The organism is Algoriphagus aquimarinus, assembly GCF_900112005.1.
Lineage (GTDB): Bacteria > Bacteroidota > Bacteroidia > Cytophagales > Cyclobacteriaceae > Algoriphagus > Algoriphagus aquimarinus.
In genome coordinates, this window is the sequence record NZ_FOKK01000021.1 from 1 (window position 1) to 57,671 (window position 57,671).

Consider the following 57,671-nt stretch of genomic DNA (forward strand, 5'->3'; position numbering starts at 1 on the left):
TATTCGACTTGAAGATGTTGTTCTGGACTTTGTTTCCCGCAGTACCCGAACCACTGTAGTAAAAAGCACTTGCCCCACCAGTCGTATTGACATTGTTATGATAAAAACCCTGATACTGGTTGGATGCAAAGTATACCGAATAACTCCCTGCCTTCGAATGGATATGGTTGTTGGCAACTAATCCAGGGGAACCTGAGATTGCAGTACAGCTTGTCATATACAAACCGTACTGGTTTGCCCCCTCAATCCGATTACCCGTAAACCTAGACGCTCCCTCGACCTCGTCCAAAAAGACTCCGTCCGAAAACACATAGGAAGATGCCAACAAGGTCACCCGGTTGTCGGTGACTTGGGCTTCAAACAAATTACTTATTTGGATTCCACGGTAAAACTGAATCAAAACTTGATTCTGCTCAAATACAAATCCCAAAGCTCTTGTTCCGCCTGAACCATTCGTGCCTTGATAAAAAATCCCTGTAGAGCCACCAATAATTTTGTTGTTTATAAATCGAATGCCTGAAGAAGTTGAGGCGGTAATAATCACATTCCCTCTATCAGTACTCGTGCTATTAGCCTGAGGTGATTCAAAAATACATGCCTGAAACAATAGATTATTCAGTGTCAATTGCCCTCTTACCGTACGAGCATATGTGGTACCTGTAGCTTTTATTTTCAAATCCTTAAAAATTAAATGTGATGCTCCTTCTAGGGAAACCACATAATTTCCAGCGGAAGAACTTGCCTCATAGCTTAATTGAACTAGTTCAGGATCGGAATTCAGAGATTGAAAAGTAATTGTATTTGTAATTGAAGCACCAGTAATTACACCAATCACAAGTTGCTCATTGTATACACCATCAGCTATATTGAATACCACGGGACCAGAAACGCCATTAGTGTTTAGCGCATTCACTGCTCCTGTAAAACTCACATAATCCCCAGATGGGCCAATCGTATAATTTCCTGTGAGTGATTGGGCAAAAACTCCAATGGGGCTGAATGCCCAAATGAATAGCGCCACAAAAACGGTTTTAGAGATGCTGGAAAAGTTTATCATAAATTGAAATTCAGGTGTTTGATCTAATTAGATTTCATCCCAAAAGGGAATTTTCCTCTAAAACCAAATTTCAATTTCTATGTCCAGAAAGGATGGTACGTATGTATCAAAGAATTACACGCATGTAACAAATTCAAAAAAATAAAGCCTGAATAGCTATTCAGGCTTATAATACCCCATTCCCTCTGTTTCTATTTCACAGCAATCCATAAGAGATCTTCTGGTAAGGTTTCCAATCTGGTCATGGACATTTTAGATGCAAAGACTTTTCCTGAGGAAGCAGTGAAAACTTCATCTATCCCATGGCGAATAATATTCCAACCAGGCTGCAGTTCTAAATCAATACTGGTGAAATCCTCATATTTTTCCTCACCACTTCCAGTGTACGTATCTAACTTGCAATCTCCTTTCGCCTTTGCAGGCCCTTCCAGAAAATAAAACTCTAAATAATAACCAAGACTAGCATTTTCGTCACGATAGCTGAAAAGCCACTTGGCAATATCTGCACTACTGCTTGCATACAAAATCCCATTGCTAGGATTTCCCATTTCGTCCATAAGCGTTAATTCTGGAAGTCCTGAAACTACAATTTCACCACCCTCAGTTGGCACTTCTTCAAATGGACATGCAAATACTTCTGATACTGTAGGAAAGCTTAGCACAAATCCAGACGGTGAGTTTTCCCGGGCCTCATCAGCCATTTCTTTCGCTTTTACTAGAAAATCACCCTCCAAAAAAATAGTGAAATCCCCATCTTCATTGACCTCTCCCCATTGTTTGCTGATAGCAGAAAATCTATCAAATGACTCAATTTTGGAAAGGCCACTACTATAATTGGAAATTCGCCCACTAAGCTCCTGTTGGGCAAGTACCATCTGCGTTTGAAACAAAAATGCACCTATAATAATGGATTTGATTTTCATAGTTTTAAATGGTTAAGTGTTGAAAATTATAAATAGCTAATCAAAAATCTTGTTGCATGCCGAAGAAGAAACAACTTTAACAAGCCGAGACAAAAGCACTGAAAATAAAACCTTTACTTGAACCTAATGCTGAAGAAATAGTAACTAATCCTGCAAAATCCGCTTAATACATTTCCTTCATTACTTCACTTACAAACTCCCACAACTCATCCATTTGAATCAGGTGGCCTTTAAACCTAAAATGAAATCGCTCTCCTATCACATATTCGATTTCTGAGCTATGTTCTAAAGAATTATATTTCTCCCAAACTCGAATCTTCTCTCGTTCATAAATCCTGGAATATCCTGTCTCCAATTGCTCTTCATATTCCAAACTCAATTTTTGATTAATCGACTTGAGCATAACAGCGCCCGTTGCTCCTGCCCCATCCAATACCTCCAATGAGATTTGTTGCTCTTCCTTTCCACTTTCTCTATAGGTAGCAATAGCACCACTCATTTGCATTCCTAGTTTGTGCCCGACTATTAATTTCCATTGGTCCATTTTTCCAATTTTCTCTGGAATCCAATTTTTAAGCTGATCATTGCTCATAGGAATCTGTACTTCCAGACCCTTCGAGGTGTCTTCCAACTTTCCATCTATAGAATCTGGAGAGAAAGAATCTGATGAATTGGCGCTCAGGAATTGACTCTCTTTTGATATGGTATTTTTTTCCTTCCCACAAGAAATAAAGAGGAAGAGACTTAAGAAAAAATAGCTGATTTGTTTCATTGACCAATAGAACTAACCGGTTGAAGCTGAAATTTCTCCAAAAAAGATCATCTAGTAATCCCTTGAAAAAAACTGCAAAACTTTAAAAACCGTTATTATTTTTATTTAATCAAAGCTAATTCCCTAAATAGAAATTGGATCAAAGCCATGTATCAAAGAGTAGCACTGAGGTAACAATTCAAAATTTCTCCCCCTTACCTAACTTACTTTTTAAGGTGAAATCTTACTTCTGTCCCCCTTTGAGCTGGGTTTTCATCGAGATCGATGATTTCAAAAAAGTAATTGAGTTTTTCACTTTGATTAAAAAACTTGAGTCGATCTGAGGAGAGAGAAATACCGATGGATTGCTTTTGGATGGTTTGATTTGCTTTCATTTTCATGGCCTCTGCTCTTCCAATTCCATTGTCTTGTATGGAGACCACCACTCCTTCCTCATCTGTGGACACTTTAATTAAAATGGATTTAACTCCCTTTTTGCGCATCAATCCATGCCATACTGCATTTTCCAAAAATGGCTGAAAAACCAATGGCGGCACTTTGATATCTCGAAGACTAACGCCCCGTTCTACATCAATGCTAAAATCTATTCCATCCTCAAACCTAATCGCTTCAAGGCTGAGGTAAAGCTTAGCTATGTCTAACTCTTCTCCTAGAGAAATTTTAAATTCCCTAGAACTCTCCAGAACCATACGGATAAGCTTTGCAAACTTGTTGAGGTACAGAACGGCATTCTCCTTATCACTTTCGATTAGAAATACCTTGATTGAATTAAGTGCATTGAAGATGAAGTGAGGATTCATCTGGCTCCTTAGTGATTGCAGGTGAAGTAAGGTAATTTGCTTCTCATAGTCCAAACTCAACTTGACCACTCGTTGCTCCGCGGCATCTGCTTCCAAAAATGATATTTGACTTTCCTTGAGTTTCAATTCATTCTGAAGGTTTTGATTTAAAGCATCCCGGAGGTCTTCATTTTCCTGAAGTTTTGTTACCAATTCAGTTTTAATTACAAATTTCTCCTCATACACCTCCCGTTGCTTGATAGCAAGAGCATAAGTGTACAAGTAATTTTCTGCCAATACGGCCAAATAATAGATGTATTGGTATTTGTTGGTAATCGAGGCATCTTTTCCAAAAGTCAGAAAAGCAAAAATGAAGGTAGCTATACCAAGAATCAAGAAACCTGCAAGAATGAAAAACCTTACCTTCTCCCCCGTTTTGACAGTGAGATACACACCATAGATTAGCAAAACCAAGGTACAAGGCATGAATACCGTGATATAATACCCGCGCATCATATCATACCCATCCCATACATATCTCCCTAAAACCAAGACTCCAAAAATAGAGCTGGTGACCACTGCATAATAGGTAAAGAAGCTGGTAAACTTTGGGTAATGCTTTCTGAAATTGAGAATCTCGATGAGGAAAAAGGAAAATATCAGGTAGCTGGCAAATTGAATAGGAAAATTCAAATGGATAAAAAGCTCGTAAAACTCGGTATAAAGACTTTCTGTAAATACCCCCTTTACGCGTTGAATCAGATTGATAGCATTGATCAAAGCATATAAACTGTAAAACAGATAGAACTTCTCCTTGCTTTTAAGGAACAGAACAAAGTGATATAGTGAGAGGTAAAAAAGCACACTAGTCACCGCCCAGCCCAAACCATTAAAATTGCTATTTTCGAGCACTTCGATTAACGGGTATTTTTCAAAAAAATCCATTAGCGCTTATTTCAGTGATTCAGTAAATCCAGCTTTTTTAAGCCTAGAGACAGGAAGAGAAATCCCATCGATCAGCTTTACTTTCCCTGTTGATTTTTCATAGGCTTTCACCATTCCCAGGTTGATCAAAAAGGAATGATGTATTCTATAAAATTTGTACTTGGAAAATAGATTATCCAATAATTTCAATCTTTTAGAAACCAAAACTTTTCCCCCATTTAGGGTATGGATATAAGAATAACTCCCTTCACTCTCGCAGTAAATCACCTCATCTGGATCAAGAACAAGCAGTTGATCATCCATATTGATGACTATTTTCTCCTTTTCCAGCGCAGTGTTGTTAGAAGCGGAGTTGATTGATTTGTTGTTTAGTTTAGTATGAATTCTTTTCAACAAACTTTCTAAATCAGCCTGATCAACTGGCTTGAGCAAGTAATCAAAAGCACTTTCTCGGATGGCCTGAATGGCATGCTCGGCATGAGCAGTCACAAAAATCACTTCAAAACTGCGATTGGGAAAATGCCCCAAAAATTTGAACCCATCCAAATCAGGCATCTCTATATCTAAAAAAATACAATCTGGCCGAAGCGTTTCCAATTCTTGCAGGGCTTGTTCAGCTTCTCCAAATTTACCAACCACTTCTACCAATTCCCCCAGCTGTTTCAATTCCCACTCAAGGGAAATGATTGCTTTAGGCTCATCATCTATTATCACCACACGAATCATAAATTCCACATAGTTTCTTTCATCGTTAAGGCCACGTTAAGCAAAGTCATCAGGTAAAATATTGAATACTTTCCAAATTCCAGACTAGCCCCACTAGTTTAAGACAAAAAACTCTCAATCCGCCTTTAAATTCTTCCAAGCTAACTTCTTTGATTTCAGGGTTTTTCTACCAGATATGAAGTATTCACTACATCCCGCAGGCTCACCCCTATTTATCAGTTACTTGAAGCAAGCTAACCAGTATTTTTATCATGCCATTCACCAGCAAAATCACTTCTATACACTCACTTTTCGCTCTCGTAATCATCCTTTGCGCAACTGTGCAGGCTTTTTCCCAAAACAACCTTTCCTTTCGTCAGCTCTCAGTCAATGACGGGCTTTCTCAAAACTCTGCTGTCTCTGTGACTCAGGATCAAGAAGGATTTCTTTGGATAGCTACTCAGGAAGGGCTGAATCGCTACGATGGAAGAGATTTTGTAGTTTTTGATAAAAAGTTTCTTGACATCACGGAGTCAACTCGTCTCTTGCTTGGGAAAGTATTTGCAGACAGCAAAAATCGACTTTGGATCATCCCTGAAAGTACAATTCCAGAGCTGTTTTACCGCGAAATTGATGCTTTTATTCCCATAGAAGGGATCGCTTCAGCTACGAGTATCATAGAGGATACCCAAGGAAAGATCTGGTTCGGATCACTTTCAGGGCAGCTATTTTTCTGGAATGAAGAAATAAAAAAAGCTGAAATGGCCTGGTCTGACCCAAATAAGGAAATTGTCCATCTCGCAAATTTTGATGAAGAGCATCTCATTTTGACCTTTAGTGACGAGGTGGTATTATGGAATAAAAACTCTGGAATATCAGGTCGATTGTGGAAACCTGAATCAGGGACTATACTCGCTGTTTCTATTCTTGATCCCAACGGAAGATTTTGGTTTGGAACATTGAATCAGGGACTTTGGACTAGCTCAGGGCAAGGCGAAAAAACTACTCCTATGAATTCATATTTGAATCTAACAGAGGATTCACAACAAGATGCCATGATTTTGGATTTGCTCATTGATTCCAAGCAACGGCTTTGGGTAGCTACTTATGGTAAAGGTGTCAAGCAAATCGATTTACTGGCTAAAAGCTTAAAGCCATTTTCAAATACCAAGCAGAACCCAAGGTCGATTCGCTATAATGACATCCTTACAATTTTTGAAGATTATACTGGAACACTTTGGTTTGGATCTGATGGTGCAGGTTTGAGCTTCTACGATGCCTATTTAGAAAAATTTAATTTTTTCCATAATCAGGAACTGCCTGAAAACATCAATATCGACGTGGTCAGAGCAATCTATGTAGATGAAAATGAAAATGTTTGGCTAGGAACTTCAGGAAAGGGATTAACCCGATTTAACCCTAAAACTAAAACCTGGAAAACTTTTATCCATGACCCAAGAGACCCTAACAGTCTGGGAAATAACCGGGTGATGAGCATCATGGGTGACAAAAAAGGCAAACTATGGATTGGCTATCAAGATGAGGGCTTAAGCATTATGGATCTTAAGTCAGAACAGTTCCAGCATTTCAATAAAGAGAGCAGTGTGAACCAACCGGCCGCCACTATCTGGCAAATTTTTCAAGACAGCAAAAATAGGTTTTGGCTTTGTACCAGAAATGATGGCTTGCTCTGGTTTGATCCCCAAAAAGGAGTTTTAAAGCAGTTTGTCCATGATACACTTCGTAAAAACAGTATCCCTGACAACAATATCCGTACGATGCTGGAAGATCCCTCAGGTAGATTCTGGATTGGAACTGAAAATCACGGAATAGCAAGATTGGATTTGACTACCGAACTATTTGAAACATCAATCCATGTACCCGAAGACGCAAATTCGATCAGCAGCAATAATATCAAATCTCTAAATCTAAAAAATGAGCAACTATGGATCGGGACCAACGGCGGTGGACTATACCGCATGGATCTCAAGACTGGTAAGGTTAACATCCTTACTACTGAGACAGGACTTTCTAATAATGTTATCTATTCAATTTTGGATGATCAGCATGGGAATCTATGGCTAAGTTCCAATAAGGGAATCACCAAAGTAGGTTTAAATGAAGATTTGGATGAGAATATTCAGATCACTAACTACTCTAATTACGATGGACTAGCTACTGAATTCAACACTGGAGCTTATTTCAAAAATAGCGACGGGACTCTCTATTTCGGAAGCTTAGATGGCTTTTATTGGTTTAATCCGGAAGATATTTCGCTGAATAAAACCCCTCCTAAGATTGCGATAACAGAACTTCTGGCCTTTGATCAAACAATACAACTAAGCCAAAATATCGAGTTGAATCACAATCAAAACACCCTCACTTTCAACATGGCAAGTTTGGTTTTCTCTTCTCCTGGTAAAAATCAATTTGAATACATGCTCGAAAACCATGATGAAAATTGGGTATCGAACGGTTATAACCATCAAGCTCGCTACACCAATCTCGCTCCTGGAAACTATCGTTTCTTGGTTCGGGCAAGTAATTATGATGGTATTTGGGCTGAAGAACCAGTGGCTTTGGAATTTAGGATTCTGAGTCCTTGGTATTTTAGTACGCTAGCCAAACTAGTCTATCTACTTCTTCTAATCATATTGGTAGTTAGGTTTTATCGATACTTCAAATGGAAATGGCAGATTCAATTTTCCCTCAAATCGAAGGAGCGGGAAACCAAAACGCTCAAGGAAATAGATGATTTCAAGACACAGCTTTTCACTAATATCTCCCACGAGTTCCGGACTCCACTTACGCTTATTTCTGGGCCTATTGATCGAATTATAAGTCAATCGGATAATCCTGTTATCAAATCTCAACTGAATCTGGTAAAAATCAATTCTCATCGATTACTTACCCTGGTGGATCAGCTTTTGGAAGTAACCAAAATAAAGGCAGGTAAAAATCAGTTAACTGTCCGAAAAGGGAATTTAGGATTACTACTACAATCTATCGTAGCCAATTATTTCTATCAAGCCTCAGAAAAAGGATTAAGCCTAACCACAAGTATCCCGCTTATGACAGAGGTGTGGTACGATTCCGATAAGGTGGAAAAAATTGTAAAAAACCTGATTCAAAACGCCATCAAATACGCCAAAAAGGATTCGGAAATTCAACTGGACTGCTCTATTTCTGATGGCAACTTTCACTTAATAATTCGAAATGAAAGCCTTGAAAAATACAGTCAAGAGGATTTGCTTCGATTTTTTCAAAGAGCTAACGAAAATAAAAAAGGATTTGGCTTGGGCTTGTCACTCATCAAAGAAATGATCCATCTCTATCATGGAAAAATCACTGGAAACTTTAAAGAATCTGGTTGGTTTGATGTATCAATAATTTTGCCTGTAGATAAATATGCCTTTCATCCCGATGAAGTGATCGATGAGGAAAGTGAGGAATTTGATCTACCTAGATTACCTATGTCTGACCTAAAAACGAGGGAACAACTTCCTCTAATCCTGATTGTAGAAGACAATAATAAAGTGCGGGAGTTTATAGTCAGAGAATTGAGCCCTTACTTTCAAACTTTGGAAGCCTCAAATGGCAAAGAAGGACTTTTTGTAGCCTTGAAAAAAATTCCTGAATTGATTATTTCTGATGTTATGATGCCAGAAATGGATGGTTTTGAATTTTGCAAAAAAGTGAAGTCCAGCGAACTAACCTCACACATCCCTGTAATCTTGCTCACGGCCAAGGCAGACGAAGAAAGCCAACTGGAAGGCATTAGAGCAGGCGCCGATGATTTCATCCTTAAGCCATTTAAAACCAACCAGCTGATTATTAGAATGGAAAAACTGATCGAGCTTAGAGCTCAGCTGAGAGAACGGTATTCTAATAGAAATTTCATCTCTCCAAAAGACATAGCGATTACATCAACTGACGAACGCTTCTTGGAAAAAATGCAAGATATCGTCAACAACGACCTCTCTGATAGCGACTTTACCGTGAGTGATTTCAGCAAAAAACTAGGAATGAGTAGAATGCAGCTTCATAGGAAATTAACCGCATTGACAGGACTTTCAACTACTGCCTACATCAGAGACCAAAGGCTGAGAATGGCACTGCAACTGCTAGAAAAATCCGGAGAAAACATTTCTGAAGTTGCCTATGCAGTAGGATTCAGCTCTCCCTCCTATTTTATCAAAACATTCAAAGAAACCTACGCTATGACTCCAGCTGAATATCAAGAAAACAAGTCAAAAAAATAAACCATGAGTTGGTCATGGTTTATTTTTAAATCTTTGGTGGTATTTAGCTTGTTAGCCTTTCCCGTATAGATTTGTGTAATACTCCTGATAGGCTCCAGAAGTAACACGATCAAGCCAATCTTGGTTAGTAAGATACCAATCAATAGTGATCTCTATCCCTTCCTCGAATTGCAAACTTGGTTCCCAGCCTAATTCCTGTTGAATCTTGGTAGCATCGATCGCATAGCGGAGATCATGTCCAGCACGGTCTTTCACATAGGTGATCAGTTTCTCAGATGTCCCAGCATCTCTACCAAGCTTCTGATCCATTTTGGCACATAGTAACTTTACAATGTCAATGTTTTTCCACTCATTGAAGCCACCGATATTATAGGTTTCACCTTCTTTTCCTTTATGAAAAACTATATCAATCGCTCTTGCATGGTCTTTCACAAATAGCCAATCCCGAACGTTCTCTCCTTTACCATAGACAGGCAGAGGCTTGTTGTTTTTGATATTGTGAATGCAAAGTGGAATCAGTTTCTCAGGAAAATGATTTGGTCCGTAATTATTTGAACAGTTTGAAATCACTGTTTTCATCTTATATGTATTGGCATAAGCCCTTACAAAATGATCAGAGGAAGCCTTAGATGCCGAATATGGTGATTGAGGGTCGTACGCTGTAGTTTCCAAAAAGAATCCTCCATCATGCAAAGAGCCATATACCTCATCCGTAGAAACGTGATAGAACAGGTGATCTGCAAGATTATCTTCCCAGAAAGTTTTTGCTGCATTCAGCAAGTTTACTGTTCCAAAGACATTGGTCTTCACGAATGCCAATGGATCAGTGATAGATCTATCCACATGCGACTCAGCCGCCAGATGAATTACATCTGTGATGGCATGCTTTTCAAAAATCGTTTTGAGGGCATCTTCATCTTGAATATCTGCTTTTTCAAAGATGTAATTTGAGGCACCTTCTACAGCTTTCAAATTCTCTAAATTACCAGCATAAGTCAATGCATCTAAATTGACGATTTTGTAATCAGGATATTTTTCAACGAATAATTGCACCACGTGGCTCCCTATAAAACCTGCTCCACCTGTAATTAAAATTGATTTGCTCATCTTATTTTTTGTAGTAGTCTAAATACCAATCAGTGAAGGATTTTACTCCTTGGTCTATTGGTGTATCTGGTTTGTAACCTGTATCTCGAACCAAATCAGAAACCTCCGCATGAGAAGCTGGCACATCACCAGGTTGCAGCGGAAGCATATTCATTTTAGCTTCTTTGCCTAATCCCTTTTCTACTGCATGGATATAATCCATCAATAAAACAGGAGAGGAATTTCCAATATTATAAACCTTGTATGGTGCCTTGGAACTTCCTGGATCAGGATTTTGAGAATCAAACTCAGCATTTGGACTTGCAGGTCTATCCGCTACTTTGATCACCCCTTTCACTATATCATCTATATAGGTGAAGTCACGCTTCATATTCCCATAGTTGAATACCTGAATTGGCTCGTCTTTCAAGATGGCTTCTGTAAACAGAAACAATGCCATATCTGGTCTTCCCCACGGTCCGTAAACGGTAAAAAATCTTAAACCAGTTGTTGGGATATTGAAAAGGTGGCTATAAGTATGAGCCATCAGTTCATTCGACTTTTTAGAAGCGGCATACAAACTGATAGGATGATCTACCGAATCTGAAGTGGAAAAAGGCATCTTTTCATTTGAGCCATACACAGAACTGGAAGAAGCATACACCAAATGCTTGACAGGATGAAAGCGGCAAGCCTCCAAAATATTCAAGTAAGCCACAATGTTGCTCTCGATATAAACTTCAGGGTGGGAAAGTGAATAACGAACTCCAGCTTGAGCAGCCAAATGAATAACTACATCAAATTTCTCCTGAGCAAAAAGATCTACTAATGGGTCTTTGACAGAAAGATCCAACTGAATGAATCTATACCCTGAAATAGTGTCTGATTGAACCATTTCACCCTTTTTCACATGATCTCTCTGAATACCCATATGCGCTAATCGAGCATATTTCAGATTGATATCGTAATAATCGTTGATAATATCCAGTCCAACGACTTCATCTCCTCGTTCCAAAAGTTGCTGCGCAACGTGAAATCCAATAAATCCGGCAGTTCCGGTAACCAGGTACTTCATGTGTTTTTAATTTGATTGATAAAGGTCACTACCTGTCCCGATTTATCGGGATGGAATCTCGCAAGGTTGATAATCATTCCAATGCATGACGCATTAGTTATGCTCGATTTCATAGGTAAAAATTCAAGTTTTAGCGATGGCCAAATATAAGTTATTCCGCGCTATCCTTCTCCTTCAAAACGAGTTGGTACTGAGCAAAAATTTCATTTTGAACTTGAATTCGTTCATAATTTTCACAAACCTCCTCATATAGCTTAGCGGCCAATTCTGCCATCTTATCGCGCTTTACGTAAGCAAACTCCATGGCCTCCTTAAGTATTTCTACATTTTTCACAGGGAAAATCAACCCGGTTTTCTGCTGTGAGATAACATCAGTATTACCAATGATATCAGAACAAATAATAGGTACTTCCATCGCTCCTGCCTCTAAAAGCACATTTGGAAAGCCTTCTCTATGTGAAGGGTGTACCAGCACATCTGCCAAAGCAAGGTAGTGCGCCACATGATCTGACCAATCTATCTGCACAATTCTAGGGTGATCGGTTATGATTTTTATTGTCTCCGGATCAAGAGGATTTAGATCTTGTTCGAAGCTTCCAAGAAGTACGAGCTTTGATTTCCCTACGATTTTCGAGCTTAAAAAAGCATCTACTAATTCTTGTATCCCTTTGTCTTTCACTAATCTGCCCACCGACAAAATAATAAAATCATCTTCACCAGGGAGTATTCGCATCGTAGCAGCTACCAGATGATTCTCCTTCAAAACTCCACGGTTGAATTTCTCTAGGTCAACACCGTTTGAGGAGCCTTTACCTATCACTGTGAGTTTCTCCGAAGGACAAAGGCTATTTTCAATTACAAAATTCTTTAAACCACTTGAATTTGGCCAAACGTGAGTTGCGTAGCTGTAGGTCAACTTCTCAATTTTTTCCAAAAGTCCTTTCTTTCCTCCTTCAGCCGCCATAAACGGAATTCCTGCAAGCGTATGGATTCTGACTTTGACTCCAGCGAATTTTGCAGCAATCATCCCCAACAATCCTGCTTTTGGGGTATGTGTATGCACAATATCAGGCTGCTCTTGTTTGATCAGCTGATATAGCCTCCACAGACATTTTAGATCTTGAAAAGGAGTGATTTTACGCGTAAATGGTATGACTTCATGCCGTGCACCTTCGGCGCGGACTACCTGAGGAATTTCTCTACCATCGGCACTTACCATCAGCACATCCCACCCCTGCTCCTTCATATACTTCATTTGCCCTGCAAGCAATAATTTCAGGGAAATAGGAACGGTGGTGATTCGAATAAGTTTTGGCATCAAAAAGGGATTCTATCTAAGGTGACGAAGGTAAGACTTTTGAGTCTTTTAACCCTGAAAAAATGCAAATGGTATTCCAGAACAAGTTTTATAGAATTTCTATCGTGCGGATTTCTACTTTGATTTTCTGATTGGATCCAAGATTCCTTATTTCTTTTGAAAAAATTGGCCATCCCCACCCATGAATCACAGACACATTTTCTACAGTATTGGTAGGCACTCCAATTTCTTCCATTACCTGCTCGATATCTGCTTCGGTAGCATTTGGCATCATAGTTTTCAATACCAATTCAGTTTCTGAAATCAATTGTTCAGAATTAGCTTCAGAAAATGATACTATTCTATAGTCATTATCTTCTATAAAAATCTCGTCCAATAAAACGTTCACCTGTGTTTCAAGCCTATTCTTCCCCAATACATTTGAAGAGTTTATTATCCCAGACAACTCTTCTCCAAGCTTATATTCACCACCATGAAAATTTAGAAATTGCAAAACATCCTTTATGCTCTGTGATTCAATAGAATTCTTACTTCTATAACTTGTGAAGGTCATATCTATCATCTCATTAATCTGAGGAATATTACCAAACATGGACTTAAGTGTATCGCCACCTTTTCTATAAAACTCACTTATATCCTCCCAGTTTGTCACTTGTTGAAAAGCACCATATTCATCAGTTCTAAAGCTCACTAATGAACCCTCCGAAATCGTCATCATCTTTTCCACCAAAGTTTGGTAAGCAGAATCCCTTTCTCCCAGATCTAGGTTAAAATCTCTATAAGTCCATGAAACCTCATAATTGGTCTCTGTGCTATCCAAAATCTTCATATCCACCACATAGTCTATTCTATTCCAATTACTCGTATCAAGCCCGATAACATCAAAAGACTCAAGAGTTATTTGGTAGGAATTCATTTCATTCATTTCCCAATAAGCAGTTGTTCGGACCGTAGAGTCTTCCATGTTAATTTGTGAATGCGCTAACTGAGAAATAATCAGCAATTGCATCAGCAATAATATTTTCTTCATCATAACCGTTCAAATAGGCTGCAAGAAAGCTATTATTCCTAATCAAACTATGACTTGTTTTTTCAATAGATAAAAAAATCATCCTTTTAGTTCAATAACCATTGATTAAGCTTTATTCAGAAACTAAAACCTAACTCTAATCAGAGTGTTTCTTTAATGTGCTTAGTAGCATGATCAAAAACGTAAGTTTATCTTCAAGCTTTAGCCAGCCTATAATCCTTGAGATCCTTAATACAAGCTAAAATGGCGGCAAACAATTATCGTAACCTGACTAAATATCAATTTGGAGCTGAATGATAAAACCTGCATAATATTTTATGATTTCGCACAGAAACAGCCTTTTTGTTTACCTTTAATCAACAAATCCAATCAATAATTATATTTTCTATGATTTCGAAAGTAAAAATAGCCATCATCGGCTGTGGTAATCTGGGAGCTTCCATTGCAAATGGTCTATTGGGACGTGCTGATTTTGATCCAAAGAATCTTACACTTACCAAGAGACACGTGGAAAGCCTGAGTGATTTTGCGGAAAAAGGCGTAAATGTCCAAAGTGACAATATCTCTGCAGCAGCTAATGCTGACATCATCATCTTGGGTGTAAAGCCCTATAACGTCGCTCCCATTCTAAACGAAATCAATCCTGCTCTTGATCCTAAAAAGCAAATCATTATTTCCTTAGCTACTGGAATTTCACTTGAAGAAATGTACCAGGTGATTGATCCTACTAGTATTGCATTTCGAGCAATGCCAAATATTGCAGCGGACATTCAGGAATCTGTGACCTGCGTATGCTCTCAAAATGCAAATGCAGACCAAGTCAACTTAGTGACTGAACTGTTTAATGGAATAGGGTTTACAATTCCTATCGACGAAAGTCTAATGGAGGCAGCAACTGTGTTGGGTGCCTGCGGAATTGCTTATGTATTGAGATTTATGAGAGCAATGATCCAAGGCGGAATTCAAATTGGATTTGACTCAGTCACAGCAAGCAAAATCGTAAATCAAACAGTCAAAGGTGCCGCTGAGCTTATGATCCAAAAGAACATACATCCTGAAGCTGCGATTGATAAGGTAACAACGCCAAAGGGTTGCACCATAGTAGGATTAAATGAAATGGAGCATCAGGGTTTCAGCTCTGCGATGGTAAGAGGAGTGATTGCCAGCTATGAAAAAATAGCTAAATAATTCATTTCTTAATGAAATGATAATTTTCACAGAATATTACCTCTATATCAGGGAAAATTAATATTAACTTAAATAAGAATAATTTAAAGGTTGTTTTTCTTTTGAATCTTTTCAGTAGATTTGTCTTGGGTGATAAACAACTTTTACTATTCCTTTTTCGGTGACTCGATTTTTAAAGGAAGGACTGTTTGGTACTTTTTCTTCCTTCCTTTCATATTTCTTATCCACAAAAAAGCCTTCTGAAAAAATCAGAAGGCTTTTTTGATGTACTAATCAAGGTTCCTATTAGTCAAAAATCTCTTGCAACTTAGCTCTAAGGCTAGGCCCGCGAAGATCTTTACCGATGATCTTTCCATCTGGATCAATCAGGTAAGTAGCTGGAATAGCAGAAATCTGATAAAGCTCTGCAGCAGCAGAGTTGAAATATTGCAAATCCGATACCTGAGGCCAAGTCAAGCCATCTTCTGCGATAGCATCAACCCAAGCCTCTTTGGTGCGATCAAGTGAAACGCCATAGATCTCGAATCCTTTATCTTTATATTCACTATAAAGCTTTACCACATTAGGATTCTCTTCGCGACAAGGCTTACACCAAGCAGCCCAGAAATCTATCATTACATATTTTCCACGCAAATCAGAAAGCTTTACCGTTTCACCAGCAGGATTTGGAAGCTCAATTTCTGGAGCGATTTGCCCCATTGAAAGCGCTCTCATATCATCCAACTGCTGCTTTAACTGAATGATTGTTTTTGTATCAGGATACTTCTCATCAAGCTTAGCTACCAAACTATCCATAAACTGAAATTCGTTCTTAGGATTCAATAACCCGATAGCTGCAAGGGAAGCAAAACTGTCTCCCATGCTGTTGATTACATTCTTCACCTCAGTGGACTGGTTACTTTCCAGCGCCATTGCATCAATCTGTATTTGCTTGATGGTTTCTGTATCATTATCACCCATAGCCTTGTAGTAGGCCTCATTGAGCTGATTTACTTTGGTTTGGTATGCTTCCATCAATTCCTCGATTTTCAGCATTTCCTGTGTATCCTTAGAACCCTCAATTACAAGGCTTTCCGGATTAGCAAAGTCATAATCCAATTTCACATCATCTTTGAACAGCGCTAAACGAACAAGCTTTTCTCCATAGAAATTTAATTCATAGAACGTAGGAGAATTCACATCAACTTCATAGCTGAACTTCCCCTTGTTATCCAACTGAAGCGTATCCAAAACTTTTGGACGGCTCTCGGTGAATTGTGATAATATCACTGCTCCTTCACGGGCATTTTCTATAGTTCCTGATATTTTGACTTTTCCATCGTTTGTTTGCTTTTCCTCACAGGAGAAAAATGATAAGAGCACAAGTAAAACGATTCCGTTCATTCGATTCAGCATGGATTAATTCTCTAATAATTCTGTCAATAATTTTGTTGCGACTTTAGGGTCTGCTTTTCCTTGGGATTTTTTCATCACTTGTCCCATAAACAAGCCCATCAAGCCTTTTTTACCTGATTTATATTCTTTCACTTTAGCCGCGTTAGCTGCCAAAACTTCCTCCACTATCGGCTTCAGAGACGACTCGTCACTTTCTTGGATCAAATTAAGTCTTTGAGCTATTTCAAGTGGACTTTCCGTAGTACTCTTCAGCATTTCAGGATACAAGTTCTGTGAGGCTGCGGTGTAACTCACCTTACCGTCATCTACCAAAGCTATCAGCGCTACGAAAGAATCTGTACTGATTGGAAAATCATCCATGTGAAGAGATTGCTCATTCAAGGATGACTTTACAGGCCCCATCATCCAGTTAGACGCGGCTTTATAGTTTTGGGTTTTGCTGCAAAGCTCATTAAACCACATTGCAACATCTTTGGACTCCGTTAAAAAGCTAGCATCGTAATGCGGCAAGCCAAATTCTTCCACAAACTTCTTGTGAAGATCTCTAGGCAAGATAGGCATGGTAGCTTTCACGGAATTCAACCACTCGTCAGAAACCACTACAGGACTCAAGTCCGGCTCAGGGAAATAACGGTAATCATTCAGGTCTTCTTTTGTACGCATACTGGCTGTAAGCCCTGTATTTGCATCAAAAGTTCTTGTCTCAGAAATGACTTCTATCCCTTGCTCGATCAGTCCGATCAAACGCTCATGCTCATGCTCGATGGCACGAAACACGTTTCGGAAAGAGTTCATGTTTTTCACTTCCACTTTTTTACCTAGTTCTGTCGCACCTTTCAGCATCACAGAGACGTTGGCATCACAGCGAAGAGAACCTTCTTCCATATTGCCATCGCAGACATCTAGGTATTTCACCAGCTTTTTCACTTCAGCCAAGAACGCATAAGCTTCCTCTGGACTATGTAAGTCTGGCTCAGTTACTATTTCTATCAAAGGCGTACCAGCACGGTTGAAATCAACCAAGGTATCAACCTCTTCTGCCAAGTGGATGGATTTTCCAGCATCTTCTTCCATGTGAACACGGTTGAGGATCACTTCCTTTTTGGTTCCATCAGGTAGCTGAATCGGTACAGTTCCTCCTACACAGATTGGTCCTTTGTCCTGCGTAAGCTGATAGCCTTTTGGAAGATCTGGGTAGAAGTAATTTTTTCGCGCAAGGACATTGTGTCGAGTAATCTCAGAATTACATGCCAATCCCATCTTGATGGCATAGGTAATAGCTTTCCTATTGACCTTAGGCAAAGTGCCCGGATGACCAAGGGTAATCACTGATATCTGCGTATTGGGCGCTTCACCATACTGATTAGCATCCGCAGCAAACATTTTACTCTCAGTCATAAGCTGCGCATGCACCTCAAGACCGATGACCAACTGATATTTATTCTTTAATTCTTCACTTAGCATCCGCGCGTGTTTTTCTATTTTCTAAAGATATAACTCCTTGGCTTTGGCCACTACATTTTCTAGTCCAGCTAGATTTTTTCCTCCTGCAGTGGCAAAAAATGCCTGTCCACCGCCTCCGCCTTGAATTTCTTTAGCTAATTCTCTTACAATTTGTCCAGCATTTAGACCCTTGCCAGTAATCAGCTCTTCGTCTATGATCACTGCGATCTGAGGCTTATCTTCAATTTTGGCAGCCAAAATCACGAAAGCATTCGCAGTTTCATTTTTCAACTCATACGCCAGCTTCTTCAAGGAATCTGCATTTGGCAATTCCACTTGTGCGATGAGGGTGTTGATCCCATCACCCGCCACAAACTGCTTTAGTAATTCCACTTTTACACCTGAAGCTTTCTCCATGTGTAAGGAATCAATCTCTTTTTTCAAGTCATTTCGCTCTTGAAGCAAAGACTCTATTGACTTCATGAGATCCTTAGGATTCTTCAGCAATTCCTGAATCTCCTTCACCAAACTCTCCTGCTTGCGGAAATAATCCTCAGCAGACTTAGCCGTGATTGCTTCGATTCTACGAACGCCTGAAGCACTCGATGCCTCAGAAATAATCTTAAACAAGCCAATTTTACTCGTTTGAGGTACGTGCGTTCCTCCACAAAGTTCCACAGAGAAATCTTTATCGAAAGTAATCACACGGACGAAGTCACCATATTTCTCTCCAAAAAGCGCTGTTGCTCCTTGTTTCTTAGCCTCTTCAATTGGCATATTCCTTTGCTCAGAAAGAGGGATATTTTGTCTGATTTTCTCATTCACAATATCCTCCACTTGAGAAATCTCCTCATCAGAAAGTTTGCTGAAATGTGAGAAATCAAAGCGAAGCAAGTTCTGATTCACCAAAGAACCACGCTGCTGTATGTGATCGCCTAAGACTACTTTCAAAGCAGACTGAAGTAAGTGCGTAGCAGTATGGTTGTTCTCCGTCATAAAGCGCTTTTCAGCATCTACTTCAGCACCGAACTGCGCTTCTGGATTAGCTGGAAGTTTTTCTACAAAATGAACAATCAGATCATTCTCTCGCTTAGTGTCGATTACTTTGACCTTTTCAGTCTCAGAAATTAACCAACCTGTATCTCCTACCTGTCCACCAGATTCAGCGTAGAAAGGTGTTTTGTCCAAAACCAATTGGTATTTGTCGCCTTTTTTATCAGAAATAACTCGATACTTGATGATCTGAGCATGCGCTTTAAGGAAATCATATCCTACAAACTCAACCCCATTATCCTCATTTAAAATCACCCAGTCTCCTGTTTCGGATTCTGAAGCCGCACGGGAGCGGGTTTTCTGAGCTTCCATTTCTAGCGTAAATCCTTTTTCATCCAAAGAAAGTCCGCTTTCACGTGCGATCAGAGAAGTCAGATCCAGCGGAAATCCGAAGGTATCGTAAAGATCAAAGGCTGTTTTTCCTGGAATTACTTTTTCGCCTTTTTCACTCAATTCAGCTTTAATCTGATCGAGCATTTTCAGGCCATTGTCCAACGTACGAAGGAAAGAAGTCTCCTCTTCGAAAATCACTTTGGCTATAAACTCCTGCTGCTGTCTCACTTCAGGGAAAATATCTCCGAAATTATCAGCAATCAAACTTGTCAATTCATATAAAAATGGCTCCTGGAAACCTAAGAAGGTATATCCATAACGAACCGCTCTTCTCAGGATTCTACGAATCACATAGCCAGCCTTATTGTTGGAAGGCAGTTGCCCATCAGCGATAGTAAATGAAATCGCACGAATGTGATCTACAATCACACGGAAAGCAATGTCCGTAGGTAAATCTTCTCCGTACACCTTTTCTGATTTCTTAGCCAAAGCTGCCAAGAATGGTGCAAATAAATCTGTATCGTAATTGGAAGATTTGTGCTGAATAGCTCTCACCAAACGCTCAAAACCCATCCCTGTATCTACGTGCGTTGCCGGCAAAGGCTTCAACGATCCATCAGAAACTCTGTTGAACTGCATGAATACCAAGTTCCAAATCTCGATAACTTGCTCGTGATCGTTATTCACCAAATCCTTACCTGCTACTAGAGCACGCTCAGCATCCGATCTTAAGTCAACATGGATCTCGGAACAAGGACCGCAAGGCCCTACATCGCCCATTTCCCAAAAATTGTCCTTTTTGGAACCCATGATGATACGATCTTCAGGCACGATGGCTTTCCAAAGATCATAGGCTTCCTGATCCAAACCTAAGTTATCGCCAGTGTCACCTTCGAAAACAGAAACGTACAATCTGTCTTTTTCCAAACCGTAAACTTCAGTCAACAACTCCCAAGCCCACTCGATCGCTTCCTTCTTGAAGTAATCTCCAAAAGACCAGTTGCCCAGCATTTCAAACATGGTGTGGTGATAGGTATCCACTCCCACTTCTTCGAGATCATTGTGCTTTCCACTTACGCGAAGGCATTTCTGAGAATTGGCGACACGGGAATATTTGGCGATTTCATTACCTAGAAATGCGTCTTTAAATTGGTTCATTCCCGCATTTGTAAACATCAAGGTTGGGTCATTTTTGACCACAATCGGTGATGAGGGAACGTAGTGATGCTGCTTGGATTGGAAAAACTCAATAAAGGTGCTCCGTATTTTCTTTGCTTCCATGAAGGTTTTGAGGCAATTAAGAATGCTATTTAGGCCAATTTCAGCCGTATATATTGGGTGACAAAATTAATAGAATTGGCGGTGTTACCTGCATAGGGGTGAGAATTTCTCTTATTGAAAATCTCCCGCCACGGCGCAAAGGCGCAATTTCATGTTTCTTAACCTTTGAGGTTTTCGGAACCTCGAAGGTTTTTGAATTTATACTAAAAAGAATTAACGAATTTCCCGCGATGGCGCACATGAAATTTATAAGACGACCTGCCCTAAAAAGGCAAAAATACTTTTCCGGAAAATATCGAACCAAATTCAATTAAAAATCACACCCTTTCAGGGCTAAGGAATTCACGCTTTTACATTACGATGGGCTTCACCCATCGCTTGTATATCCAACCCTTTCAGGGCTAAAACCAAAATGCTTTATCTCCTGATTCAATCGGCATTCTCAGTTTTGATATCTCCATAAATTGTAAGTCTATCCATAAGTTTTATAATCAATTTTCGCTGCGTCGCTGCGAGCAAAACCAAACCTCAACTCCTCGGGAATCTCGTAAATCGTATTTCTCACTTCGTAAATCTTTCTTACTTTCAATAAAACTTTTAAAATCTCAATTATAACGAATGAGCTACCTCGATCAAATAACCTCCCCTACGCTACTTCTGGACGAAAAAATCTGTCGAGCCAACATCAAACGAATGGCTGATAAAGCTGCACGCCACGATATGAAGCTTGTTCCGCATTTCAAAACAGCTCAATCTCACCAAATCGGCGACTGGGCTAAAGAATATAACATCACTGAAGTAACCGCTTCTTCTATCAAAATGGCTGAATACCTTGCTGGTCAGGGTTGGGTGAATATTCACATCGCTTTTCCATTCAATCCACTAGAGATCCCTAAACTTAATAAAATCGCTGCCAAGCAATCCATTTCAGTGCAACTGGTCAATGCGGCTACAGCTCAAATGCTAATTGAGCAACTAGAGTATCCTGTAGGTTTTTTCATAGAAATCGATGCTGGCTATGGCAGAACAGGCGTAGAAGTATCTGATTTCGGTTTGATGGAGGAGATTTTATTGATCGCCAAGAAGTCTGACAAACTCAATTTCAAAGGTTTCTACCTTCATGCGGGACACTCCTATTATATGCCAGATATCCCTGCGCTCTACGAGCAAACCCGAAATGCACTGAGCATGCTGAAACATAAATACAATTCTGAATATTCGAAATTAGTTACCAGAACTGGAGATACGCCAGGCTGTGCAGTGATGGAGGATTTCGGAGATATCGATGAGATGGGACCAGGAAATTTTGTGTTTTATGATTTGATGCAAGCTGAATTAGGAGGTTGTGATAAAGAAGACATTGCTGTTTGTTTGGCTGTTCCTGTAGTGGATATCAAAAAAGACCGCAAGGAAATTTTGGTTCATGGTGGTGGAGTTCATTTGGCGAAGGATGTTTTGGTTGGAGATAATGGCCTGAAAAACTTCGGTGAAGTCGTTTATCTAAACGAAAATGGGTGGACTATCCCTCAAGATAAATCCTTCCTCAAAAGCATTTCTCAGGAACATGGTATCATCAAAGCTTCAGATGAACTCCTAGCGAAAGTGAAAGTAGGTGACATCCTTGGAATCCTTCCAGTTCACTCCTGCATGACAGCGGATTGTATGGGCGAATATATGACGCTGGATGGAAAGATGGTGGATCACGCTGAAGGCTTCTTAGTGAAGTAAATTGTAAGATTTGTAAGAAGTAAGTAGTGAGAGGTGAGAGGTGAAATAGTAAACAGTAGGTATTATTCTCTTCGCGCGATGTTTAAAAATTTTAAAATCATTTTAAACCCAGATCACTACTCTGGGTTTATTTTTAACACTAGTCCAAAACATGATCAAAGACGTAAAAATCACCAATACCGAAGTACTCTCAGACAATTGGTACACGCTTCGGAAAATTACTTTTCAGTTCACAAAGAAAAATGGCGAGGTTATCACTCAGGATCGTGAAGCTTACGATCGAGGAAATGGTGCCACCATTCTCTTATATAATCAGGAACATAAAACCGTCATTCTTACCCGTCAGTTTCGCCTACCAACCTACACCAATGGCAATGAAACAGGCATGATGATCGAAGCGTGTGCTGGGCTTTTAGATAAGGATAATGCTGAGGACTGCATCCGAAGAGAAACTGAGGAGGAAACTGGCTATGTGGTCAAAGATGTGAAAAAGGTCTTTGAAGCCTACATGTCTCCAGGTTCAGTAACAGAGATTCTGTATTTCTTTATTGCCGTCTACTCAAAGGACATGAAAGTCAGTGAAGGTGGTGGCGTAGATCACGAGGAAGAAAACATCGAAGTGTTGGAAATGCCTTATGAAGAAGCTTTGGAGATGGTCAAAAATGGAGAGATCAAAGATGCCAAAACGATTATGCTGATTCAGCATTTGAGATTACAGGGCATTCTTTAAAATCAAGCTCATTCACTTATTTTAAAAGTCTAAAATCTTATCTTACAGGATGGAAACGATCAAAATAAAAGGTAATAAGACATAAATTAATTAAATCCCCCTGCCCCCTTTGAAAAGGGGGAGTTGACACAATTCCAAGACAATACAAGGTTGTTAACACATTGCGTAAGAATTAGCTTAACGAACAAAACTTCATAAACTTTATTCATACTGTATGTACGCCCAACTCGAAATCACCCGCTATTTTACTCAATCCAAAGAAGAAGTTTACAATGCTTTTACTACTTCCGAAAGCCTCCAAAACTGGTGGGGACCGGCGGGGTATGAAATGGAAGTGCAAACATTCGAATTTCATCCTGAAGGAATTTTTCACTTTGTACTCAAAGGAAAAGAAGGCAATGAAATGTGGGCAAAATGGGTGATCAAAGACATCAAGGAATCTTCCAAACTTCAGTTTATCAATAGCTTCTCAAATGAAGCTGGAGAAACAGTCAAAGCTCCAGAAGAGCCATTTGGCTCTGATTGGCCTATGGAAATGATCGTAGATCTGGAGTTTTATGTGGAAGACGGCAAAACCAGAATCGACCTAGTCTCCTTTCCCCACAATGCCTCTGATGTTTCCAAACAGGTATTCACTGACAATATTGGTAATATGGAACAGGGATTTGGTGGTACTTTTGACCAGTTGGAAAAGTATCTTTCGAAATAAACAGACATTCACGTAACCTAATGCAAACTGCAGAAATAACCGATGTTGGCAGAATTCCGATTTACTATTTGAAGAAAATATGGTGTCACTACCAAAATCTGAAATCGCCCAGCGCCGAAGTCGAACGTGTAGAATGGAAATACATTATTGCAGTTTTTAACGCCCTTGGTATTGGCTTGGAGCCAACAGTCCAATACCTATTCAGTCAAAGCACAGATTTTTCAGATTTTGAAGATTGGATAGTAGCAAATGGGTCTGTTTCCCCTAGCGTCATTGAACAGTTCAATAGCACACTTACCGATAAGCAGGAATTCGACGCAAGAAAGGAAGATCCAATTTTTACGGAACAAGAACTTCAACAATGGCACCAAGATGGGTACATCATCCTGAAAAATGCTATTTCCAAAGAGGCCTGCGAAAAAACGGTCCAATTAATCTATCAGTGTATTGAGGCAGATCCTGAAAACTCGGAAACTTGGTATAAGCCACATACGCTGAAAAATGGGATAATGATTCAGCATTTCAACTCACCACAACTGGATCAAAATAGACTTTCTGAGCGAATAAATAGAGCTTATCGGCAGTTGTGGCAAAAATCAGATTTATTGGTTTCCATGGATAGAGTAAGCTTCAATCCACCTGAAACTGAGTTTTACCATTTCCCCGGTCCCAATTTGCACTGGGATGTAAGTTTAAAAATGCCCATCCCTTTTGGACTTCAGGGCCTGTTATATTTGACAGACACTAAGGCAAATCAAGGAGCATTTACGCTGATCCCAGGGTTTCACAATGAAATCAAAACCTATCTTGACAACCTGAAACCAGCGGATAACCCCAGAGATCTAAAAAATCTAAGTAATTTTCCTACAAAATCAATCGCCGCAGCTGCTGGAGATTTTATCATTTGGAATCAATGCCTACCTCATGGAAGCAGTCCGAATACTTCGAAAGAGCCCAGGATAGTTCAGTACATCAACTACCAACCTTTGGAAATGGAAGTTCAATCTGAATGGATCTAAGTCAATTCCCATTCATATTTTCAAAAACTTTACCCGTATTTTTCTAAATGAAACTTCCTCTCAACTGCGAAGCAGATTACCATCAAAATTTTCTAAGTGAGCTCGAATCTAATGAACTATATAGCCACCTAATCAGTGATTTCAACTTGACTGATGAGAACTTCTTTAAGTCTCAAAACGGTGAATTAATTAAGTTGGACTTTGGTAAAATGATGTTTCTGGATGAGGATATTTACACTAAGAATCTTTTACCTTCAGAGCATTGGGGCAGTACAGCTATATGGTCTGAACCAATGAGTCGCCTAAAAAAGAAGGTAGAATTGCTCACATCTCAAAAATTTGAAGTTTGTGTTTGTATCTTCTATCCTGACGGTAATTCTGGCGTTGATTTCCACTCCGATTACATTGCCTTCGGTGATACTAATTTCATTCCTTCTATTAGTCTTGGTGAAGAAAGGAAATTTGTTCTACGAGAGAAAAGCAGCAGAGACGAATACGCTATCAACTTGGCCAATGGTAGTATGATTATTATGGGAGAAAAATGTCAGGAATTATATGAGCATAGTCTTCCTATTGATCCAAAATATAAAAATGGGAGAGTCAATCTCACTTTCAGAAAACATGGTGTGAAGTAGCCTATGGATTTAAGAACTAATACAACCACCTATTAAGACAAATCATCGAAACTTACCCAAGTCTATTCTCAGGGTTTAGGTTTCTAATTAAAGTTAATTGTGAATCTAGTAATCAAGAAAATATCATGGGTGATTTTTGCACTATTGAGTTGCATCATAGGCTTGTATCCTATCTTATACTTTGTTTTGGAAAGGAATTTTGGCTTGCTGCAGCAGAAGTCAGAAGAATTACTAAGCAGCCCAATTTGGAACGCTGCATTCTACACACACATTATTCTTGGAGGTTTCGCTCTACTGATAGGATGGACTCAATTTCCCAAGGCATTTCGAGACAGAAACAGGAAGATTCACAAGAAAATCGGAATGGCTTACGTCACCGCCGCATTCTTCAGTAGCTTAGCTGGTATATACATCGGACTGTATGCCACAGGAGGAATCGTCAGTGTTCTTGGCTTTGTATCCTTGGGGATTATCTGGCTTGGTACTACGATGATGGGATGGCTAACGGCCAAAAAACAGGATTTTGATTCACATGAAAACTGGATGATCTTTAGCTATGCAGCATGCTTCGCGGCAGTGACGCTGAGAATCTGGCTACCAATTCTAATCATAATGCATCAAGGAGATTTTATCCCAGCTTATCAGATAGTCGCTTGGTTGTGTTGGGTTCCAAATATTGCTGTGGCTTTTTGGATAGTGAGGAGAAGGAAGATGAGATTAGGAATTATTGAATAAGTACAATTAATTGGAAACAGAATCACCTCCTGCCTTTTGAGTTAACAAATAGAAAAATGAAAAACACACTTCTATCACTTTTAGTCTGCGCTATTTTTATTTCTTGTACTAAAGCAAGAAAAGAAATACTCCCTATCCCATCCAAAGAACCAAGTGAGGCACAGTTAAAGCAAATAGAAAGAAAGTATGGAATGTTTATCCATTTTGGAATAAACACTTTTCACGATATGGAATGGACGGACGGCTCAAAACCCACCTCTTCCTACACTCCTTCAACTATTGACGCTGATCAATGGATTAAAACTGCCAAAGACGCAGGCATGAAATACGTGATTCTAATCACTAAACACCATGAGGGTTTTGCTCTTTGGGATAGTAAATACACCGAATACGATGTGGCTACCTCAGGAAATACGACTAATGTGGTGGAAGAAGTGGCCAAAGCCTGTAAAAAGTACAATATTGGATTAGGCCTATACTATTCACTATGGGATAGAAACTACAATGCTGATGTAGAAAATGTCGCATTGGATAGTAGTTATAATTCTTATATGATCAATCAATTGGAAGAATTACTAGAGATCACCAAGCCCTATACCAACATTGTTGAGTTTTGGTTTGACGGAGGCTGGGTGAAAGAAAACAATCGATGGCCAATTAATGAGATATATCAAACCATAAAATCACAAGAACCAGATTGTCAGGTAGGAATAAACTGGACAATTGGTCTTCCCGGCAACCCAGATTACCACAAGGTGATTCCAGAAGAGCAACAAGAAGGATATCCAATCAGGTATTTTCCTAGTGATTTTAGACTAGGCGATCCTTTTTTGCCTAAAGAAAATGATCCTAAAATATTCACTCATAACAATGAAGAATATTACATGCCATGGGAATCGACGGTATGCATTAGTAAGCGATGGTTTTACAACACTCAGGACACGGTATATAAACCTATCGATGAGCTAGTCGAATTATATAATGTAGCAACAGCTCAAGATAATATTCTGATCCTTAATTGTCCTCCCGGCAGAGATGGTAAAATAAGAAGTGAAGACATACAGCTACTAACTGAATTGAAAGAACGATTAAATATTGACTCCTAATTTATTTTTATTGCTCAAAGATATTTTATCCCAGCTAATCAGATAGTCGCTTGGTTGTGTTGGGTTCCAATTATTGCTGTGGCTTTTTGGATAGTGAGGAGAAGGAAGATGGAAAGAATTTAATATGTAAAATGGATTGAAATGATATACTTCATGATTATTACCTAAGATAAACCAATGATCGAAATCCTCCTAAAGAATAAAAAGTCATTCAAGGCTCAACATGTGAGCGAACTCATTGTTTCCGAGCTGGACTTTCATGTCATGCAGTTCCTGGATCACAGCAATGCTGATTTAAGGTGGTTGGAGGAGAGTTACGAACTGGATTTCACCATCATGAAGCATTATGAGGATATTGAAATCAGTTCTCACTTTTTGGAAAATGAAAAACAAGCTGCTTTTCACTTTTCTATCCCCTATTTCAATCATGAGAAAACCATGGTTGAGGAGCCATTGTTTATCATAATTACCTATGCAGGCCTTTTCCTTTTTACCAGCGTAAATCTTGATACTTATTTCAATGAGATGTATCCAGCTAAAATAAATTCCCTTAAACGGATTACGGATTTGAATGGCATTTTCAAATTTCAATTTGAGTTTATCTCTGACTATTTCGCGGATATCACAGAAAACCTCAGTAGAAAAGTGAAAAATCTAGCTAATGACATTCTGATACAGAAGGATTTTTCAGGCAATGTCATGGACATTATCACTAGACATAATTTCAACAATTTACTTATCAAAGAGTCACTCCTTGAGACCACACGTGTGTTGAGATTGTATATCAAAAGTGACTGGGAACAAAAAGCGGAATTGAAGGAAAGTGTTAGAGGAGAACTGAATGACCTGACAGTAATTTCTGATTACATACAGTTCAATTTTGACAGACTGGATGATTTAAAAGAAAATGTTTCGAATAAGATTGACTTGGAGCAAAACCATATTTTTAAGATGCTCACGGTAGTTACGGTATGTATTTCTCTGCCTACTTTCATTGCTGGGGTTTACGGGATGAACTTTGAAATAATGCCTGAACTGAAATTGGGATTTGGCTATCCTCTGGTATTGCTAGTGATGATTTGCTCTGCGATCCTGCCCTTCATTTATTTCAAAAGGAAAAAGTGGTTGTAGCCTAATTTTCTTGGTGTGAGCCAAACAAGATAGCTGCAGCCTTTGTTGATCTTTGTGTTTAAAAATAAAAAAAGCCCTGACTTTCAAATCAGGGCTTGTGGTAATAGTTGGCTTAATTATTAGAAGTGTAGTGTTTTGCTTCTTCCTTGAGCATCGATCACTTTCATGTAGATGTCTTTCGTAGTCATTTTGCTGAATGAATAATCCTTTTTAAAGCCGTCAGCTTGAGCTATGTGATCTTTGTAAATCACCTCTCCAGATTCTGTAGAATAAACCTCTACATCTACCCCAGGCTCATCTAATCCTATCACGGTTAGGTTTACAGTGTTATTGTCTACTACTTTGCCGGAAGCCATCAAAGGAAATTCTGATGCTGTAGCTGGTTGTTCACTTGTTTCTACGGTGTAAGTTACTTCCTCTTGGTCTGTTGCGATTTTCACTTGATACTCACCGGATGGCAAATTTTTCAAGTCATAAGGAACCATCAAGTTTTCATCTTTGACACGCACGTTTCTACTGCTCAGGCTTTTTCCATCTGCGTCGAGAATGGATATTTTTGCTTTACCAAGTCCCTCAGTAAGAGTGACGTTAATTTTCTTGTAGTTTGAATTTACTGTAGAGAGTGCTTTCAAATCCTCACTTGCGCTGGCTACTAATGAACTTAAAGATAATGCGCTGGCTAATGCTACTGTGAATAAGGTTTTCATAATATGTTGGTTTAAAATTTTTAGATTTTCTGTTGTGCTCTCCCTATTGCTAAGCGCGTACCAATCCAAAAAACAATCTTTGCCTGAAGACTTCATTTTTTTCAAAAGATTAATTTTTTAACAGATTTTCAGAATTAAATTCTGAATGAGTTGTCAGTTTTTTAACAAAACCTGTACAATAACTGGTCATATCACCGATCGATTGTATTGCTAGCGGACACTTTAATGGTAAATCTGCAATTTGAAGGGTTGCACCAGATTCGACTTGTTAACTAAATTTAATCTTGAAAAAATTTCACTTTACCACCTTGACTGTCGCTGCCAATAAATTAGCTGTACACTTTCGTACACTCTTCGTCCGATAGAATACAAGTCAGCGATCACTTTCCGTACAATTATCGAAATACCCTTTGATTTATTAGTGCTTCAGACGAATAATGAAGCAAGCAACTTGAGTCAATAATTGATTTTATGATTCAAGGATAAAGAGATCTGACCTAACCTCCAATGTCCCACATATCAAATTCACTTGATCGCTTTCCTATAAATCAAACTATTTTTCGATAACCAATAGTTGGTTAGTTTCGTGAATAGTCAAGTCATCCTTGAAGATTCAATTTCCTCTCCATCCCCAATGACTCGAATTCTGACATCAGCTTTTCTTTCATTATTCCTATTTCTCTATACTGGGAATTCTTTTGGGCAAGATGTGATTTTGAAACTTAAGCCTACTGTAAATACTCCTCAGGCAAGGGATTATACTTTTAGGCAAGTCGTAGATTCCCGCGATCAAAAGTCAATTGGTCAGGTCTATGACCCTCAGCGAAATAAACACTCTGCCAGCTTTGGAGGCAATCTGCCCCAAGAAGCCCTTCAGTTATACAATGCAAGAATCAGCTCTACTAAAAACCCTTCTTATAGGATTCTGGTGAAAGTGTATAAGCTGGATCTTAAGGAAATCTACCATCCTGATCTCAAAGCATATAAAGGCGATATACAACTGAGTCTAGGTTTCTTTCTTTATGGAGAGAAAGAAACTATTCATTTGGTAGATTTCAACAGTAAAGTTCAATATGGAAGACCGAGCACGCAGATGCATTTTGTGGAGACTTCCCTCCAGAAATTGTTTGAAAGTAGCTGGGAATACTTCGATTCTTGGCTTAGCACTCAATACCTAACCAATCGGGCTTTAGTGAAAAAAGTAAGATTGAATATTATAGATCCAATTAGAGAGAGCTCAAAGGATACTGTTTTTTATGATCCAAAAAGACCCTTGACATGGGCTGATTTCACCGAGACACCAAACCCAAGAAGTTCTTACAACGCCACAATTTTCAGCAGTATATCTATTGAAGGAAATGCCAAGATAGAAAATGGAGAAATAGTGCAGACCATTTCAGTGAAGGTATACATGCTGCCCGAGCAATCGTGGGTTAAGGATGCCAACGATTACGCCAACAACCATGAGCAAAGGCATTTCGACCTAACCAGAATTGCTGCTGATCGCATGATAAGTAGATTGAAAAATGTGGAACTGGAACCATTTCTGTTTGAAGCTATACTCAATGACATCTATTTGGATGCCTATAGAGAGATGAATCGCTTACAAGAATTGTATGACAGCCAAACTCGAAATGGCATAAATAGTGAAAAACAAGCAGATTGGAATCAAATCATAAGGAAGGCATTAGCTGGAGACATGGAATCATTTGATAAAATTCTTGACTAGTGAAAACAATTCTTGCGTGGAAAGCATTCTATAGATTCTAGTAGTGAGAAACTGAAATACATCAGAAAATTACGGTGAACTCAAACCGTTTTACAAAACCTTGGTATTCTTTGAGTTTAAAAAAGACTTCCAAAAAAATAGATCTCCGTTTGCATTTTCTTAATGGACTCCTATCTTTGCCAACGATAATGGAAAACAACAATAGAAATATTGACTTTTTAGCAACTGCACATCAAGGCAACTTGGTGCACCATTTCCATCATTCCTCCTGAGGAATATTTTTACACACCCGGTGAAGCCGATGATAGGGATTCCGCTTTTCGCCAACATTTATTACAACATTTTACTTCTTAGCGTAACTTACGACCATGGAACAAATAATCCGTATTGCCGTGCAGAAAAGCGGCAGACTATCTGACGATTCACTTAGCCTCATCAAAGAATGTGGTATCAAGTTTTATAATGGAACAGGCAAACTCAAGTCTACATCCACCAATTTCCCAATTGAATTCTTATTCCTACGTGATGACGATATACCAGGCTATGTAGCTGATGGTGTTGCAGATCTAGGTATAGTGGGACAAAATGAAGTCGTAGAAAAAGACAAAAATGTCACTACAATGAAAGCTTTGGGCTTTTCTAAATGCCGACTTTCTCTTGCTGTATCTAAAGGTCAAGCGTATTCAGGAGTAGAGTTTTTCGAAGGGAAAAGCATTGCCACATCCTATCCTAAAATCCTTGGCGATTATCTGAAAAGCCAAAACATCAATGCAGACATCCACGAAATCTCCGGTTCGGTAGAGATCGCGCCTAGCATAGGTTTGGCAGAAGGAATCTGCGATATCGTGAGCTCTGGTTCTACGCTGATGATGAATGGCCTGAAAGAAGTGGAGGAAATCTTCAAATCTGAAGCTGTTTTGATAGCTCACAACAATCTTCCCGATTGGAAAAAAGAGATCGCTGAAAAATTACTTTTCAGAATCAATGCCGTTCAAGCAGGAAAAAGCAGCAAATACGTTTTGCTTAATGCTCCGAATAAATCCATTGAGAAAATCATCAGTTTGATTCCTGGAATGAGAAGCCCAACTATTTTGCCTCTGGCTCAGGAAGGCTGGTCATCCGTTCATTCAGTACTGAACGAGGATACATTCTGGGAAAACATCGAGGAATTGAGAGCAGCTGGTGCCGAGGGAATCCTCGTTGTACCTATTGAAAAGATGATTCTTTAATCGAACTAAGCAGTATTTTCCACATTAGATTCTACTACCTATGAAAATCCTTGACAACCCCGCTAAGGATACTTGGAAGAAACATTTGGCCCGTCCAGTTTTCAAAACCAAGGAGATCAATAAGATCGTAAAGCCGATCCTACGTAAAGTGAAAAGGAATGGTGATAAGGCATTGCTCAAATTCGCTTTGGAATACGATCATGTGGAATTGGATTCTCTATTTCCATCTGAACAAGAAATACAAGCAGCATCAGCGGCCATTTCTGCAGAATTGAAAGATGCTATCAATGTGGCCAAAACCAATATTGAGCGCTTCCACATGGCTCAGGCCACTCCAGAACTGGTAGATGAAGTGATGCCAGGTGTGGTTTGTAGGAGAAAAAGCGTACCTATCCAGAAGGTAGGACTTTATATCCCTGGAGGGACAGCTCCGCTTTTCAGTACCGTATTGATGCTGGGAATTCCTGCAGTATTGGCGGGTTGTAAAGAAATTGTGCTCTGCACTCCACCCAATAAGGAAGGAAAAATCCATCCTGCTATTCTATACACAGCCAACTTGATTGGTATTAACAAAATCGTGAAAGTAGGTGGAGCTCAGGCTATCGCCGCGATGACTTTCGGGACTGATAGTGTACCAAAAGTGGATAAGATCTTTGGCCCTGGCAATCAATTTGTAACCGCAGCCAAGCAAACCGCTACCAAATATGGTGTAGCTATAGATATGCCAGCCGGACCTTCTGAAGTTCTTGTTTATGCAGATGACACGGCAATTCCAGCTTTTGTAGCAGCAGATTTACTTTCTCAGGCAGAGCATGGAGTGGATAGCCAAGTGATCTTGGTGACAGATTCCGAGAAATTTGCGCAGCGAGTAATCAAAGAAATCGATGCTCAACTCGAAGATTTGCCACGGAAAGATCTAGCGAAAAAGGCACTTTCAAACTCAAGAGCTGTAATCATCGATGAGATGGAAACAGCTTTAGAACTGATCAATTTCTACGCGCCGGAACACCTTATTATAAGTGTTGAAAAGGAAGACGAAGCAGTAGCAGGAATCTATAATGCAGGTTCTGTCTTTGTCGGAAATTTCACACCAGAGTCCGCAGGAGATTACGCTTCAGGAACTAACCATACACTGCCAACTTACGGCTACGCCAGAAATTACAGCGGTGTGTCTTTGGATAGCTTTTTGAAGAAAATGACTTACCAGAAAATAAGCCCAGAAGGATTAAAAAATCTGGGACCAACAATAGAAGTGATGGCTGAGAATGAGCTTCTTCAAGCTCACAAAAATGCTGTCACTATTAGACTCAAACATCTGAAAAACCAGAAAAAATGAAGTTTGACTTAGATCCACTACTTAGGCCACACATAGCCAACTTACAACCCTATACTTCTGCCCGTGATGAATACACTGGGAAAGAAGGCGTGTTTTTGGATGCAAATGAAAATCCTTACGGTTCTATTACCGATCAGGATTACAATAGATATCCAGATCCATATCAGCTAGAGCTTAAAGCTGAAATTGCCAAAATCAAAGACGTAAAACCTTCTCATATTTTCTTGGGAAACGGTTCAGATGAGGCAATTGACTTGCTTTTCCGTGCTTTCTGTAATCCAGGAATTGATAATGTGATTCTTCTACCTCCTACTTACGGGATGTATGAAGTGAGCGCAAATATCAATGATGTAGAAACTCGAAAAGTCCCTTTGACTGAAGATTTCCAACTTCAGCCGGACAAAATTCTTGCAGCAGTAGATGCGCATACCAAGATAATATTCGTGTGTTCTCCAAATAACCCTAGCGGGAATAAGGTGAAGAGAAACGATATTATACGTTTGCTTCAGGAGTTTAATGGATTGGTAGTCGTAGACGAAGCCTACATTGATTTCAGTGACGAGCCGAGCTTCACCACTGAACTGGGTAAATATGGAAATCTCTTAGTAATGCAGACATTTTCCAAAGCTTGGGGCCTTGCTTCCTTGCGATTGGGAATGGCGTTCGCATCTAAGAAAATGATCAAGATTCTGAACAGAATCAAGCCTCCTTACAATATCTCTGGATTGACGCAGGAAACAGTCTTGGCTGCTATCCAAAATCAGGATAAAGTTGCCAAAATGACGCAGGATATTCTTGCTGAAAAAGACTTCCTGCAGGGCGAGTTGGAAAAGCTTGACTACATACAGAAGATCCATCCTACTCATGCGAATTTCCTTCTGGTGAAAATACCTAATGCAAGTCATGTGTATGATGATCTAATAGAGGAAAAAATCATAGTTAGAAACCGTTCTAAAGTACAGCTATGTGAGGATTGCCTCAGGATCTCAGTAGGAACAAGATCTGAAAATGAAGCTTTTATCCAAGCTTTGAAGAAAATCTATACAGAAAGCTTTAACCTATAAACCATGAAGAAGAAAGTACTTTTTATAGATCGAGACGGAACAATTATCAAAGAACCGCCTACCGATTATCAAGTTGATAGCTTAGAGAAGTTGGAGTTTTTGCCGAAGGCTATTTCTAACCTTCGCAAAATCGCTGAAGAAACTGATTTTGAATTGGTCATGGTGACCAATCAAGATGGTTTGGGAACGGATTCTTTTCCAGAAAGCACCTTCTGGCCAGCACAATTCAAGATGCTGAAAACGCTGGAGCAGGAAAATATTTTCTTCAAGGAAATCCATGTGGACAAAACCTTTGAAAGTGAAAATGCCCCTACCAGAAAGCCAAATACGGGGCTTCTGACAGCCTACTTTACTGAAGAATATGATCTTGCCAATTCTTATGTGATCGGAGATCGATTGACGGATGTGAAGCTCGCTGAGAATCTTGGAGCAAAAGCTATCTTCATTGGAGAGCCTACTGAAAGGGCGGCATTGAGCACTACGGATTGGGATGAGGTCTATGAGTTTTTGAAAATGCCTCCCCGCGCTGCTGAAGTAAGTCGAAAGACCTCTGAAACAGACATTTATATCAAGCTAAATCTTGATGGAAACGGACATTGTGATATCAAAACAGGCTTGCATTTCTTTGACCACATGCTGGAGCAACTGGGCAAGCATGGTAGCACTGATCTGGAAATCAAAGTAAATGGTGACCTTCATATTGATGAGCATCACACGATTGAAGATACAGCACTAGCGCTAGGAGAAGCATATTTGAAAGCTTTAGGAGACAAAAAAGGTATTTATCGCTATGGTTTTCTTTTGCCGATGGACGATGTCTTGGCACAAGTTGCAATTGATTTTGGAGGAAGGCCTTGGATCGTTTGGGATGCAGAATTTAAGCGAGAAAAAGTTGGTGATATGCCAACAGAAATGTTTTATCATTTCTTCAAATCCTTCTCAGATACGGCCAAATGCAACCTGAATATCAAAGCTGAAGGAGCTAACGAGCATCATAAAATTGAAGCAATGTTCAAAGCTTTGGCACGAGCCATCAAAATGGCAGTGATGCGTGATCCTAGAAATATCAATCAACTTCCAAGTACTAAGGGAGTTCTCTAAGCTTCAAGAGATTAGGACCAATTCAATCTCGATAATTGAAATAATTAAAGGATTAGGAAAATTTCACAAGAAATATTTTTCCTAATCCTTATTTTTTTGTTCATTTAGTCATGAAACGACTTTTACGTACCCTGACTATTCTTTTATTAATAATTGCAAGTAGCTCATGCTCAAGTAGCATTCAAAATATTGAGCATCTTTTTAATGATAAAAAGTACGAGGATGCGATCTCCGATCTGAATCAATACTTATTTTTCCATGTGACTGATGTCAAGGCGCTGCATATGCGGGCTCGGAGTTATGAAGAAATCGGAGAGCATGAGAAATCCAAAGCCGATTACGAACGAATTATCGCCATTGACGATCAATATGCTCAGGCATATGCAGGTTTGGGAAAGTTATTGTTTGAGCAAAAAGACTACAAAAATGCTGAATTAAGACTTCTGCGTGCAGCATCGTTAGATTCAAATGATTTTGATATTTTATATCTACTTGGGCGGTCGAGAATTATGACGGGTAAATTCAAATCGGCAGAAGAGTTTCTAAGACGAGCAACTGAGTTGAATCCGGACCATCCAAAAGTTTATTTCTATACTGGAATGGCGCTAGCCTACCAAGGAGATGCATTGGGTTGCGCTGCTTCCTTCAATTCTTATGTAAACCGAGAACCTGATAATATGGTAGGGGTATATAACCGTGGGTTTGCCTATATGAATGCAGGTTATGTAACATGGGCCATTGAGGATTTTAACACAGTCTTAAAGAAAAATCCTAATCATATAGAAGCTATGGCTCACAAAGGCATTTGTTTAGCCGCTATGGGTGATTCCGAAGGCTGCTTGCTTCTTCAAACAGCTGCAAACAAAGGAAGCCAATATGCGAAAGATCAACTTGCTTTTTGTGCTTCTTAAACCAACCTGGCTGCAATAGCTTTTTTGTAAGTAGGAATCGCCTGTTCACAGAGAGCTAGAAACAGGTAAGGCTCGATCATTTCCAACTCCATCAAATGGAATTGCCCCTCGACCTCTACCCCATCTACGCGCACGTACAAGCTATCTGATGCAAATTCATCTACTAAGGCCTGACAAGAAGCCAACATAGATGCTGAAGGGTCTATAGTCTTGATCGTGCCACCAAAATAATGTTGCACTCTAAAATCTTTTTTTGCTGGAGTTTTCAAAACTGCATGAGAAAACTCACCATTGAAAAACAGTAAGGAATACTCTCCTACTTTTTCCACTTCAGAAATGAATGGCTGTACCAAAAATGCCTCTTCGTTTACCCAAGCCTGTACTTTCCCCACATGTTTATCCCAATCCTCACTAGCAAATTTCAATGTATTCTTTGCTCTCCCACTTACTAAAGGCTTCACAACCCAAGATTCAGATTTAACCTTCCCTTCTATTTCAACCTTTGAAATCAATCTTCCTTTTTCCAAAATCATCCCGGCGATAACAGGGAAACCTTTTGATTCAATTTCCAAAAGATATCGTTTCGAAGAGTTCCAAAGGATTGTATCTAAGTTGTTTAGCGTAGGAATCTCATGAGTACGGATAGTTTCTAACCAGGTCAAAAACTCTGGATAGTAATCAAAGTAGTCCCAAGTAGACTTAATAAATAACAATGAAAACTTACTCCAATCGACTTGAGGATCAGACCAGCTAACGATCTCATGTGAAGTTTTCAATTCGGTTAGAATTTCAGATAAGATTAGATTTTCATCGACCGTATTGGCATCGTATGCACCAACTGAGAAATAACTTACTATAGCAACATGCCGCTTCATTTCTTATATATTTTGTGCAAAGCTATACTTTAACCAAAATTTACACCGTACGTTCTTCTAAAATCGGTCTTTAACATTACTTTTGGCCTTTGCGCAATTATGAACCACCGGAAACTCGTCATCATACCTACTTTCAATGAGAAAGAAAACATCCTGGAGATGATCCATACGGTGATGAACCTTGAGGGTGGATTTGAACTTTTAGTTATTGACGATGGCAGCCCAGACGGAACAGGTAAACTTGTAAAAAGTCAACAAATCGCCTTTCCTGATAGACTTCACTTGATTGAGCGAAAAGGAAAACTAGGATTAGGAACTGCTTACATCACAGGTTTCAAATGGGCCTTAGAGAAGGATTATGATTTCATTTTTGAAATGGATGCCGATTTTTCCCATAATCCCGATGACCTAATCAAACTCTATAATGTATGTGCAGATAGAAGCTTTGACTTAGCAATAGGTTCCAGATACATCACAGGAGTGAATGTAGTCAACTGGCCAATGGGAAGAGTATTGATGTCTTATTTTGCTAGTGTCTATGTGAAATTCATCACTGGTTTACCGATCAAAGACGCCACAGCAGGATTCAAATGCTACCACAAATCAGTTCTTAAAGGAATCAAACTTGACGAAGTACGATTTGTAGGGTATGCTTTCCAGATTGAAATGAAATTCACTTCATGGAAACTGGGTTTCAAAGTCATTGAAGTCCCAATCATTTTCACGGACCGTACCAAAGGCACATCTAAGATGAGTAGCGGGATATTTAAGGAAGCAGTGTTAGGTGTAATTTTGATGAAGATAAAGAGCATTTTTCGCCCTTATAAGATCAATCAAAGCGTATCGAGCGAATAGGATCTACTCTAGAAATCACCATTACTGGTATCCAAAGTACCGCAGCTGTCAGCATGGTAATTCCAATATTGATCAAGATAAATGCTGGCCAGTTCCAGTCTATTGGCACATAGCTCATGTAATAGCTAGCGGCATCAAGTGGTACCAATTTGAATTGATCCTGCAAAAGTCCGATTCCCAGACCTAGTGCATTGCCAATCAATAGCCCTCTTAAAAGTATATTGATTCCGTTCCAAAAGAAGATACTTCTTATCTGCTTATTCGTAGATCCCAGTGCTTTTAGCAAACCGATCATTTGAGTACGCTCCATGATCAAAATGAAGAGTATAGCTCCCATATTGAAGATCGCTACGAAGCCGATCAAACCAATAAATACGTAGACATTATTATCCAACAGTTTTAGCCAATCGAAGATCTCTAAAAACTTATCTTGGCTACTTATCAACTTCAAATCATAATCCATAAGCTCCTCTATTTGTGGAGTATATGATTCTATATTGTTAAAGTCATCTACAAAAATCTCCATCCCACCTATCTGATCTTTTGTCCAATCGTTTAGACTTCTGATGGTCTGTAATTCTCCTATTATAATCTTTTCATCGAAATTCTCCAGGTAGGTCTGAAAGATCCCTACCACTTCCACTCGTCTATATCTTGGAGGATCTTGTACAAAGTAAAGGGTGATTTTATCGCCGACTTTTAGCAAAAGTTTGTTTGCTATAAATTGACTTAGCATTACCTCATTGCTGGTCCCTTCATCAGGAATCCGAAGCATTCTCCCATCAATCACATATTTTTTGAAACCCAGCGTATCGAAATCCTGCCCAATTCCTTTCATCAGAACGCCTTGCACTTCTTCATCACCCTTGATCAGTGCTGCTTTATGAGCAAAGGATTGCACTTTGGTGATGAAAGGAAGGTTAAGATGAGTTTGGCTGAATTTGGAATTTTCAGAAAAAGGAGCTTCCTCAAAAGAATTGCTCATTGTAAAGCGTTGTACCTGATAATGACCGGTGAAACCATAAACCTTCTCCGATACCGTACTCTGAAAACCGCCTAAAACCATGAACGAAATGAGCGACACAGCTAAGCCTAAAGCTAGGCTTCCTACAGCAATCTTGTGTATGGTGGCCGAAAATCCTCCAGCTTTCTTGAAACTGATTCTTTTGGCGATGAAATAGGAAAGGTTCAAAGGACTGCTTTAATTTGTTCGATTAGACCGCAAAATAGCATGAAGCAAACGAAACTTACTCCCTTTATTTACTTTTTGAGTTTAGCACTGCTAATTCTCAGCAATTCTTTCTCCTCTTTAGCCAAACAAGACACTCCTTTGCCAGGAGCAGAACGTCCTGAACTTTACCTGGACCAGCTTCAAGGAAAAAAAATAGGGATAGTTGCTAATCAAACAAGCATTTTGACGCATAGCAACAACAAGCATGTTGTTGATTTTCTTTTGGAAAAAGGAGTAAATGTTAAAAAAGTGTTCGTCCCAGAGCATGGCTTCCGTGGTCAGGCAGATGCTGGAGAAAAAGTTGATAATACAGTTGACTCCAAGACTGGCCTACCTATCATTTCACTTTATGGAAACAACAAAAAACCGAAACCAGAGCAGATCCAAGATTTAGATATTCTGATTTTCGACTTGCAGGATGTGGGTGTGAGATTCTACACGTATATCAGCACTATGCATTACCTGATGGAAGCTGCAGCGGAGAATGGTAAAAAGGTGATCATTTTCGATAGACCTAATCCAAATGGAAATTACATCGCTGGACCTGTGCTAAAAAAGGGCTTTGAAAGCTTCGTGGGCATGCATCCTATTCCAGTCGTCCATGGTCTTACTGTGGGTGAGCTAGCACAAATGATTAATGGAGAAAAATGGCTAAAAGGTGGATTGAAAGCAGATTTAGAAGTGATTCCTGTGGGAAACTGGGATCATCAGAAAGCTTACAATTTACCTGTAAAACCTTCTCCAAATCTGCCAAATGACTTATCTATCAAACTCTATCCTAGCACTTGCTTTTTCGAAGGAACTATCGTTTCCCTAGGTAGAGGTACACATTTCCCATTTCAAGTTTATGGCTATCCAGATCCGAAATTCGGGGAATTCACCTTCACTCCTGTGAGCATAGATGGCATGTCGAAGAATCCTCCACATCAGGATAAAAAATGCTATGGAGTGGATTTGAGAGGTGAATCGATGATGCATGAGTTTACGCTGAAGTATCTTCTAGATGCTTATCAAAAATCAGGAAAAGGTCAGGCTTTCTTCAACAACTACTTTAACACTCTTGCCGGAACAGATCAGTTGAAAAAAATGATCATGGATGGAAAAACGGAAGCTGAAATCACGGCGAGTTGGAAGAATGATTTGGAAGAATATAGCACACTTCGTAAAAAATACCTGATCTATAAATAAGTACAGGCTGAATTCGAGAATTTCAAACCTGAAACTAATCCAACGATGAACAAGAACCTTAGAATTATATACATGGGCACACCGGAATTTGCGGTGGCAGGCCTAGAACTACTGGTAGAAAACGGCTGGAATATCGTGGGTGTGATCACTGCACCCGATAAGCCAAAAGGTCGTGGTCAGAAGTTAATCCCTTCTCCGGTAAAGGAAGCTGCACTTAAACTGGACTTGAATATACTTCAGCCAACTAATCTTAAATCGCCAGAATTTCAGGATGAACTTCGTGCTCTAAAAGCGGATTTACAAATTGTGGTAGCTTTTAGAATGCTTCCTGAGTCAGTTTGGAATATGCCTCCATTGGGCACTTTCAATCTCCATGCTTCACTTTTACCAAATTACCGTGGTGCTGCCCCCATCAATTGGGCCATCATCAATGGAGATAAGGAAACTGGGGTGACTACTTTTTTCCTCAAACATGAAATCGATACTGGAAGCATCATCTATCAGGAAAAAGTGGCGATTCTAGAAGAAGATGATCTTGGAACTGTCTATGAAAAGTTGATGAATGTAGGATCAAAACTAGTTCTAAAAACGGTAGAAGACATCGCTGCAGACAAAGTACAGGCGCTACCCCAGGATGAATCCAAAGCACTACATCATGCTCCGAAGATTTTCAAAGAAACAGGAGAAATCAATTGGTCTAATTCAGCAGAATCCATTCACAACTTGGTTCGTGGCCTTTCTCCCTACCCTGCTGCCTGGACTAGATTTGATGACAAAAGCTGTAAAATCTACAAAACGCAGTTTTCAGCAGATCAGAAAACCAACAAAGCGATCGGAGAACTTCAAACAGACAACAAAAGCTATATAAAAGTCCAAACTGGTGAAGGAGTCTTAGAAATCTTGGAACTGCAGCTGGAAGGAAAAAAGAGAATGAAAGTGGATGATTTGCTCAGAGGCTACAAATTTTCTTGATTAGAACTATAAAGAAAAAAGTGAAAATTATTTCATTTTTATCCTGATTTTAAGGAACTTGAGTCCATTATTTAAACAAATTTTTAAATCCTAAACTCATGAAAAATCTCAATCGCAGTTTCATTATTTTGCTTTTTTTCACTTCCATTTCATTTTCTACAGAAGCTCAAATCCTCAAGAAAATCCAAAATGCCGCCAATAGAGGTGTAGAAAAAGCTATACAACAAAAAGTAGAAAAGGAAGCAACTAAAATCACTGAGAAGCAGCTTGAAAAGTTGTTCTCAGATATGTATGGTGACAGCGAGGATGGAGCACCGGGAGGTCTCGATATGAGCAAAATAATGAAAGGAATTGGTGAGCCTGTGGACACAGAAAGCCAATATGATTTTTTTGGGCATCTGGTTTTTGAAATAATAAGCACCGACGAAAAAGGAAAGACAGAAGATCCAGTTTTATTTAAATCATACTTAGCAGAATCTAGAGATTATACCGGCATGGAGCTAGTGGATCCTAAAAACCCAAATGCTATGACCTCTATGGTTTTTGATATCAAAAATCAGGCATCGATAGTCTTCCTAGACAACAAAGGGAAAAAGTCCAGTTTAGCGTACAAAATGGACTTTGACGAGGTGAATGCGGCAGTTGAAGAACAAATGGAAAGCAATGAGGATGAGTATGAAGTGACACTAGAGAAAACTGGAAAAACGAAAGATATCTTGGGCTACGCTTGTGAAGAATATCATATGCTAAGTGAAGATGGTGAAGGGTATTATTGGGTAACTGCAGAGCCTATAGGAGGTTACTCCTCTTTCTGGAGTGGAAACAGTCCGATGATGACATCCAAAGCCCAAGAAAGATATGCTGAGCAATTTAAAAATATGCCGAAGGGCAGTTTCATGGAATTAAACTATACCTCCAAAGATTCTGAAACGGTCAATATGAAAGTAATAGAAATTGACGAGTCGTCTCCGAAGTCATTAACTATGGCTGAATATCCAAACATCATGAAATCTATGGAACAGCAGTAATTCTGTTCCATTTTGTTTTTTCTCGGGGATAGGCCTGTTATCTTCAAGGCAAGAAGCATTTTGCATGAAAATATCACTTATAGCCGCTCTGGCTACCAACCATGTCATCGGTCAGGAGAATGATCTAGTTTGGCGATTACCTGATGATTTCAAACGATTCAAAAGAATCACTTCAGATCATTTTATCTTAATGGGTAGGAAGACATTCGAGTCTTTGGGCAAGCCTCTTCCTAATCGCACTCATATCGTAATTACCAGAAATAAGAACTACCAAGTTCCTGAAGGGCATTACGTATTCGAGAGTGTAGAGAAGGCATTTATCTTTTGTCAAAAAATGAATGTGGAACATCTCTACGTCATTGGAGGCGGCGAAATTTACGGTCAAACCTTGCCTCTGGCAGATGAGTTAGTACTCACAGAAGTAGAAGCCAGTCCCGAAGGAGACACCTACTTCCCAGGGTTCAATAAAGAAAACTGGAAGGTCACCTTCTCTGAGTTTCATCCAGCCGATGAGCGTCATCAATATGACTTCACCTACGTCAATTATCAAAGAATCCATAAGCAACATGTCTAAAAAAGTAATTTGGATCACTGGTGCCTCATCTGGAATCGGAGAAGCCTCTGTCTACAAATTCGTAAAAGAAGGCTATCAGGTAATTCTTTCTGCTAGAAATGAACAAGCGCTGGAAAAGGTAAAGTCATCCAGTGCTTACCCTCAGAATTGCCAAGTTATTCCACTCGATCTATTGGATCAGGGGTCTTTCGAAGGAAAGACCAAAGAAGCAATCGCAGCTTTCGGCCATATAGATATGATGCTTCACAACGGTGGTATCAGTCAGCGTTCACTGATTCGTGAGACTCCATTAGCAGTAGATCGCAAGCTTATGGAGGTGAATTTCTTTGGAACTGTAGGACTTACAAAAGCTCTACTACCCCATTTTATAGCAAGAAAATCAGGTCAATTCGGCGTGATTTCATCCTTGGTAGGAAAATTTGGGTCGCCATATCGATCAAGTTACGCTGCAGCAAAGCATGCATTGCACGGCTTTTTTGAGTCCTTGAGATTAGAACATTTCGATGACAATATAGCTGTAACGATGATTTGCCCTGGCTTTATCAAAACGGATGTCTCCAAGAATGCTCTAACTGCTGATGGAACTCCACTCAATGAGATGGATAAGGCTCAGGAAAATGGAATGAGTGCGGAACAGTGTGCCAAGGAGATTTTCAATGCCCTTAATCATAAGAAAGAAGAAGTCTATATCGGTGGAAAGGAAACTATGGGTATCTATTTAAAAAGATTTGTCCCTACAATTTTCACTAAGATCCTACGTAAATCAGAAGTAAGATAACCTTATGAAAGTAGTCAGAGCCGAAATAATTGCCATTGGAGATGAGTTACTCTACGGGCAAATTGTAGACACGAACAGTCATTGGATCAGTCAAGAGCTTGATCTAATGGGAGTAAAAGTGGTCAGAAAAACGACCGTTGGTGATGATAGAAAAGATATACTTGCGGCTTTTGCTTCGGCTGAAGCTAGAGCTGATATTATTCTGATCACGGGCGGTCTCGGTCCTACACAGGATGACCTGACCAAACCACTAATGGCAGAATATTTTGGCTGCCCTATAGTCGAAAATTCAGCCGCCGTGGAAGCAGTCACCGAGTTCTTTAAAAAGCGAGGAAGAGAAATAACTCCTCTAAATGTATTACAGGGACATCTTCCAGCGTGTTGTACCTACGTCCCCAATGAGGTAGGCACAGCACCAGGCATGTGGTTTGAACGCAATGAAACCTACTGGATGTCTATGCCAGGCGTGCCGCATGAGATGCAAAAACTGATGACAGACTATGTGCTACCAAAGCTTCCAACTCTTTTCCCACTACCTGTCATTGTACACCGAATGGTCAAAACTGTCGGAATTGGAGAAAGCTGGCTAGCCGATTTGATAAGAGATTGGGAAAATGCACTTCCAAAGAATATTCGATTGGCATATTTACCTTCTTTAGGTCATGTCAAACTTCGACTTACAGGTTTTGGCACGGACAAAACTGCAATCGAAAATGATATTCAACAACAAATTGACCTGATTCTCCCGAGTATAGACAAGTACGTATATGGCTATGATTCAGAATCTTTAGAAACTGCCATCGGCAAGCTTTTGACTACAAATAACAAAACGGTAGCTTTAGCCGAAAGCTGTTCTGGCGGTTACATTTCTCATTTGATTACCAGTATATCTGGGAGTAGTTCGTATTTTCAGGGATCTGTAATTCCATATCACAATCAGTTTAAAGAGGAAATTATTCATGTTAAGAATGAAACCTTGTCATCATTTGGCGCTGTGAGTGAGGAAACTGTGAAAGAGATGTCAACTGGAGTTCGCGAATTATTCAAGGCAGACTTTGGTTTGGCCAGTAGCGGAATTGCAGGACCTAATGGAGGAACGACGGAAAAACCAGTGGGAACAATTTGGATTGCATGTGCAGGAGATGGATTTGTAGAAACTAAGAAGCTACAACTAACTCAGGATAGAATGCTTAATATCCAACTGACAGCGGTTGCAGTTTTAAACTTGCTACGAAATTGTATTTTAGAGAAATAACGAATAAAATTTCTATTGAAAGGTTTGGGATAGTGTTTTAGAAAATTTAATTTTAAAACTTGTATATAAACCCAATAAATTATTAAATCATAACCATGGCGATTGTAGAAATGCTAATGCCCAAAATGGGCGAAAGTATCATAGAAGGTACAGTGCTGACCTGGCTGAAAAATGAGGGTGACACTATCGAACAGGATGAATCTGTTCTTGAAGTCGCTACCGATAAGGTAGATACTGAAGTTCCCTCCACGCATGCTGGCGTATTAAAGCAAATTCTTGCTAAAGAAGGAGATGTAATAGCTGTGGGAGCTCCAATAGCAATCATTGAAACATCTGGCGAAGAAAAGTCAGCCCCAGTCAATCCTGAGCCCATAGCGAACCAACTCAAGGATGAGCTTATCGCTTCAGCACCAGAAAATACAGCCTCAATTTTAGAAGCTCCAATTAATTCTGACTCTCTCGATTCAGGTGATGAGAGATTTTATTCTCCTTTGGTACAAAGCATCGCCAAAGAAGAAGGCATATCCAAAGCTGAACTTTCCAAAATCCCAGGTTCGGGTAAAGATGCCAGAGTGACGAAGCAAGATATGATGGACTACTTGAAGTCTAAATCTGCCTCAGCTAAACCAGCTACTTCAATTCCATCTATTTCTGCTCCAAAAATTCAGATGAGTATTTCTGGTGGAGACGAGATCATCGAAATGGATCGTATGCGCAAAATGATAGCTCAGCGTATGTTGGAGTCAAAGCGTATTTCAGCTCATGTCACTTCATTTGTGGAAACTGACATGACCAATATAGTATTGTGGCGAGAAAAAAATAAGCTTGATTACAAAGCCAAATTTGGCGAGTCGATCACTTACACTCCATTCTTTATTGAAGCAGTTTCTAAAGCTATCCGAGATTTCCCAATGATCAATATCTCCGTAGATGGAGATAGAATAATCAGGAAAAAAGATATCAATGTAGGAATGGCCGTAGCATTGCCGAATGGAAACTTGATTGTTCCTATCATCAGAAATGCTGATCAGTTGAACCTAGTTGGGATTTCCAAAAAAGTAAATGAACTAGCGAATCTTGCTAGAAACAACAAGTTAAACGCTGACCATCTCGCTGGAGGCACCTACACAGTTTCTAATGTGGGTTCTTTTGGTAATGTAATGGGAACACCTATTATACCGCAGCCACAAGTAGCAATAATGGCTGTAGGTGCTATAGTAAAGAAACCTGCTGTAATAGAAACTCCAACAGGTGATGTGATAGCGATCAGACATAAAATGTTCCTATCCCACTCTTACGATCATCGAGTAGTTGATGGCTCCTTAGGAGGAAGATTTGTCAAGAGAGTCTCAGATTACCTGGAAGCATTCGATATCAATACCCCTCTATAATTTCAAAGCCGGTTTTATAACCGGCTTTTTTCATTCTACTTTCTTAGAGGCTGATTTCAGGGAATATTCCTTTATTTTTTCCGCCAAAGAAATTAGACGTATCGGTTTGGTCAGGTAATCATCCATGCCCGCTTCTGCCGCTTTTCTCTGATCCTCGTCAAAGACATTGGCCGATAGACCAATTATAAATATCTCTCCTTTTTCACCAAGTGCTCTAATCTTTTTTGATGCCTCCAGTCCGTTAAGTAAAGGCATTTGCACATCCATCAGGATCATATCAAACTCTTTGGCTTTGACTAACCCCAATACTTCCAATCCATTTTTTGCAACTTCAAAATCATATCCCAATTGGTCAAGCATTAAAGTCATCAGCTGGAGATTAAGATCATTGTCTTCTGCCAGTAGAATCTGCGCTGGATATTCAGCAGCCATCCCATTCCAATTCGTTCTCTTTGGAAGCTCACTACTAGGATATTCTTTTACAAATTTTGCCTTTTTTAATATTACCGAAAAAGCAAAGACCGCCCCTTCTCCAAACTCACTGGAAATAGTCAATTCCCCTCCCATCAATTCAACAATTTTTTTGGCTATAGCTAAACCCAATCCTGTTCCTTGATAACTACGTGAACTTGAGCTTTCTACTTGATAAAATGGATCTGTTAGTTTGGCTATTTCCTCCTTAGGAATACCAATACCACTATCTTTCACACTGCACTGAAGGTAATTAATGTCCCCAGAAATATTCTCTATATCAAGCTTCACTGATACCGTTCCACCTCTTGAGGTGAACTTTACAGCATTTCCCACAAGATTAAGAATCACCTGATTGATCTTTTCTACATCCCCCTCCATCAATTCACTGGTTCCTGCCCCGTGAGTAGTTGTTAGAATTACACCCTTCTTTTGGGCTAAACCATAAAAAATTTGCACCTGCTTATCTAATTCTTCAGCAGGTGAAAAAACTATAGAATTGACTTCAATTTTCCCAGCCTCAATTTTTGAATAATCGAGAATATCCTTGATTATACTCAGCAATGAATTCCCTGAATTTTTGATGATATCAAGGTATTGTAGCTGCTCCTCATCCAGGCTTGTTTGATCTAGCAAATCAATAATTCCCAGAAGACCATTCATAGGAGTCCTGATCTCATGGCTCATGTTGGCGAGAAATTCAGACTTAGCTCTGCTTGCTTGATCAGCTGCATTCATAGCATCTACCAAACCCTTTTCCCAAATCCGCTGGCTGGTAATGTCTTTGGAAATAGACATCATCCTTTTTCTATCTAAAGGAAAAAATCTTACCTCAAAATATTGATTTTCTTGACCCAAATCGATCTTCAGGTCCACGGTCTGAATTTGCTCGGTTTTCCTAGCCAAGTTAAAGGCAAATTGAGTTTGTTCTCGTTGCTTTTTCGGAATCAGGTCAAACAAGTAATCACCTATGAGTGAGCGATTTACTGATTTTAAAAATTTTTGATCTCTCGCATGTGTTTCAAGAACTCGCCCCTTATTATCATAAATAAATATGATATCAGGTATATTATCTATCAGGTTTTGAAGCCGCTTCCCACTTTCTATCAATTCTTGATTGCTTTGAAATTGGCTAGTAATGTCAGTACATATACCTAGGCCACCCTTAAAACCACCTTCTTCATCGAAGACTAATTTCTCGAAAATTCTCAAGTGTACTTTAGTACCGTCTGGCTTATGAAAATCATATTCTACATCGATGAAAGACTTATTTTGACTTAGTGCACTTTTCACCAAACTCTTCACATTTAGAACATCTATATGTTCACCTTCACTGCTAATAGCATCCAAAAACTCCGATTTTGGATGCCCAAGTACTTCCTCTACTTCATCACTGACTTGGGTAATCCTCCCTTTGTGATCATGAAAAAACACGAAACCCCTAAGCTCCTTTAAAAGTAGATTTTGCTGATCAAAAAGCTCAGAAATCTCTTCCGCGCTTTCCTTAAGCAACTTCTGTGACTCCAGGTTATTCTGCAGTGAAAGCGTAAAGAAAACCACCGTTCCCATCAGCAGAAATACGAATCCTGAAAATAAGAATAGGTAAGTACTATAAATGCCCCCCGTGATTGAGTCAGACTCAACCATGAATAATAGAGCAGCATTATCATAAAACTCACCTAAATTAAACGGGTATTGTACCAAGATACCAGAACCAGAATCTGGCTCTTTCTCCCAGTCAATTTCATAAATACCAATCACACCAATCTCTACATCATCTTTGATTCGCTTTAAGGACGCCTCATCTATTTCCAGCATACTGGCATCCAGACCGGGATCCAGATTTTCCATCTTTTCTCCCAGCATAAGGAGCTTACTCCCACCTTTATTCAAATAATAGTGAGTCACAAAATCTTTGGTAAATCTCACTGGATCCAAAGAAAATGTAAGCTTAAAGCCCAAACCATTTCCTTCAACTGTAAAAATAAAATCGCGATCAGCTTTGGTAGGGATTTGACCTACCGCGAAATCACGTATAAAATCATTCCTATCAGTCTGAGTCAAATAAATTGTAGAATCCTGAAGGTCTACCCAAACAGTATCAATGAGCCTAGGATAATTATTAAATACACGTCGGACTGCAATTGTAAATTCATCTCTAAAATCATCTTGGTCCAAGTCCTCATCTTCTAGATATTTTATCAGAGAACTGGCATTAACTTCAAATCGATCTATCTCGATTTCAATCTCCGTAGCAGCGAGCTCGGTCTGTTTCCTCAGAAACTCCCTTTTAGATTTGGTCTCAGCATCTGATATCGCTTTAAAAAAACTCAACCCAAGTAATATTACTAGAATCACTAGGACGCTTCCTATGACAATCATTAGCCAAAAATCTCTACGATATCCTATTCTTTGCCTCATAGAGTTTTGGTTTCAATTTCTATCAAATACCAATCAAGAAATGTAAATGGGACTGCGTAAGCAGCCTTAGGACTGAATTCATCCTTAAAGAAAAAATGGTTTTCCTTCTTCAAAATAATTGATAGAGCCATTTCACGTACCTCTCTATTCTTACTATTGAATAGATTATAATCTGAAATTCGAAAATTATCCGCAAGAATAGTCTCTATATAAACATGATTAAGCAATGGAGGAAAGCTTAAAGCTTCAATCGCAGCAGCTTTACCTCCAACTATATCTCCTTTACCATTTACTATCAAATATTCCCCTTCCTTCGACTCTATATACCTACTAATAATCTCATCCACAGTGATGTCAATTCCCAGCACAGCATACAACTCTCCATCTTCTAATACAGGATGAATCAAGGATAGAATCCACCCCCTACCTGCTGGATCTATATAAACATCAGGAATCCACACAGGACCTTTCGTTGGATTATGCTGAAAATCTCCCTCGTAATAGAAATTAAAAGTGGTCAAATCTAAATCCGGAGTTAATAGGGAATTAGCATCGTAAGCAGGATAAACACGTGATACCTGATCTTTAGCATTAAAATAAACTTGCGCAACAAAGGAGTAATTTTCAAATGTCTGATTAAACAGTGAATCCATTCCATTCGTGATTAGCACATTATTCATTGCTGCGTCATAGTCTGGGGTGGTATTCAAAATCACCACAGAGCTAAGTTTTTGGGAGTTCTTGGGAGTGTTGGTAGAAAAAGGCCCATCAAAACTATACTTACCAACATCCGCAAACTTCAATAAACTGTCTCTATTTGCCAGAAAAAACTCAAAGTGATCCTTTAGGTGAATAATCTCATCATTAAGCTCAGAAAGCTCTGATTCCATCTCCAGTACAATTGATCTATCAACCGTGGTGCTATGATTACCATCATTTATCTCTGAAGAACCACAGGATGTAAAAAATGCAAGTATTGTAAAAAACCAGACTTTAGGTGCCTTCATAAGATATGGATAAGAGGGAAATTATAAATTTTCCACTTCAGCACGAAATGATTGACCCATTTCCTTAAACCTTGCCTTTACTTTTTCAAAAAAATCCCCAGTCCAAAAAATCTCTAAATCCTCTTCAGCCAACACATCCGTTTCTGGTATTTTGAAAGTCTGCTCCATCGGCCCCAATTCATACTTGAGGATGTATTTATTATTCCAGGAGAACATACTGATCCGTATGTCCTCCTGAATGAATTCCTTGACAACCCTCATTAAGATGTTCTTACTTCTGATGAGAACGTTATGGTTGCTGTCAATGAAGAAGCCACCGAACAGTATTTCTCTACTGATAAGGCTACCACCTTTGCAAATTCTTCCTCTTTGGCATCGGGAGAAATCAAGATGAACTTCAAATGTATATCCGTGTAATAAGCTGGTACTCCATCGTTACGATTACCTTCTACTTCTACGATAAAATCTGTGACAGTTTTGCGCTTTTTTTTCATCATCAAGACCGCGTCTACAGATGCACATGAACCTAAGGCAGAAAGCAACATATCCATTGGAGACTGTGCCTTTTTTTCCTGAGGATCATACATATCGATCTGTACTACATTTCCTTGAGGATTTACTGCTTCGTATTCGTGATCCGCCTTCATGCGAACCGTTACATTTCTTTTTGCCATATCTATTTATAGTTACAAAATTGGAACATGCTTTTTCTTTATAATCTTCCAATTTTTCAATGTTGAAATCAGTTTACATATTTCGGCGATACTGACCGCCTACTTCGTAAAGAGCATGAGTAATCTGTCCAAGTGAACAATACTTAACAGCCTCCATTAGTTCCTCGAATATGTTCTCATTGTTTACAGAAACTTTTCTAAGCGCCTGTAGGTGTTTTTCAACCAATTCTGGATTAGCCGCATGTAGCGTTTGCAATGTCTTTATCTGACCTTGTTTTTCCTCCTCCTCAGCCCTGATCACTTCTCCAGGAGTTACTGTAGGCGATCCTTCAGACGACAGAAAAGTATTTACCCCAATAATAGGATATTCACCTGTATGTTTTAGCATTTCATAATGCATACTTTCTTCCTGTATTTTACCACGCTGATACATTGTCTCCATTGCACCCAGCACACCACCACGTTCCGTGATTCTATCAAATTCCACGTACACTGCCTCTTCTATTAAGTCTGTCAATTCTTCAATAATAAAGGCTCCTTGAATAGGGTTTTCATTTTTAGCTAACCCCAATTCTTTATTGATAATCAACTGAATAGCCATCGCTCTACGAACTGACGCTTCAGTAGGAGTTGTAATCGCTTCATCGTACGCATTCGTATGAAGCGAGTTGCAATTATCATAGATCGCATAAAGCGCTTGCAACGTAGTTCGGATATCATTGAAGTCAATTTCCTGCGCATGAAGTGAGCGACCTGAAGTCTGGATATGATACTTCAGCATTTGCGAACGCTCATTAGCGCCATACTTTAGCTTCATGGCTTTTGCCCAGACCCTACGGGCAACTCTACCAATTACTGCATATTCAGGATCGATTCCATTGGAGAAAAAGAAAGAGAGGTTTGGTGCAAATTGATTGATATCCATACCACGACTCACGTAATATTCTACGTACGTAAAACCGTTGGAAAGCGTCAAAGCCAACTGCGTGATAGGATTGGCTCCTGCTTCAGCAATGTGGTATCCAGAGATAGACACAGAGTAGAAGTTTCTAATACTCTGCTCAATGAAGTATTGCTGCACATCTCCCATCAGTCTCAAGGAGAATTCAGTGGAGAAAATACAAGTATTCTGAGCCTGATCTTCCTTCAGAATATCCGCCTGCACCGTTCCCCTCACTCTCGCGATGGTATCAGCTTTGATTTTCTTATAGACTTCGGCAGGCAACACCTGATCACCAGTCACTCCCAAAAGCATCAACCCCAAGCCATTGTTTCCCTCAGGAACTTTAGCATTATACGTTGGCCTAGGAAGATTTTTGCTTTTATAGATCTGATCTATTTGCTGATCAATCTCTGTTTCTAAACCATTCTCCTTGATATAAACCTCACACTGCTGATCTATTGCAGCATTCATAAAGAACGCGGTCATCGTAGCAGCTGGTCCATTTATAGTCATTGACACTGAGGTCATTGGATCCACTAGATTAAAGCCTGAGTAAAGCTTTTTTGCATCATCCAAACAGCAGACATTCACACCCGAGTTTCCAATTTTACCATAAATATCAGGGCGGTAATCTGGATCTTCTCCATACAAGGTTACGGAGTCAAAGGCCGTAGACAGACGTTTTGCATCCATACCTTTGGATACATAATGGAAGCGCTTATTGGTACGCTCTGGCCCACCTTCTCCTGCAAACATTCGAGTAGGATCTTCTCCTTCTCTTTTAAAAGGGAAAACTCCCGCGGTATAAGGGAACTTGCCTGGTACATTTTCCCGTAAACCCCATTTCAAAATATCTCCCCATGCTTCATACTTAGGCAAAGCTACTTTCGGAATTCTAGTCTCCGAAAGTGAAGTAGAGAACGTTTTAATCTTAATTTCTTTGTCTCTTACTTTAAATACATAGAAGTCTTCGGAGTATTTGGCAGCTTCAGAAGACCAGTCCTCCAACCATTTTTTGTTTTTAGGATCAAACTCAAGCTCCACTTGAGCATACACTTCCTGAAGTTCTTTGATCAAGCGATCCTTGTCCTCCACCTTGGTATTTTCTATTGCTTCAATAGACTTAGTAATGCTATAAAGCTGCTGAGCAATCTCTTTCTGCTCATCTACCCAGACATCGTAGTTTCGGTTAATCTCTGATATTTCAGACAGATAGCGAGTTCTAGCTGGAGGAATGATGTAGATTTTTTCTGAACTCCCTGCAGTCAATTTAAATGTACTATCCAGTTCTGGATGCTTTGCAGCAATCTTGGAAATCAACGTGCGATAAAGCTGATTCATGCCAGGATCATTGAATTGCGAAGCTATGGTACCGAAAACTGGGATATCCTCATCCTTGGTTTCCCACAGATTATGATTACGCTTAAACTGCTTTTTTACATCACGAATTGCGTCTAAAGCTCCTCGTTTATCAAACTTATTCAATGCGATCACATCAGCAAAGTCAAGCATATCTATCTTCTCCAATTGGGAAGCAGCTCCGTACTCAGGAGTCATCACATAGAGTGATAGGTCTGAGTGTTCAACGATCTCTGTATCCGATTGACCTATACCTGAAGTCTCCAAAATCACCATATCATATCCAGCAGCTTTCACAGTATCCACTGCATCCTGCACATATCTCGATAGCGCAAGATTGGATTGTCTGGTGGCCAAAGAACGCATGTACACACGTGGATGATGAATCGCATTCATACGAATTCTATCTCCCAGCAGTGCTCCACCTGTTTTTCGCTTAGATGGATCAACTGATATGATTGCCAGTGTTTTATCCTCGAAGTCCATGATGAATCTTCGAACTAATTCATCCACAAGAGAAGACTTACCAGCACCGCCAGTTCCTGTGATTCCCAACACAGGAGTTTTAGAATCCTTACTTTGATTTCTTACTTTCTCTAAGAGTGCAGAAGAATTTTCAGGGAAGTTTTCGAATGCTGAAATAGCTCTGGCAACATGCTCTTTATTATCAACCCCTAATACAAATCCTTCTGGAATTTCATCTCCTATGGCAAAATCACATTGACTAACCAAATCGTTAATCATTCCTTGCAACCCCATAGAACGTCCGTCATCCGGTGCATAAATTCGGGTTATACCGTAATCCTGCAATTCCTTAATCTCTTCAGGAAGAATAGTCCCTCCTCCTCCTCCAAAAATCTTCACATGAGCAGCGCCTTTTTCGCGGAGCAAATCATACATGTATTTAAAAAACTCCACATGTCCACCTTGATAAGAAGTAATAGCAATCGCTTGTACGTCTTCTTGAATAGCACAATCCACGATCTCTTGTACAGATCGATTATGTCCTAGGTGGATTACCTCACAGCCAGTAGACTGTATGATTCGGCGCATGATATTAATCGCTGCATCATGCCCGTCAAACAAGGATGCTGCAGTAACGATTCTAATGTGATTTTTGGGTTTATAGCTCTCAGGAATGGTAGTCATGGAGTTGGATTAGCTTGTGTATTATTCTTTTCTCAGGAGCAAAGAAAATTTTCATCTCCTTGTTGCTCATAGCACAAATATAGTAATTATAAAGGTGCTCTACTTTCGCTATTACATGAAAAACAAAATATAATTTGGCTCCTTAAGCTCCCCAATTAAGCTAAAATGCACTTTCATCAGGATTTTTCCCGACCTTGGGTAGCAAGCCTTGAATATCATTTTAACTTTATTTTTACCATATGATCACTTACGTAAGTCCGGAAGTTGCCGTTTCTTCTATCCAAAGTCACCAAAGAGTTTTCATCCACGGAAGTGCTGCTACTCCGACTACACTTTTATATGCTTTGGCGGCCAGAAAAAATGAACTGAAAGATGTAGAAATTGTGGCCATTACCACCTTAGGAGACATGCCCTTAGTATCGGATGAATGTAAAAACAGCTTTTACATGAACTCCCTCTTTGTGTCTCAGAATGTGAGAGCGGCAGTCAATTCTGAGCATGGAGGCTACGTTCCCATTTTTCTAAGTGAAATTGGTCATCTATTCAGACAAAACATACTTAAAATTGATGTGGCTATTGTGCAGGTGTCAGAACCTGATGCACATGGGTTCTGTACATTGGGCACATCTGTGGATGTAGCCAAACCGGCTGTAGAGACTGCCCGAATAGTAATAGCACAGGTAAACAAGCAAATGCCACGAACACATGGCGATGGTCATATTCACATTTCCAAGTTTCATGCAGCAATCCATGTAGACGAACCGCTACCTGAGGTGAATTATGGAGATAAGATTACAGATATAGAGCGACAAATAGGAAACCATTGTGCATCACTTATAGAAGATCGCTCTACCTTACAAATGGGCATAGGAGCTATTCCAGATGCAGTGCTAGATTCCCTTAAGCAACACAAGGATCTTGGAATTCACACAGAGATGTTCTCAAATGGCATTTTGGGCCTGCTCAGATCTGGAGCCATTACCAATAAATACAAGAAAAAACACCCAGGTAAAATAGTCTCCGCATTCGTCACAGGCACGAAAGAACTATACGACGCAATAGATGACAATCCCGAGTTCTCCTTCCATGAAGCAGCTTATGTAAATGACACCGCTGTAATTCGTAAGAATCCAAAAGTAATCTCCATCAACAGCTGCGTTGAAATGGACCTTACTGGTCAAGTTTGCGCTGATTCAATTGCTAGCTATCAATACTCAGGAGTAGGTGGGCAAATGGACTTCATGCGTGGAGCATCACTTTCTGAAGGAGGCAAACCCATCATGGCGCTAACATCGTCTACTCGCAAAGGAGCTTCCAAAATTGTCCCATTCCTCAAAGAAGGTGCTGGAGTAGTCACCACACGTGCTCACATGCAATATGTGGTTACAGAATACGGAATGGTAAATCTTTACGGTAAAAATTTACGCCAGCGAGCTTATGAGCTAATGCGAATCGCACATCCGGACCATAGAGAAGATTTAGAAAAAGCAATTGTCGAGCGATTTGGCAGCTTCATATACCCTTTTAGGTAAAGCATTTTAAGATACAGTTTTGATTTATTCGGCTTCTGGTTAGTTTAGCAAACTTTATTAAACCCAGAATCCATGAATTCAAAACAATACGTATTCTTTTTATCGATTACTGCTGCCTTGGGCGGTTTCCTTTTTGGTTTTGACACTGCAGTAATTTCTGGTGCTGAACGTGCAATTCAGGATGTATGGGGACTAGGTGATCTTGCCCATGGCTTAGCCATAGCAATGGCTCTTTACGGAACTGTGATTGGAGCCTTATTCGGAGGGGTTCCTGCGGATAAATTTGGAAGAAAAAAGAGTTTGCTTTGGATTGGAGCATTGTATTTGATTTCTGCCGTGGGCTCTGGATTGGCTCCAGATCCTTATACATTTATGTTTTTTAGATTTATCGGAGGATTGGGAGTAGGGGCATCTTCAGTAGTTGCTCCCATGTATATTTCTGAAATTGCTCCTGCTAAAAATAGAGGATTACTCGTCGCACTTTATCAGTTCAATATCGTCTTCGGAATCCTTATCGCCTATTTATCAAACTACCTGATAGGCACAGCTGGCATTGCAAACGACTGGAGATGGATGCTTGGCGTGGAAGCAATTCCAGCCCTGATCTACTCCGCTATGATCTTCAGGATTCCAGAAAGTCCTCGTTGGTTGATTTCAAAATTCAATGACCAAGTAAAAGCCAGAGAAATCTTAACCAGAACTGATCCTGATGGAGTAGATGAAGCGATTCGATTGGCAGTAATTGAAGAACAAACCATCAAGCAAAAAGGAAGCTTCTCTGCCCTATTTACCAAAGCATTCTTGTCCACTACCATGCTGGCTATTTTCATTGCCTTTTTCAATCAGGTTTCAGGCATCAATGCGATCATCTATTTTGCTCCTCGTGTCTTTGAAATGGCAGGAATATCTACCGAATCAGCCCTCTTTTCCACCATAGGAATAGGCGTTATCAATCTCCTAGCAACCTTTGTTGGGTTGTATTTAATAGATCGTATAGGCAGAAAAAAATTAATGTACATCGGCTCGATTGGTTACATCATTTCGCTCTCACTGATGTCATACAATTTCCTTGTGGGAGGAATTGACAATTTCTGGCTACCAATATTCGTATTTGCTTTTATAGCATCTCACGCGGTAGGTCAAGGAGCTGTGATTTGGGTATTTATTTCCGAAGTATTCCCTAATGAACTTCGTGCTTACGGACAATCCATAGGATGTTTTACCCACTGGATATTAGCAGCATTGATTGCTAACGTCTTTCCATATTTCGCTACTCAGTTTGGTCCAGGTTACATCTTCGCATTCTTCGCACTGATGATGGTATGGCAATTACTTTGGGTGAAATATAAAATGCCAGAAACTAAGGGCCGCTCATTGGAGGAGATTCAACAAGATTTACACAATACCAATGCAGCATAAAGCAGTCATATTCGGAGAAATGTTATGGGATTGC

47 protein-coding genes (1 of these 47 running past the window's edge) are annotated in these 57,671 nt (G+C 39.6%); 27 read left to right on the plus strand and 20 right to left on the minus strand.

The window, feature by feature from the left end:
- The 5 genes from BM291_RS19215 to BM291_RS19235 form a co-directional block, all read right to left on the minus strand.
- Positions 1 to 1,057 (minus strand): right-handed parallel beta-helix repeat-containing protein (locus tag BM291_RS19215; RefSeq protein WP_139229145.1); only part of this gene is annotated, 1,057 nt, incomplete at its 3' end.
- Between the two features lie 191 nt (positions 1,058 to 1,248).
- Positions 1,249 to 1,980: a hypothetical protein gene (locus tag BM291_RS19220; RefSeq protein WP_092900701.1), complete on the minus strand. Its 732-nt coding sequence runs from the start codon at positions 1,978 to 1,980 to the stop codon at positions 1,249 to 1,251.
- Positions 1,981 to 2,143: 163 nt separating this feature from the next.
- A complete protein-coding gene (locus BM291_RS19225) occupies positions 2,144 to 2,752 on the minus strand; it encodes a hypothetical protein (RefSeq protein WP_092900704.1) in 609 nt (202 codons plus the stop codon).
- 203 nt (positions 2,753 to 2,955) lie between these two features.
- Positions 2,956 to 4,476: a histidine kinase gene (locus tag BM291_RS19230; protein WP_092900707.1), complete on the minus strand. Its 1,521-nt coding sequence runs from the start codon at positions 4,474 to 4,476 to the stop codon at positions 2,956 to 2,958.
- A gap of 6 nt (positions 4,477 to 4,482) precedes the next feature.
- Positions 4,483 to 5,202 carry a LytR/AlgR family response regulator transcription factor gene (locus BM291_RS19235; protein WP_245786921.1) on the minus strand — a complete coding sequence of 240 codons (720 nt, stop codon included), beginning with the start codon at positions 5,200 to 5,202 and terminating at the stop codon, positions 4,483 to 4,485.
- Between the two features lie 251 nt (positions 5,203 to 5,453).
- On the opposite strand from BM291_RS19235, the gene BM291_RS19240 reads away from it, so the two are divergent.
- Entirely contained in the window at positions 5,454 to 9,443 is a 3,990-nt protein-coding gene (locus tag BM291_RS19240) for a hybrid sensor histidine kinase/response regulator transcription factor (protein ID WP_092900713.1), read from the plus strand.
- Between the two features lie 51 nt (positions 9,444 to 9,494).
- On the opposite strand, the gene rfbB is transcribed toward BM291_RS19240, so the two are convergent.
- The 4 genes from rfbB to BM291_RS19260 all read right to left on the minus strand — a co-directional run bounded on the left by rfbB (position 9,495) and on the right by BM291_RS19260 (position 13,955).
- Complete coding sequence (gene rfbB / locus BM291_RS19245) at positions 9,495 to 10,550, minus strand: dTDP-glucose 4,6-dehydratase (RefSeq protein ID WP_092900716.1); 1,056 nt, start codon at positions 10,548 to 10,550, stop codon at positions 9,495 to 9,497.
- 1 nt (position 10,551) lies between these two features.
- Positions 10,552 to 11,604 carry an NAD-dependent epimerase gene (locus BM291_RS19250; RefSeq protein ID WP_092900719.1) on the minus strand — a complete coding sequence of 351 codons (1,053 nt, stop codon included), beginning with the start codon at positions 11,602 to 11,604 and terminating at the stop codon, positions 10,552 to 10,554.
- 151 nt (positions 11,605 to 11,755) lie between these two features.
- Positions 11,756 to 12,922 (minus strand): glycosyltransferase family 4 protein, encoded by a 1,167-nt coding sequence (locus tag BM291_RS19255; protein ID WP_092900722.1) that lies wholly within the window; start codon positions 12,920 to 12,922, stop codon positions 11,756 to 11,758.
- Positions 12,923 to 13,010: 88 nt separating this feature from the next.
- On the minus strand, positions 13,011 to 13,955 hold the full coding sequence (locus BM291_RS19260) for a hypothetical protein (protein ID WP_139229146.1): 945 nt from the start codon (positions 13,953 to 13,955) through the stop codon (positions 13,011 to 13,013).
- 384 nt (positions 13,956 to 14,339) lie between these two features.
- On the opposite strand from BM291_RS19260, the gene proC reads away from it, so the two are divergent.
- Entirely contained in the window at positions 14,340 to 15,140 is an 801-nt protein-coding gene (gene proC, locus BM291_RS19265) for a pyrroline-5-carboxylate reductase (RefSeq protein ID WP_092900729.1), read from the plus strand.
- Between the two features lie 285 nt (positions 15,141 to 15,425).
- Here proC and BM291_RS19270 read toward each other — a convergent pair whose 3' ends face one another.
- From BM291_RS19270 to alaS, 3 genes are read right to left on the minus strand one after another with little or no spacing between them, the layout of a single operon-like run.
- A complete protein-coding gene (locus BM291_RS19270; protein WP_245786920.1) occupies positions 15,426 to 16,523 on the minus strand; it encodes a TlpA disulfide reductase family protein in 1,098 nt (365 codons plus the stop codon).
- 15 nt (positions 16,524 to 16,538) lie between these two features.
- A complete protein-coding gene (gene gatB / locus BM291_RS19275; RefSeq protein WP_092900735.1) occupies positions 16,539 to 17,999 on the minus strand; it encodes an Asp-tRNA(Asn)/Glu-tRNA(Gln) amidotransferase subunit GatB in 1,461 nt (486 codons plus the stop codon).
- Positions 18,000 to 18,020: 21 nt separating this feature from the next.
- Complete coding sequence (gene alaS, locus BM291_RS19280; protein ID WP_092900738.1) at positions 18,021 to 20,645, minus strand: alanine--tRNA ligase; 2,625 nt, start codon at positions 20,643 to 20,645, stop codon at positions 18,021 to 18,023.
- 618 nt (positions 20,646 to 21,263) lie between these two features.
- On the opposite strand from alaS, the gene BM291_RS19285 reads away from it, so the two are divergent.
- The 8 genes from BM291_RS19285 (at position 21,264) to BM291_RS19320 (ending at position 28,438) form a co-directional block, all read left to right on the plus strand.
- A complete protein-coding gene (locus tag BM291_RS19285) occupies positions 21,264 to 22,373 on the plus strand; it encodes an alanine racemase (protein ID WP_092900741.1) in 1,110 nt (369 codons plus the stop codon).
- Between the two features lie 151 nt (positions 22,374 to 22,524).
- Positions 22,525 to 23,103 (plus strand): GDP-mannose pyrophosphatase NudK, encoded by a 579-nt coding sequence (gene nudK, locus BM291_RS19290; RefSeq protein WP_092900744.1) that lies wholly within the window; start codon positions 22,525 to 22,527, stop codon positions 23,101 to 23,103.
- 214 nt (positions 23,104 to 23,317) lie between these two features.
- Positions 23,318 to 23,812, plus strand: a complete 495-nt coding sequence (locus tag BM291_RS19295) for an SRPBCC family protein (protein WP_092900747.1) — start codon at positions 23,318 to 23,320, stop codon at positions 23,810 to 23,812.
- A gap of 20 nt (positions 23,813 to 23,832) precedes the next feature.
- Complete coding sequence (locus BM291_RS19300; RefSeq protein ID WP_092900749.1) at positions 23,833 to 24,831, plus strand: phytanoyl-CoA dioxygenase family protein; 999 nt, start codon at positions 23,833 to 23,835, stop codon at positions 24,829 to 24,831.
- Between the two features lie 47 nt (positions 24,832 to 24,878).
- The gene (locus BM291_RS19305) at positions 24,879 to 25,466 is read left to right on the plus strand and encodes an alpha-ketoglutarate-dependent dioxygenase AlkB (protein ID WP_092900752.1); all 588 of its coding nucleotides are present in this window, start codon (positions 24,879 to 24,881) and stop codon (positions 25,464 to 25,466) included.
- Between the two features lie 99 nt (positions 25,467 to 25,565).
- A complete protein-coding gene (locus tag BM291_RS19310; RefSeq protein WP_217647346.1) occupies positions 25,566 to 26,201 on the plus strand; it encodes a DUF2306 domain-containing protein in 636 nt (211 codons plus the stop codon).
- Between the two features lie 56 nt (positions 26,202 to 26,257).
- Complete coding sequence (locus BM291_RS19315) at positions 26,258 to 27,307, plus strand: alpha-L-fucosidase (protein ID WP_092900755.1); 1,050 nt, start codon at positions 26,258 to 26,260, stop codon at positions 27,305 to 27,307.
- A 177-nt stretch (positions 27,308 to 27,484) separates the two neighbouring features.
- On the plus strand, positions 27,485 to 28,438 hold the full coding sequence (locus BM291_RS19320) for a CorA family divalent cation transporter (RefSeq protein ID WP_092900758.1): 954 nt from the start codon (positions 27,485 to 27,487) through the stop codon (positions 28,436 to 28,438).
- A 119-nt stretch (positions 28,439 to 28,557) separates the two neighbouring features.
- On the opposite strand, the gene BM291_RS19325 is transcribed toward BM291_RS19320, so the two are convergent.
- The gene (locus tag BM291_RS19325; RefSeq protein ID WP_092900901.1) at positions 28,558 to 29,145 is read right to left on the minus strand and encodes a copper resistance protein CopC; all 588 of its coding nucleotides are present in this window, start codon (positions 29,143 to 29,145) and stop codon (positions 28,558 to 28,560) included.
- A 634-nt stretch (positions 29,146 to 29,779) separates the two neighbouring features.
- Here BM291_RS19325 and BM291_RS19330 point away from each other — a divergent pair.
- From BM291_RS19330 to BM291_RS19355, 6 genes are all read left to right on the plus strand, one after another.
- Positions 29,780 to 30,874 carry a hypothetical protein gene (locus BM291_RS19330; protein WP_139229147.1) on the plus strand — a complete coding sequence of 365 codons (1,095 nt, stop codon included), beginning with the start codon at positions 29,780 to 29,782 and terminating at the stop codon, positions 30,872 to 30,874.
- Between the two features lie 368 nt (positions 30,875 to 31,242).
- A complete protein-coding gene (gene hisG, locus BM291_RS19335; protein WP_092900764.1) occupies positions 31,243 to 32,103 on the plus strand; it encodes an ATP phosphoribosyltransferase in 861 nt (286 codons plus the stop codon).
- 40 nt (positions 32,104 to 32,143) lie between these two features.
- Positions 32,144 to 33,439: a histidinol dehydrogenase gene (gene hisD / locus BM291_RS19340; RefSeq protein ID WP_092900767.1), complete on the plus strand. Its 1,296-nt coding sequence runs from the start codon at positions 32,144 to 32,146 to the stop codon at positions 33,437 to 33,439.
- Entirely contained in the window at positions 33,436 to 34,503 is a 1,068-nt protein-coding gene (gene hisC, locus BM291_RS19345; RefSeq protein ID WP_092900770.1) for a histidinol-phosphate transaminase, read from the plus strand. Before hisD ends, hisC begins: the two co-directional genes overlap by 4 nt.
- A gap of 3 nt (positions 34,504 to 34,506) precedes the next feature.
- The gene (hisB, locus tag BM291_RS19350; RefSeq protein ID WP_092900773.1) at positions 34,507 to 35,604 is read left to right on the plus strand and encodes a bifunctional histidinol-phosphatase/imidazoleglycerol-phosphate dehydratase HisB; all 1,098 of its coding nucleotides are present in this window, start codon (positions 34,507 to 34,509) and stop codon (positions 35,602 to 35,604) included.
- 110 nt (positions 35,605 to 35,714) lie between these two features.
- Entirely contained in the window at positions 35,715 to 36,515 is an 801-nt protein-coding gene (locus BM291_RS19355; RefSeq protein ID WP_092900776.1) for a tetratricopeptide repeat protein, read from the plus strand.
- Here BM291_RS19355 and BM291_RS19360 read toward each other — a convergent pair.
- Positions 36,512 to 37,390, minus strand: coding sequence for an ATP-grasp domain-containing protein (locus BM291_RS19360; protein ID WP_092900779.1), 879 nt, complete (start codon positions 37,388 to 37,390; stop codon positions 36,512 to 36,514). The genes BM291_RS19355 and BM291_RS19360 overlap by 4 nt on opposite strands.
- Before the next feature lie 99 nt (positions 37,391 to 37,489).
- On the opposite strand from BM291_RS19360, the gene BM291_RS19365 reads away from it, so the two are divergent.
- A complete protein-coding gene (locus tag BM291_RS19365; RefSeq protein ID WP_092900782.1) occupies positions 37,490 to 38,245 on the plus strand; it encodes a polyprenol monophosphomannose synthase in 756 nt (251 codons plus the stop codon).
- On the opposite strand, the gene BM291_RS19370 is transcribed toward BM291_RS19365, so the two are convergent.
- The gene (locus BM291_RS19370) at positions 38,220 to 39,437 is read right to left on the minus strand and encodes an ABC transporter permease (protein ID WP_092900785.1); all 1,218 of its coding nucleotides are present in this window, start codon (positions 39,435 to 39,437) and stop codon (positions 38,220 to 38,222) included. The two genes, BM291_RS19365 and BM291_RS19370, sit on opposite strands and share 26 nt — an antisense overlap.
- A gap of 39 nt (positions 39,438 to 39,476) precedes the next feature.
- Between BM291_RS19370 and BM291_RS19375 the strand changes: the two genes are divergently transcribed.
- The 7 genes from BM291_RS19375 (at position 39,477) to BM291_RS19405 (ending at position 46,662) form a co-directional block, all read left to right on the plus strand.
- Positions 39,477 to 40,664, plus strand: coding sequence for an exo-beta-N-acetylmuramidase NamZ family protein (locus BM291_RS19375; RefSeq protein WP_092900788.1), 1,188 nt, complete (start codon positions 39,477 to 39,479; stop codon positions 40,662 to 40,664).
- A gap of 45 nt (positions 40,665 to 40,709) precedes the next feature.
- Entirely contained in the window at positions 40,710 to 41,636 is a 927-nt protein-coding gene (gene fmt, locus BM291_RS19380) for a methionyl-tRNA formyltransferase (protein WP_092900791.1), read from the plus strand.
- A 98-nt stretch (positions 41,637 to 41,734) separates the two neighbouring features.
- Positions 41,735 to 42,664 carry a DUF4412 domain-containing protein gene (locus tag BM291_RS19385; RefSeq protein WP_092900794.1) on the plus strand — a complete coding sequence of 310 codons (930 nt, stop codon included), beginning with the start codon at positions 41,735 to 41,737 and terminating at the stop codon, positions 42,662 to 42,664.
- Positions 42,665 to 42,728: 64 nt separating this feature from the next.
- The gene (locus BM291_RS19390) at positions 42,729 to 43,238 is read left to right on the plus strand and encodes a dihydrofolate reductase (protein WP_092900797.1); all 510 of its coding nucleotides are present in this window, start codon (positions 42,729 to 42,731) and stop codon (positions 43,236 to 43,238) included.
- The gene (locus tag BM291_RS19395; protein ID WP_092900800.1) at positions 43,231 to 44,016 is read left to right on the plus strand and encodes an SDR family oxidoreductase; all 786 of its coding nucleotides are present in this window, start codon (positions 43,231 to 43,233) and stop codon (positions 44,014 to 44,016) included. Before BM291_RS19390 ends, BM291_RS19395 begins: the two co-directional genes overlap by 8 nt.
- Before the next feature lie 4 nt (positions 44,017 to 44,020).
- A complete protein-coding gene (locus tag BM291_RS19400) occupies positions 44,021 to 45,271 on the plus strand; it encodes a competence/damage-inducible protein A (protein WP_092900804.1) in 1,251 nt (416 codons plus the stop codon).
- Positions 45,272 to 45,366: 95 nt separating this feature from the next.
- Positions 45,367 to 46,662 carry a dihydrolipoamide acetyltransferase family protein gene (locus tag BM291_RS19405; protein WP_092900807.1) on the plus strand — a complete coding sequence of 432 codons (1,296 nt, stop codon included), beginning with the start codon at positions 45,367 to 45,369 and terminating at the stop codon, positions 46,660 to 46,662.
- Positions 46,663 to 46,692: 30 nt separating this feature from the next.
- Here the strand turns inward: BM291_RS19405 and BM291_RS19410 are convergent, their stop codons facing one another.
- From BM291_RS19410 to BM291_RS19430, 5 genes are all read right to left on the minus strand, one after another.
- A complete protein-coding gene (locus tag BM291_RS19410; RefSeq protein ID WP_092900810.1) occupies positions 46,693 to 49,554 on the minus strand; it encodes a PAS domain-containing hybrid sensor histidine kinase/response regulator in 2,862 nt (953 codons plus the stop codon).
- Entirely contained in the window at positions 49,551 to 50,561 is a 1,011-nt protein-coding gene (locus tag BM291_RS19415) for a PDC sensor domain-containing protein (protein ID WP_092900813.1), read from the minus strand. The genes BM291_RS19410 and BM291_RS19415 overlap by 4 nt, the downstream gene beginning before the upstream one ends.
- 21 nt (positions 50,562 to 50,582) lie before the next feature.
- A complete protein-coding gene (locus BM291_RS19420) occupies positions 50,583 to 50,822 on the minus strand; it encodes a hypothetical protein (protein WP_092900816.1) in 240 nt (79 codons plus the stop codon).
- Positions 50,822 to 51,235, minus strand: coding sequence for an OsmC family protein (locus tag BM291_RS19425; RefSeq protein ID WP_092900819.1), 414 nt, complete (start codon positions 51,233 to 51,235; stop codon positions 50,822 to 50,824). The genes BM291_RS19420 and BM291_RS19425 overlap by 1 nt, the downstream gene beginning before the upstream one ends.
- 73 nt (positions 51,236 to 51,308) lie before the next feature.
- A complete protein-coding gene (locus tag BM291_RS19430) occupies positions 51,309 to 54,686 on the minus strand; it encodes a methylmalonyl-CoA mutase family protein (protein WP_092900822.1) in 3,378 nt (1,125 codons plus the stop codon).
- Positions 54,687 to 54,925: 239 nt separating this feature from the next.
- Between BM291_RS19430 and BM291_RS19435 the strand changes: the two genes are divergently transcribed.
- The 3 genes from BM291_RS19435 to BM291_RS19445 all read left to right on the plus strand — a co-directional run.
- A complete protein-coding gene (locus BM291_RS19435) occupies positions 54,926 to 56,218 on the plus strand; it encodes an acetyl-CoA hydrolase/transferase family protein (RefSeq protein WP_092900825.1) in 1,293 nt (430 codons plus the stop codon).
- Positions 56,219 to 56,290: 72 nt separating this feature from the next.
- Positions 56,291 to 57,637: a sugar porter family MFS transporter gene (locus BM291_RS19440; RefSeq protein ID WP_092900827.1), complete on the plus strand. Its 1,347-nt coding sequence runs from the start codon at positions 56,291 to 56,293 to the stop codon at positions 57,635 to 57,637.
- Positions 57,627 to 57,671: the 5' end (the start) of a carbohydrate kinase family protein gene (locus tag BM291_RS19445; protein WP_092900830.1), read on the plus strand. 819 nt of this gene lie beyond the right edge of the window; the window shows 45 of its 864 coding nt (coding positions 1-45); it begins with the start codon at positions 57,627 to 57,629; the stop codon falls past the right edge of the window. The genes BM291_RS19440 and BM291_RS19445 overlap by 11 nt, the downstream gene beginning before the upstream one ends.

Excerpts from the sequence above, each read along its gene's own strand:
- BM291_RS19220 (WP_092900701.1), bottom strand. The coding sequence starts at position 1,980 with ATGAAAATCAAATCCATTATTATAGGTGCATTTTTGTTTCAAACGCAG.
- BM291_RS19225 (WP_092900704.1), bottom strand. The coding sequence starts at position 2,752 with ATGAAACAAATCAGCTATTTTTTCTTAAGTCTCTTCCTCTTTATTTCT.
- BM291_RS19230 (WP_092900707.1), bottom strand. The coding sequence starts at position 4,476 with ATGGATTTTTTTGAAAAATACCCGTTAATCGAAGTGCTCGAAAATAGC.
- BM291_RS19235 (WP_245786921.1), bottom strand. The coding sequence starts at position 5,202 with ATGATTCGTGTGGTGATAATAGATGATGAGCCTAAAGCAATCATTTCC.
- BM291_RS19240 (WP_092900713.1), top strand. The coding sequence starts at position 5,454 with ATGCCATTCACCAGCAAAATCACTTCTATACACTCACTTTTCGCTCTC.
- rfbB (WP_092900716.1), bottom strand. The coding sequence starts at position 10,550 with ATGAGCAAATCAATTTTAATTACAGGTGGAGCAGGTTTTATAGGGAGC.
- BM291_RS19250 (WP_092900719.1), bottom strand. The coding sequence starts at position 11,604 with ATGAAGTACCTGGTTACCGGAACTGCCGGATTTATTGGATTTCACGTT.
- BM291_RS19255 (WP_092900722.1), bottom strand. The coding sequence starts at position 12,922 with ATGCCAAAACTTATTCGAATCACCACCGTTCCTATTTCCCTGAAATTA.
- BM291_RS19260 (WP_139229146.1), bottom strand. The coding sequence starts at position 13,955 with ATGATGAAGAAAATATTATTGCTGATGCAATTGCTGATTATTTCTCAG.
- proC (WP_092900729.1), top strand. The coding sequence starts at position 14,340 with ATGATTTCGAAAGTAAAAATAGCCATCATCGGCTGTGGTAATCTGGGA.
- BM291_RS19270 (WP_245786920.1), bottom strand. The coding sequence starts at position 16,523 with ATGAACGGAATCGTTTTACTTGTGCTCTTATCATTTTTCTCCTGTGAG.
- gatB (WP_092900735.1), bottom strand. The coding sequence starts at position 17,999 with ATGCTAAGTGAAGAATTAAAGAATAAATATCAGTTGGTCATCGGTCTT.
- alaS (WP_092900738.1), bottom strand. The coding sequence starts at position 20,645 with ATGGAAGCAAAGAAAATACGGAGCACCTTTATTGAGTTTTTCCAATCC.
- BM291_RS19285 (WP_092900741.1), top strand. The coding sequence starts at position 21,264 with ATGAGCTACCTCGATCAAATAACCTCCCCTACGCTACTTCTGGACGAA.
- nudK (WP_092900744.1), top strand. The coding sequence starts at position 22,525 with ATGATCAAAGACGTAAAAATCACCAATACCGAAGTACTCTCAGACAAT.
- BM291_RS19295 (WP_092900747.1), top strand. The coding sequence starts at position 23,318 with ATGTACGCCCAACTCGAAATCACCCGCTATTTTACTCAATCCAAAGAA.
- BM291_RS19300 (WP_092900749.1), top strand. The coding sequence starts at position 23,833 with ATGCAAACTGCAGAAATAACCGATGTTGGCAGAATTCCGATTTACTAT.
- BM291_RS19305 (WP_092900752.1), top strand. The coding sequence starts at position 24,879 with ATGAAACTTCCTCTCAACTGCGAAGCAGATTACCATCAAAATTTTCTA.
- BM291_RS19315 (WP_092900755.1), top strand. The coding sequence starts at position 26,258 with ATGAAAAACACACTTCTATCACTTTTAGTCTGCGCTATTTTTATTTCT.
- BM291_RS19320 (WP_092900758.1), top strand. The coding sequence starts at position 27,485 with ATGATCGAAATCCTCCTAAAGAATAAAAAGTCATTCAAGGCTCAACAT.
- BM291_RS19325 (WP_092900901.1), bottom strand. The coding sequence starts at position 29,145 with ATGAAAACCTTATTCACAGTAGCATTAGCCAGCGCATTATCTTTAAGT.
- BM291_RS19330 (WP_139229147.1), top strand. The coding sequence starts at position 29,780 with ATGACTCGAATTCTGACATCAGCTTTTCTTTCATTATTCCTATTTCTC.
- hisG (WP_092900764.1), top strand. The coding sequence starts at position 31,243 with ATGGAACAAATAATCCGTATTGCCGTGCAGAAAAGCGGCAGACTATCT.
- hisD (WP_092900767.1), top strand. The coding sequence starts at position 32,144 with ATGAAAATCCTTGACAACCCCGCTAAGGATACTTGGAAGAAACATTTG.
- hisC (WP_092900770.1), top strand. The coding sequence starts at position 33,436 with ATGAAGTTTGACTTAGATCCACTACTTAGGCCACACATAGCCAACTTA.
- hisB (WP_092900773.1), top strand. The coding sequence starts at position 34,507 with ATGAAGAAGAAAGTACTTTTTATAGATCGAGACGGAACAATTATCAAA.
- BM291_RS19355 (WP_092900776.1), top strand. The coding sequence starts at position 35,715 with ATGAAACGACTTTTACGTACCCTGACTATTCTTTTATTAATAATTGCA.
- BM291_RS19360 (WP_092900779.1), bottom strand. The coding sequence starts at position 37,390 with ATGAAGCGGCATGTTGCTATAGTAAGTTATTTCTCAGTTGGTGCATAC.
- BM291_RS19365 (WP_092900782.1), top strand. The coding sequence starts at position 37,490 with ATGAACCACCGGAAACTCGTCATCATACCTACTTTCAATGAGAAAGAA.
- BM291_RS19375 (WP_092900788.1), top strand. The coding sequence starts at position 39,477 with ATGAAGCAAACGAAACTTACTCCCTTTATTTACTTTTTGAGTTTAGCA.
- fmt (WP_092900791.1), top strand. The coding sequence starts at position 40,710 with ATGAACAAGAACCTTAGAATTATATACATGGGCACACCGGAATTTGCG.
- BM291_RS19385 (WP_092900794.1), top strand. The coding sequence starts at position 41,735 with ATGAAAAATCTCAATCGCAGTTTCATTATTTTGCTTTTTTTCACTTCC.
- BM291_RS19390 (WP_092900797.1), top strand. The coding sequence starts at position 42,729 with ATGAAAATATCACTTATAGCCGCTCTGGCTACCAACCATGTCATCGGT.
- BM291_RS19395 (WP_092900800.1), top strand. The coding sequence starts at position 43,231 with ATGTCTAAAAAAGTAATTTGGATCACTGGTGCCTCATCTGGAATCGGA.
- BM291_RS19400 (WP_092900804.1), top strand. The coding sequence starts at position 44,021 with ATGAAAGTAGTCAGAGCCGAAATAATTGCCATTGGAGATGAGTTACTC.
- BM291_RS19405 (WP_092900807.1), top strand. The coding sequence starts at position 45,367 with ATGGCGATTGTAGAAATGCTAATGCCCAAAATGGGCGAAAGTATCATA.
- BM291_RS19410 (WP_092900810.1), bottom strand. The coding sequence starts at position 49,554 with ATGAGGCAAAGAATAGGATATCGTAGAGATTTTTGGCTAATGATTGTC.
- BM291_RS19415 (WP_092900813.1), bottom strand. The coding sequence starts at position 50,561 with ATGAAGGCACCTAAAGTCTGGTTTTTTACAATACTTGCATTTTTTACA.
- BM291_RS19420 (WP_092900816.1), bottom strand. The coding sequence starts at position 50,822 with ATGAGGGTTGTCAAGGAATTCATTCAGGAGGACATACGGATCAGTATG.
- BM291_RS19425 (WP_092900819.1), bottom strand. The coding sequence starts at position 51,235 with ATGGCAAAAAGAAATGTAACGGTTCGCATGAAGGCGGATCACGAATAC.
- BM291_RS19430 (WP_092900822.1), bottom strand. The coding sequence starts at position 54,686 with ATGACTACCATTCCTGAGAGCTATAAACCCAAAAATCACATTAGAATC.
- BM291_RS19435 (WP_092900825.1), top strand. The coding sequence starts at position 54,926 with ATGATCACTTACGTAAGTCCGGAAGTTGCCGTTTCTTCTATCCAAAGT.
- BM291_RS19440 (WP_092900827.1), top strand. The coding sequence starts at position 56,291 with ATGAATTCAAAACAATACGTATTCTTTTTATCGATTACTGCTGCCTTG.